61 protein-coding genes, 2 pseudogenes and 1 riboswitch are annotated in these 53,585 nt (G+C 65.0%); of the genes and pseudogenes, 34 read left to right on the top strand and 29 right to left on the bottom strand.

Annotated features, from left to right (window positions below):
• The first annotated feature begins 97 nt into the window (after positions 1–97).
• The 6 genes from AXW67_RS19185 (at position 98) to AXW67_RS19160 (ending at position 5,733) form a co-directional block, all read left to right on the top strand.
• Positions 98–1,015 carry a LysR substrate-binding domain-containing protein gene (locus AXW67_RS19185; protein ID WP_063679113.1) on the top strand — a complete coding sequence of 306 codons (918 nt, stop codon included), beginning with the start codon at positions 98–100 and terminating at the stop codon, positions 1,013–1,015.
• A 111-nt stretch (positions 1,016–1,126) separates the two neighbouring features.
• A complete protein-coding gene (locus tag AXW67_RS19180) occupies positions 1,127–1,351 on the top strand; it encodes a hypothetical protein (protein ID WP_027551860.1) in 225 nt (74 codons plus the stop codon).
• Between the two features lie 39 nt (positions 1,352–1,390).
• The gene (locus AXW67_RS19175) at positions 1,391–1,624 is read left to right on the top strand and encodes a hypothetical protein (protein WP_063679112.1); all 234 of its coding nucleotides are present in this window, start codon (positions 1,391–1,393) and stop codon (positions 1,622–1,624) included.
• Positions 1,625–1,717: 93 nt separating this feature from the next.
• On the top strand, positions 1,718–4,633 hold the full coding sequence (gene uvrB / locus AXW67_RS19170) for an excinuclease ABC subunit UvrB (RefSeq protein WP_082907956.1): 2,916 nt from the start codon (positions 1,718–1,720) through the stop codon (positions 4,631–4,633).
• A gap of 42 nt (positions 4,634–4,675) precedes the next feature.
• Positions 4,676–5,443 carry a DpnI domain-containing protein gene (locus tag AXW67_RS19165; protein ID WP_063679111.1) on the top strand — a complete coding sequence of 256 codons (768 nt, stop codon included), beginning with the start codon at positions 4,676–4,678 and terminating at the stop codon, positions 5,441–5,443.
• Between the two features lie 8 nt (positions 5,444–5,451).
• The gene (locus AXW67_RS19160; protein WP_063679110.1) at positions 5,452–5,733 is read left to right on the top strand and encodes a hypothetical protein; all 282 of its coding nucleotides are present in this window, start codon (positions 5,452–5,454) and stop codon (positions 5,731–5,733) included.
• A gap of 136 nt (positions 5,734–5,869) precedes the next feature.
• Here AXW67_RS19160 and AXW67_RS40635 read toward each other — a convergent pair whose 3' ends face one another.
• On the bottom strand, positions 5,870–6,190 hold the full coding sequence (locus tag AXW67_RS40635) for an SEC-C metal-binding domain-containing protein (protein ID WP_082907955.1): 321 nt from the start codon (positions 6,188–6,190) through the stop codon (positions 5,870–5,872).
• A gap of 68 nt (positions 6,191–6,258) precedes the next feature.
• Positions 6,259–6,495, bottom strand: a complete 237-nt coding sequence (locus AXW67_RS19150) for a hypothetical protein (RefSeq protein ID WP_063679108.1) — start codon at positions 6,493–6,495, stop codon at positions 6,259–6,261.
• A gap of 513 nt (positions 6,496–7,008) precedes the next feature.
• On the opposite strand from AXW67_RS19150, the gene AXW67_RS19145 reads away from it, so the two are divergent.
• The 5 genes from AXW67_RS19145 to AXW67_RS43230 all read left to right on the top strand — a co-directional run bounded on the left by AXW67_RS19145 (position 7,009) and on the right by AXW67_RS43230 (position 10,428).
• The gene (locus AXW67_RS19145; RefSeq protein WP_063679155.1) at positions 7,009–7,455 is read left to right on the top strand and encodes a nuclear transport factor 2 family protein; all 447 of its coding nucleotides are present in this window, start codon (positions 7,009–7,011) and stop codon (positions 7,453–7,455) included.
• A 266-nt stretch (positions 7,456–7,721) separates the two neighbouring features.
• Complete coding sequence (locus AXW67_RS19140) at positions 7,722–8,162, top strand: nuclear transport factor 2 family protein (protein WP_063679107.1); 441 nt, start codon at positions 7,722–7,724, stop codon at positions 8,160–8,162.
• A gap of 269 nt (positions 8,163–8,431) precedes the next feature.
• Positions 8,432–9,334 (top strand): hypothetical protein, encoded by a 903-nt coding sequence (locus tag AXW67_RS19135; protein WP_063679106.1) that lies wholly within the window; start codon positions 8,432–8,434, stop codon positions 9,332–9,334.
• Between the two features lie 231 nt (positions 9,335–9,565).
• Complete coding sequence (locus tag AXW67_RS19130; RefSeq protein WP_027551865.1) at positions 9,566–9,982, top strand: hypothetical protein; 417 nt, start codon at positions 9,566–9,568, stop codon at positions 9,980–9,982.
• A gap of 308 nt (positions 9,983–10,290) precedes the next feature.
• Positions 10,291–10,428, top strand: coding sequence for a hypothetical protein (locus AXW67_RS43230; RefSeq protein WP_201723690.1), 138 nt, complete (start codon positions 10,291–10,293; stop codon positions 10,426–10,428).
• A 41-nt stretch (positions 10,429–10,469) separates the two neighbouring features.
• On the opposite strand, the gene AXW67_RS43225 is transcribed toward AXW67_RS43230, so the two are convergent.
• The 3 genes from AXW67_RS43225 to AXW67_RS19120 form a co-directional block, all read right to left on the bottom strand.
• Positions 10,470–10,616, bottom strand: coding sequence for a hypothetical protein (locus AXW67_RS43225; RefSeq protein WP_027551866.1), 147 nt, complete (start codon positions 10,614–10,616; stop codon positions 10,470–10,472).
• A gap of 201 nt (positions 10,617–10,817) precedes the next feature.
• Entirely contained in the window at positions 10,818–11,300 is a 483-nt protein-coding gene (locus tag AXW67_RS19125) for a MaoC family dehydratase (protein ID WP_027551867.1), read from the bottom strand.
• The gene (locus AXW67_RS19120) at positions 11,300–11,752 is read right to left on the bottom strand and encodes a MaoC family dehydratase (protein ID WP_063679105.1); all 453 of its coding nucleotides are present in this window, start codon (positions 11,750–11,752) and stop codon (positions 11,300–11,302) included. The genes AXW67_RS19125 and AXW67_RS19120 overlap by 1 nt, the downstream gene beginning before the upstream one ends.
• Before the next feature lie 154 nt (positions 11,753–11,906).
• Here AXW67_RS19120 and AXW67_RS19115 point away from each other — a divergent pair, with 154 nt between their 5' ends.
• Positions 11,907–12,203, top strand: coding sequence for a DUF4282 domain-containing protein (locus tag AXW67_RS19115; RefSeq protein ID WP_027551869.1), 297 nt, complete (start codon positions 11,907–11,909; stop codon positions 12,201–12,203).
• Positions 12,204–12,331: 128 nt separating this feature from the next.
• Here the strand turns inward: AXW67_RS19115 and ychF are convergent, their stop codons facing one another.
• The 4 genes from ychF to AXW67_RS19095 all read right to left on the bottom strand — a co-directional run bounded on the left by ychF (position 12,332) and on the right by AXW67_RS19095 (position 15,537).
• The gene (ychF, locus tag AXW67_RS19110; RefSeq protein WP_027551870.1) at positions 12,332–13,429 is read right to left on the bottom strand and encodes a redox-regulated ATPase YchF; all 1,098 of its coding nucleotides are present in this window, start codon (positions 13,427–13,429) and stop codon (positions 12,332–12,334) included.
• 136 nt (positions 13,430–13,565) lie between these two features.
• Positions 13,566–14,171 (bottom strand): aminoacyl-tRNA hydrolase, encoded by a 606-nt coding sequence (pth, locus tag AXW67_RS19105; RefSeq protein WP_063679104.1) that lies wholly within the window; start codon positions 14,169–14,171, stop codon positions 13,566–13,568.
• A 57-nt stretch (positions 14,172–14,228) separates the two neighbouring features.
• Positions 14,229–14,954 carry a 50S ribosomal protein L25/general stress protein Ctc gene (locus AXW67_RS19100; protein WP_063679103.1) on the bottom strand — a complete coding sequence of 242 codons (726 nt, stop codon included), beginning with the start codon at positions 14,952–14,954 and terminating at the stop codon, positions 14,229–14,231.
• Between the two features lie 331 nt (positions 14,955–15,285).
• A complete protein-coding gene (locus AXW67_RS19095; RefSeq protein ID WP_063679154.1) occupies positions 15,286–15,537 on the bottom strand; it encodes an accessory factor UbiK family protein in 252 nt (83 codons plus the stop codon).
• A gap of 164 nt (positions 15,538–15,701) precedes the next feature.
• Here AXW67_RS19095 and AXW67_RS19090 point away from each other — a divergent pair, with 164 nt between their 5' ends.
• From AXW67_RS19090 to pgeF, 4 genes are read left to right on the top strand one after another with little or no spacing between them, the layout of a single operon-like run.
• The gene (locus AXW67_RS19090) at positions 15,702–16,433 is read left to right on the top strand and encodes a dienelactone hydrolase family protein (protein ID WP_063679102.1); all 732 of its coding nucleotides are present in this window, start codon (positions 15,702–15,704) and stop codon (positions 16,431–16,433) included.
• Positions 16,434–16,447: 14 nt separating this feature from the next.
• Positions 16,448–17,290, top strand: a complete 843-nt coding sequence (gene lgt / locus AXW67_RS19085; protein ID WP_063679101.1) for a prolipoprotein diacylglyceryl transferase — start codon at positions 16,448–16,450, stop codon at positions 17,288–17,290.
• A gap of 21 nt (positions 17,291–17,311) precedes the next feature.
• The gene (locus tag AXW67_RS19080) at positions 17,312–18,430 is read left to right on the top strand and encodes a class I SAM-dependent methyltransferase (RefSeq protein WP_027551876.1); all 1,119 of its coding nucleotides are present in this window, start codon (positions 17,312–17,314) and stop codon (positions 18,428–18,430) included.
• Positions 18,427–19,194, top strand: a complete 768-nt coding sequence (gene pgeF / locus AXW67_RS19075; protein ID WP_063679100.1) for a peptidoglycan editing factor PgeF — start codon at positions 18,427–18,429, stop codon at positions 19,192–19,194. The genes AXW67_RS19080 and pgeF overlap by 4 nt, the downstream gene beginning before the upstream one ends.
• 53 nt (positions 19,195–19,247) lie before the next feature.
• On the opposite strand, the gene AXW67_RS19070 is transcribed toward pgeF, so the two are convergent.
• A complete protein-coding gene (locus AXW67_RS19070; RefSeq protein ID WP_145927715.1) occupies positions 19,248–19,808 on the bottom strand; it encodes a hypothetical protein in 561 nt (186 codons plus the stop codon).
• Between the two features lie 116 nt (positions 19,809–19,924).
• Between AXW67_RS19070 and AXW67_RS19065 the strand changes: the two genes are divergently transcribed.
• Together AXW67_RS19065 and AXW67_RS19060 are read left to right on the top strand one after the other, a co-directional pair.
• On the top strand, positions 19,925–20,551 hold the full coding sequence (locus AXW67_RS19065) for a hypothetical protein (RefSeq protein ID WP_063679098.1): 627 nt from the start codon (positions 19,925–19,927) through the stop codon (positions 20,549–20,551).
• Between the two features lie 197 nt (positions 20,552–20,748).
• On the top strand, positions 20,749–21,702 hold the full coding sequence (locus AXW67_RS19060; protein WP_027551879.1) for a ribose-phosphate pyrophosphokinase: 954 nt from the start codon (positions 20,749–20,751) through the stop codon (positions 21,700–21,702).
• Between the two features lie 119 nt (positions 21,703–21,821).
• Here AXW67_RS19060 and AXW67_RS19055 read toward each other — a convergent pair whose 3' ends face one another.
• The 9 genes from AXW67_RS19055 to AXW67_RS19015 all read right to left on the bottom strand — a co-directional run bounded on the left by AXW67_RS19055 (position 21,822) and on the right by AXW67_RS19015 (position 31,412).
• Positions 21,822–22,280 carry an SRPBCC family protein gene (locus AXW67_RS19055; protein ID WP_063679097.1) on the bottom strand — a complete coding sequence of 153 codons (459 nt, stop codon included), beginning with the start codon at positions 22,278–22,280 and terminating at the stop codon, positions 21,822–21,824.
• Positions 22,281–22,289: 9 nt separating this feature from the next.
• Positions 22,290–23,129, bottom strand: coding sequence for an XdhC family protein (locus tag AXW67_RS19050; RefSeq protein ID WP_063679096.1), 840 nt, complete (start codon positions 23,127–23,129; stop codon positions 22,290–22,292).
• Between the two features lie 11 nt (positions 23,130–23,140).
• The gene (locus AXW67_RS19045; RefSeq protein ID WP_063679095.1) at positions 23,141–24,349 is read right to left on the bottom strand and encodes a vWA domain-containing protein; all 1,209 of its coding nucleotides are present in this window, start codon (positions 24,347–24,349) and stop codon (positions 23,141–23,143) included.
• Positions 24,346–25,212 carry an AAA family ATPase gene (locus AXW67_RS19040; RefSeq protein ID WP_063679094.1) on the bottom strand — a complete coding sequence of 289 codons (867 nt, stop codon included), beginning with the start codon at positions 25,210–25,212 and terminating at the stop codon, positions 24,346–24,348. The genes AXW67_RS19045 and AXW67_RS19040 overlap by 4 nt, the downstream gene beginning before the upstream one ends.
• A 150-nt stretch (positions 25,213–25,362) precedes the next feature.
• On the bottom strand, positions 25,363–27,783 hold the full coding sequence (locus tag AXW67_RS19035; RefSeq protein ID WP_027551884.1) for an aerobic carbon-monoxide dehydrogenase large subunit: 2,421 nt from the start codon (positions 27,781–27,783) through the stop codon (positions 25,363–25,365).
• On the bottom strand, positions 27,780–28,280 hold the full coding sequence (locus AXW67_RS19030; protein WP_063679093.1) for a (2Fe-2S)-binding protein: 501 nt from the start codon (positions 28,278–28,280) through the stop codon (positions 27,780–27,782). The genes AXW67_RS19035 and AXW67_RS19030 overlap by 4 nt, the downstream gene beginning before the upstream one ends.
• Positions 28,281–28,293: 13 nt before the next feature.
• Positions 28,294–29,157: an FAD binding domain-containing protein gene (locus tag AXW67_RS19025; protein WP_063679153.1), complete on the bottom strand. Its 864-nt coding sequence runs from the start codon at positions 29,155–29,157 to the stop codon at positions 28,294–28,296.
• Positions 29,158–29,383: 226 nt separating this feature from the next.
• The gene (locus AXW67_RS19020; RefSeq protein WP_063679092.1) at positions 29,384–30,586 is read right to left on the bottom strand and encodes an MHYT domain-containing protein; all 1,203 of its coding nucleotides are present in this window, start codon (positions 30,584–30,586) and stop codon (positions 29,384–29,386) included.
• 253 nt (positions 30,587–30,839) lie between these two features.
• A complete protein-coding gene (locus AXW67_RS19015; protein WP_027551888.1) occupies positions 30,840–31,412 on the bottom strand; it encodes a 6,7-dimethyl-8-ribityllumazine synthase in 573 nt (190 codons plus the stop codon).
• Between the two features lie 75 nt (positions 31,413–31,487).
• A riboswitch (FMN riboswitch) is annotated at positions 31,488–31,647 on the bottom strand.
• Positions 31,648–32,066: 419 nt separating this feature from the next.
• Here AXW67_RS19015 and AXW67_RS19010 point away from each other — a divergent pair.
• Together AXW67_RS19010 and proC are read left to right on the top strand one after the other, a co-directional pair.
• Positions 32,067–32,567: a type III secretion system chaperone family protein gene (locus AXW67_RS19010; protein WP_027551889.1), complete on the top strand. Its 501-nt coding sequence runs from the start codon at positions 32,067–32,069 to the stop codon at positions 32,565–32,567.
• A 211-nt stretch (positions 32,568–32,778) separates the two neighbouring features.
• On the top strand, positions 32,779–33,615 hold the full coding sequence (gene proC / locus AXW67_RS19005; protein ID WP_245315626.1) for a pyrroline-5-carboxylate reductase: 837 nt from the start codon (positions 32,779–32,781) through the stop codon (positions 33,613–33,615).
• A 130-nt stretch (positions 33,616–33,745) separates the two neighbouring features.
• On the opposite strand, the gene AXW67_RS19000 is transcribed toward proC, so the two are convergent.
• The 6 genes and pseudogenes from AXW67_RS19000 to AXW67_RS18975 form a co-directional block, all read right to left on the bottom strand.
• Entirely contained in the window at positions 33,746–34,141 is a 396-nt protein-coding gene (locus AXW67_RS19000; RefSeq protein ID WP_027551891.1) for a thioesterase family protein, read from the bottom strand.
• A 22-nt stretch (positions 34,142–34,163) separates the two neighbouring features.
• Entirely contained in the window at positions 34,164–34,418 is a 255-nt protein-coding gene (locus tag AXW67_RS18995) for a tautomerase family protein (protein ID WP_145927713.1), read from the bottom strand.
• A gap of 68 nt (positions 34,419–34,486) precedes the next feature.
• Positions 34,487–35,869, bottom strand: a complete 1,383-nt coding sequence (gene hisS / locus AXW67_RS18990; protein WP_430648724.1) for a histidine--tRNA ligase — start codon at positions 35,867–35,869, stop codon at positions 34,487–34,489.
• Positions 35,870–36,101: 232 nt separating this feature from the next.
• On the bottom strand, positions 36,102–36,626 hold the full coding sequence (locus AXW67_RS18985; RefSeq protein WP_063679152.1) for a YegJ family protein: 525 nt from the start codon (positions 36,624–36,626) through the stop codon (positions 36,102–36,104).
• Positions 36,627–36,729: 103 nt separating this feature from the next.
• A pseudogene (locus AXW67_RS18980) lies at positions 36,730–37,619 on the bottom strand (branched-chain amino acid aminotransferase).
• A 126-nt stretch (positions 37,620–37,745) separates the two neighbouring features.
• On the bottom strand, positions 37,746–38,828 hold the full coding sequence (locus AXW67_RS18975) for a branched-chain amino acid aminotransferase (protein WP_063679089.1): 1,083 nt from the start codon (positions 38,826–38,828) through the stop codon (positions 37,746–37,748).
• 338 nt (positions 38,829–39,166) lie between these two features.
• On the opposite strand from AXW67_RS18975, the gene AXW67_RS18970 reads away from it, so the two are divergent.
• From AXW67_RS18970 to AXW67_RS18960, 3 genes and pseudogenes are all read left to right on the top strand, one after another.
• Complete coding sequence (locus tag AXW67_RS18970; protein WP_063679088.1) at positions 39,167–39,709, top strand: MarR family winged helix-turn-helix transcriptional regulator; 543 nt, start codon at positions 39,167–39,169, stop codon at positions 39,707–39,709.
• Positions 39,706–40,415 (top strand): annotated as a pseudogene (locus AXW67_RS18965) (response regulator); the annotation flags it as partial. The gene AXW67_RS18970 and the pseudogene AXW67_RS18965, both read left to right, overlap by 4 nt.
• A 45-nt stretch (positions 40,416–40,460) precedes the next feature.
• Positions 40,461–41,849 carry an ATP-binding protein gene (locus tag AXW67_RS18960; RefSeq protein WP_027551898.1) on the top strand — a complete coding sequence of 463 codons (1,389 nt, stop codon included), beginning with the start codon at positions 40,461–40,463 and terminating at the stop codon, positions 41,847–41,849.
• Here the strand turns inward: AXW67_RS18960 and AXW67_RS18955 are convergent.
• Genes AXW67_RS18955 through AXW67_RS18945 form a run of 3 tightly spaced genes read right to left on the bottom strand, consistent with a single transcriptional unit; the run spans position 41,846 to position 43,471 of the window.
• Complete coding sequence (locus AXW67_RS18955; protein ID WP_063679151.1) at positions 41,846–42,580, bottom strand: haloacid dehalogenase type II; 735 nt, start codon at positions 42,578–42,580, stop codon at positions 41,846–41,848. The two genes, AXW67_RS18960 and AXW67_RS18955, sit on opposite strands and share 4 nt — an antisense overlap.
• A 12-nt stretch (positions 42,581–42,592) precedes the next feature.
• On the bottom strand, positions 42,593–43,123 hold the full coding sequence (locus AXW67_RS18950) for a DUF3617 domain-containing protein (protein WP_027551900.1): 531 nt from the start codon (positions 43,121–43,123) through the stop codon (positions 42,593–42,595).
• Positions 43,124–43,165: 42 nt separating this feature from the next.
• Positions 43,166–43,471: a hypothetical protein gene (locus AXW67_RS18945; protein WP_063679086.1), complete on the bottom strand. Its 306-nt coding sequence runs from the start codon at positions 43,469–43,471 to the stop codon at positions 43,166–43,168.
• 176 nt (positions 43,472–43,647) lie between these two features.
• On the opposite strand from AXW67_RS18945, the gene AXW67_RS18940 reads away from it, so the two are divergent.
• The 4 genes from AXW67_RS18940 (at position 43,648) to AXW67_RS18925 (ending at position 46,385) form a co-directional block, all read left to right on the top strand.
• A complete protein-coding gene (locus AXW67_RS18940) occupies positions 43,648–44,115 on the top strand; it encodes a hypothetical protein (protein ID WP_027551902.1) in 468 nt (155 codons plus the stop codon).
• 109 nt (positions 44,116–44,224) lie between these two features.
• Positions 44,225–44,926, top strand: a complete 702-nt coding sequence (locus AXW67_RS18935) for a ribonuclease T2 family protein (RefSeq protein ID WP_063679085.1) — start codon at positions 44,225–44,227, stop codon at positions 44,924–44,926.
• A 132-nt stretch (positions 44,927–45,058) separates the two neighbouring features.
• Complete coding sequence (locus AXW67_RS18930) at positions 45,059–45,916, top strand: 23S rRNA (adenine(2030)-N(6))-methyltransferase RlmJ (protein WP_063679084.1); 858 nt, start codon at positions 45,059–45,061, stop codon at positions 45,914–45,916.
• Positions 45,917–46,169: 253 nt separating this feature from the next.
• Positions 46,170–46,385 (top strand): cold-shock protein, encoded by a 216-nt coding sequence (locus AXW67_RS18925; RefSeq protein ID WP_008544396.1) that lies wholly within the window; start codon positions 46,170–46,172, stop codon positions 46,383–46,385.
• Between the two features lie 72 nt (positions 46,386–46,457).
• Here the strand turns inward: AXW67_RS18925 and AXW67_RS18920 are convergent, their stop codons facing one another.
• The gene (locus tag AXW67_RS18920) at positions 46,458–47,081 is read right to left on the bottom strand and encodes an outer membrane protein (RefSeq protein WP_063679083.1); all 624 of its coding nucleotides are present in this window, start codon (positions 47,079–47,081) and stop codon (positions 46,458–46,460) included.
• Between the two features lie 249 nt (positions 47,082–47,330).
• Here AXW67_RS18920 and uvrC point away from each other — a divergent pair, with 249 nt between their 5' ends.
• From uvrC to AXW67_RS18885, 7 genes are all read left to right on the top strand, one after another.
• On the top strand, positions 47,331–49,394 hold the full coding sequence (gene uvrC / locus AXW67_RS18915) for an excinuclease ABC subunit UvrC (protein WP_027551906.1): 2,064 nt from the start codon (positions 47,331–47,333) through the stop codon (positions 49,392–49,394).
• Positions 49,395–49,490: 96 nt separating this feature from the next.
• Positions 49,491–50,108 carry a CDP-diacylglycerol--glycerol-3-phosphate 3-phosphatidyltransferase gene (gene pgsA / locus AXW67_RS18910; RefSeq protein ID WP_027551907.1) on the top strand — a complete coding sequence of 206 codons (618 nt, stop codon included), beginning with the start codon at positions 49,491–49,493 and terminating at the stop codon, positions 50,106–50,108.
• A complete protein-coding gene (gene moaD, locus AXW67_RS18905) occupies positions 50,105–50,356 on the top strand; it encodes a molybdopterin converting factor subunit 1 (RefSeq protein ID WP_063679082.1) in 252 nt (83 codons plus the stop codon). Before pgsA ends, moaD begins: the two co-directional genes overlap by 4 nt.
• Before the next feature lie 4 nt (positions 50,357–50,360).
• Positions 50,361–50,828, top strand: a complete 468-nt coding sequence (locus AXW67_RS18900) for a molybdenum cofactor biosynthesis protein MoaE (RefSeq protein WP_063679081.1) — start codon at positions 50,361–50,363, stop codon at positions 50,826–50,828.
• Entirely contained in the window at positions 50,828–51,787 is a 960-nt protein-coding gene (gene prmB / locus AXW67_RS18895; RefSeq protein ID WP_063679080.1) for a 50S ribosomal protein L3 N(5)-glutamine methyltransferase, read from the top strand. Before AXW67_RS18900 ends, prmB begins: the two co-directional genes overlap by 1 nt.
• A gap of 92 nt (positions 51,788–51,879) precedes the next feature.
• On the top strand, positions 51,880–52,479 hold the full coding sequence (locus AXW67_RS18890) for a phage holin family protein (RefSeq protein WP_063679079.1): 600 nt from the start codon (positions 51,880–51,882) through the stop codon (positions 52,477–52,479).
• A partial coding sequence (locus AXW67_RS18885) for a YihY/virulence factor BrkB family protein (protein WP_063679150.1) occupies positions 52,479–53,585 on the top strand: 1,107 nt, incomplete at its 3' end. The genes AXW67_RS18890 and AXW67_RS18885, both read left to right, overlap by 1 nt.

Raw genomic sequence — 53,585 nt, 5'->3', positions numbered from 1 at the left:
TCAACTTGGAATTACACTCATTCTTGTGCCTCGCTTGTCGTGCTCGCGCAAACTGAGTTATCTTGGCCTGGCATCAGCTTTCCTGAGGGTACGACATTTGCGGCGGCTGCTCTTTCTCAACGGCATCAAGGCATTCGAGGCGGCGGCGCGGACCGGCAGCTTTGCCTCCGCAGGCATCGAGCTCAACGTGTCGGCGGCGGCCGTCAGCCGCATGGTCCATCTTCTGGAAAAGCGCCTCGGCGTCGCGCTGTTCGAACGCAAGGCCAACCGCCTCGTGCTGACCCAGGCCGGGCGGGCCTATCAGAGCGGGCTGACGCCGATCTTCGATGCGCTCGCAAGCCTCACCGCGCAGGTGACGGCATCCTCCAGCGTCCGCGTGCTCACCATCGGCGTCGGGCATACTTTTGCGATGCGCTGGCTGATCCCGCGGCTGTCGGAGTTTCGCAGCGAGGAGCCCGACATCGAGGTGCGCTTCACCACCGGCGGCGCGGCGGTGCCGTTCGGCGAAGACTGGAGCTGCGGCATCAAGCTCGGCACCGGCGACTGGCCCGGCCTCGTCGCCGAGCCGCTGTTCGCCGGCGACCTCACGCCGGTCTGCGTGCCCCGCCTCGCCGCCAGCCTGAGACGGCCGGCCGACCTGAAGGGACCGAGCCTGATCCGCGTCGCGCATTCGCCGGAGGACTGGCCGATCTGGCTGAAGGCTGCGGCCGTTACCCGCATCAACGCGCGCGGTCCCGAATTCGAATTCTACGGCCAGTCGCTGCAGGCTGCCGCCGACGGGCTCGGCATCGCCATGGGCATCCGACCCTATATCGACGACGATCTCGCCGCGGGCCGGCTGGTGGCGCCGTTCGACCTCACGGTGCCCAAGGGCATGCGCTGGTACCTGGTGTATCGCAGCTTTCAGACTGAGCAGCGCGACTTCGCCGCGTTCCGCCGCTGGATCATGCGCGCGGCGGCCGAGCCTACGGCTCGTCCGGCCAGGCGGATCGGCCGCACCGCAGCGCGGAACTGAAGGCCTACATCCGGTCCTCTGGGCGAAAAAGCCGGCGCCATGTGAACCGTTTCACATGCACACATCCGGAAATGTGGTCCTCTGACCCTTCAACAAGACGTGGGGACCACAATGACGACCCTTTACGACGGCTTTGACATCGAATCCTTCGAGGCTGGCAAGGGACTGTGGCACGCCCGGATCCGGCGCGCCGACTTCAGCCCTCTCGCCATCGATGGCGTACTCTTTCCGGCGATGGAGGTCGGCTTCGCCTGGCCCGATTCCGACGCCGCGATCGCCGACGCCAAGAACCACATCGACCGCTTCCGCCGCCGCGCCGACATCGACGACGAGTAAGCAAGCAGGACCAGCGCGGCGGAAAGCAAGGAACCGGTCATGTCGTCCATCGAAATCGAAGAGACACAGCCGCTGGCCCGATCCTACGCACGGTCCGTGCTGTCGAATTGCCCGGAATGCGACGGCGATCTCGCGGTGCTCCGCGTGATCGGCGGCCGCGCCGGATGCGAATACTGGACCATGCGCTGCACCGGTTGTGGCGGGATCCATCTCGACATCCTCCAGCCGCGCAACCTGCACGAGGACGACGACGGGCCGCTGCCCGCGGCGTGAGGTCTGCGCCTGCTGCCAACCTGCTGTCAGCAGGCTGAGCCGGACAAGGCATTCGCCCTTTTCTGCCGGGCGGACTCGTCCCATATTCCGGCCATGGCGAAGAAACCTGCATCCTCCGAAAAACCCGTCAAATCCCCCAAATCCAAAGCGCATCGGCCCGATGTGCAGCCGATCGCACCGGCGCTGGCCGAGCTGCTCAATCCCGCGATCAATCGCGGCGATGCCGGGCTTGGATCGGGCACCGGCCTGCAGCCGCCGCCGGACAATTCGCGCGACCGCCGCGCCGGCGGCGAGGCCGCCGCACACCGCGCGCGGGCCTCGACGCCGAAGGATTTTCCAAATGACCGTTTGAGCGACCGCCCGGCAGGATTGGACGAGGCGCCACAGGCGAATTACGGCACCGCCGCGACAATCCCGTTCCTCGATCCGGAACTTGCGAAGCAGCTCGGTCTGCCGACAGAGGAGGACGATGCCGAGGCCCTGGCGCGGCCGCCGCGCTCGAAGACCGAGGCGCTCGGCGTGAAGGCGACCGCGGACGCGCTGGAGGCGCTGATCCGCGACGGCCGTCCCGAGTTCCGCAAGGACGACGGCTCCATGAAAGTGTGGACGCCGCACCGCCCACCCCGCCCGGAAAAGTCCGAAGGCGGCGTGCGTTTCGAGATCAAATCGGAATACCAGCCCAAGGGCGACCAGCCGACGGCGATCACCGAGCTCGTCGAGGGCATCGAGCGCAACGACCGCTCGCAGGTTCTGCTCGGCGTCACCGGCTCGGGCAAGACCTACACCATGGCCAAGGTGATCGAGGCGACGCAGCGCCCCGCACTGATCCTGGCGCCGAACAAGACGCTTGCCGCCCAGCTCTATGGCGAGTTCAAGAGCTTCTTCCCCGACAACGCGGTCGAATACTTCGTCTCCTATTACGACTATTACCAGCCGGAAGCCTACGTCCCGCGCACCGACACCTATATCGAGAAGGATTCATCCATCAACGAGCAGATCGACCGCATGCGCCACTCGGCGACGCGCGCGCTGCTCGAGCGCGACGACGTCATCATCGTCGCGTCGGTGTCCTGCATCTACGGTATCGGTTCGGTCGAGACCTACACCGCGATGACGTTTGCGCTGAAGAAGGGCGAGCGCATCGACCAGCGCCAGCTCATCGCCGACCTCGTCGCCCTCCAATACAAGCGCACGCAGGCCGATTTCACCCGCGGCACCTTCCGGGTGCGCGGCGATGTCATCGACATCTTCCCGGCGCACTATGAGGACCGCGCCTGGCGCGTGAATCTGTTCGGCGACACCGTCGAGAATATCGAGGAGTTCGACCCGCTCACCGGCCACAAGCAGGACGAGCTCGAATTCATCAAGATCTACGCCAACTCGCACTATGTGACGCCGCGCCCGACGCTGGTGCAGGCGATCAAGTCGATCAAGTTCGAGCTGAAGCAGCGGCTCGACCAGCTCCACGACCAGGGGCGCCTGCTGGAAGCGCAACGGCTGGAGCAGCGCACCATGTTCGACCTCGAGATGATGGAGGCAACGGGAAGCTGCGCCGGCATCGAGAACTATTCGCGGTATCTGACGGGACGTCGCCCCGGCGAACCGCCGCCGACGCTGTTCGAATACGTGCCCGACAACGCGCTGATCTTCGCCGACGAAAGCCACGTCACCATTCCGCAGATCGGCGCCATGTTCCGCGGCGACTTCCGCCGCAAGGCGACGCTCGCCGAATACGGCTTCCGTTTGCCGTCGTGCATGGACAATCGCCCGCTCCGCTTCGAGGAGTGGGACATGATGCGGCCGCAGACGGTCGCAGTGTCGGCGACGCCCAGTGGCTGGGAGCTGAACGAGAGCGGCGGCGTGTTCGTCGAGCAGGTGATCCGCCCCACGGGCCTGATCGATCCGCCCGTCGACATCCGCCCCGCCCGCACCCAGGTCGACGATCTCGTCGGCGAGGTGCGTGCCACCGCGCAGGCCGGTTATCGCTCGCTGATCACCGTGCTGACCAAGCGCATGGCGGAGGACCTCACCGAATATCTGCACGAGCAGGGCATTCGCGTCCGCTACATGCATTCGGACATCGACACCATCGAGCGCATAGAGATCATCCGCGATTTGCGCCTTGGCGCCTTCGACGCGCTGGTCGGCATCAACCTGCTCCGCGAAGGCCTCGACATTCCCGAATGCGCGCTGGTCGCGATCCTCGATGCCGACAAGGAAGGTTTTCTGCGCAGCGAGACTTCGCTGATCCAGACCATCGGCCGTGCCGCGCGCAACGTCGACGGCAAGGTGATCCTCTATGCCGACAGCATGACCGGCTCGATGGAGCGCGCCATCGCCGAAACCAACCGCCGCCGCGAGAAGCAGGTCGAGTACAACAACGCCAACGGGATTACGCCGGAGAGCGTGAAGAAGCAGATCGGCGACATTCTCAACTCAGTCTACGAGCGCGACCACGTGCTGGTGGAAGTCGGCGGCCACGACATGACCGACGACGTGATCTCGATCGGCCACAACTTCGAGGCCGTTCTCGCCGACCTCGAAACGCGGATGCGCGAGGCCGCCGCCGACCTGAACTTCGAGGAAGCCGCCCGCCTGCGCGACGAGGTCAAGCGCCTGCGCGCGACCGAGCTCGCGGTCGTCGACGACCCCACGGCCAAACAGCGCACCGTTCAGAGCAAGGCCGGCGCCTATGCCGGCACCAGGAAATACGGCGACGCCGCCAACTTGCCAGTCAGCGCGATGAAGAAAAAGACCGTGAGCTCCGCGCTCAAGGCCAGCGGCGGCGGCGGTGGCGGCTCGAAGGTGCACAAGCCGCATCTCGACGAAATGCACGGCCCGGAATCGCTGCCCTACCGCGCCAACCGCGCGCTGCCGTCAAAACCGTTCGGCGGCGAGAGCCGGATCATCCAGCCGACGGATTCGCGGCAGTCCGGCCCGGAGTTCGGACCCGCGCCGAAGTCGACGGGTGGCGCGCCGGGGCGAAGGGGTGGGTGGAAGAAGAGGTAGGCTGGCGCTAGCAATCCCACCGGGTTCCGTTAGGTTTGCCTTATGAAACTCGGCTTCGAAGAAACCCAGTCCTCGTACACCAGCGGTTCACAAAGTGCCCGTGCGTGGACCGAGGCCTGGGTTAAGGCGTGGGCCTATTGTCCGCACTGCGGCAGCGCTAAGATGCCGCAATTCCCCAACAACAGCCCCGTTGCTGACTTTCTCTGCGCATCTTGCAAAGAAGAATTCGAGCTCAAGAGCCAGCGGGGAAAGTTCGGCCCGAGCGTGTCAGACGGGGCCTACAAAACAAAGTGCGAACGGCTCGCTGCCAGTAACAATCCGAACCTCCTGCTAATGAACTACGACCGCACCTCACTGGCGGTCGTAAATCTCTTCATAGTACCAAAGCACTTCTTCGTTCCTGAAATCATTCAGCAGCGAAAGCCCCTCGCGGCGACGGCGCGACGCGCCGGCTGGGTCGGATCGAACATTCTACTGAGCAAGGTGCCTGAAGCCGGCAAAATCCACATTGTTCAGAACGGCGTGATCCGGCCAAAGGAGCTGGTTCTTGAGGAATGGCAGAAGACGCTCTTCCTCCGAAGCCAGTCACTGGAGGCCCGCGGCTGGCTGCTTGACGTGATGAAATGCGTGGAGTCGCTAGGCAAGCGCGAATTCACGCTCGAAGAGGTCTACGGCTTCGAACGGCAGCTCGGCGAACTTTATCCCGGCAATCAGAACGTCAGGCCGAAGATTCGCCAGCAGCTCCAGTATTTGCGCGATCGAGGGTTCATCGAGTTCCTGTCTCGCGGCAACTATCGCTTGAGATCGTGAGGTTCGTCATGGCCTGGTTCCTGAACTTCTATCGCTGCGATCGTTGCAGGAGGATGTGGACCGATGAATGGTCGTGCACTTGCGACGACGAATGTCCGCATTGCGGCTTCCGCAACATGTCGCCGTTCAACAGCGAAGATTTGACGGAGCTCATCGTAGAGGAAGCCGGAAAATTCGTTGTACTGCGCTCGCCTGAGGAGGCGGAGGACGATCCCGACTACCAGGAGCTTGGTCGCTTTTCGACGCGGGATGCGGCGAAGGAGTTCCTGCGCTCACATCAGCCAGATTGACGGATAGCTGTCTAAGCCACCAGGTCCTTCGACGTGATGGATTCCGGGCTCGCCGCTTCGCGGCGCCCCGGAATGACGTGAGGTTGCCGCATCTCAAGCGGCTAGTCCCTGAAAGTAGTAGCTGCGGTTGGAGCCGTCATAGGCCCCGGACGTCATGCAGCAGGCTTTGAAACCTGCGTCCGGAGCCGCAGGGGCAGAGGTCGTTGCGGCCGAGCCTTTCGGTCAGCTCGACGTCGCCATGGACGACGCGCGTGCCCCGCTTGACGTGTGTTTCCGAGGGGAAAGAATTCCGCCGCTTACGCGTGATGCTGAAAGCTGGGGAGGTTTTCGAGATCGCGTTGTTTGCGCATGACGCCCTCCATCGGTTGGGAAGCGCGGGCCGTTGCCGCGGCGTCTCGCTATCACGATGCGGCGCGTGCGGGAAGATGCGCACGAACCGGCCGATCGCCGGGGTCATGGATTCCGGGCTCGCGCTGGCACGCGCCCCGGAATGACGAGGGAATGTGCGGCGTGGCTTCCGCGGCCTTACAGCTTGCCCTGCCCGTTGGTCTGGTTGCTCTGTTGCTGCTGCCTCTCCTGCTGCTTGGCGTGATGGCGGCCGTAGAGGCAGCCGGCGGCGGCGCCCAGCATGCCGTGATGGCCGGCATAATGGCCGGCAACGCCACCGACGACGGCGCCCTTGATGCAGCCCTTGGCGTTGGCCGCGGACGTGGCGGTGAGCATCAGAAGCGCGGCAGCGCAGGCGACAAGCGGGGATTTCATGGCTGTCTCCGGATTTCGGTGTCGGTGTCTCAACGAGCGCAGGTGTCGCCGAGTTCCGTGTGCTGCCTCAAACCTCTCCCCGCTCTTTGGCGGGAGAGGTCGGATCGCGGCTGGCGATGCGAAGCATCGTCCAGTGCGATCCGGGTGAGGGGCGAGGCGATATGCTAGCAAAATCGGAAGTCTGTCCGACTCGTTCTAGAGCCGTGCATGCCAATGAAATCGAACTCGCGGACGCAGCCCCTCACCCCACCCTCTCCCCGTAAGGACGGGGAGAGGGAGTGAGAGACACGGCAAGCAGCGCCAACGCTCAGCGCAAGACGCCATCGCGGGACAACGCGTCTGCCCGAATTCGTGCACACAACCGTGCTCACAACCCTTAATTGCATCCCATGAACCTGGCATTGCGTCTGCGCGTCATAAGGTCTGCAATCACTCCTGTGGTTTTGCGGATTGATGGGCGAGCAGGTCGCGCGATAGCGTTTGCGATCGACGGCCGATGAAGGCGGGCGCAGCATGACGGTTGAATCCTTGAGCAGGCAGCGCGTGCTCCATCTGCTCGACAGTTTCGCGCGCGGCGATCTCGACGCGGCGCTTGCGTGCTGCACCGACGACGTCGACTTCCTCACCCACGCGCCGATTGACGTGCTGCCGCACATGGTGCCGCGCCACGGCAAGACCGAATTGCGTGCGCTCTGGCAGACCGTCTGGTCGCGCTATTCGGAAGTTCGCTACAAGACGCCGCACGTCGTCGCCGAGGCCGACGCGGTCGCGACCTACATGCACGCCTACTTCAAGAAGCGCAGCAACGGCCGCATCGTGCAGTTCGACATGGCCGTGTTCTACAGCTTGCGCAACGGGCTGGTGACCGAGATCCGCGAGATCATCGATTCCTACGATCTGGTGCAGCAGGTGCTCGAGCGCGAGATCGGCCCCCTGATCCTAGGCGAGAGGGCGGAGTGAGCCGTTGATCCTCCCTCCCCGCTCCCCGCGGGGCCCACACGATCGCGAGAGCCGGAGCCGGTGCGGCGGCGCGACAAGTAGAATTACGGGGTTCTATTGCAAATCTCACAAAGCGATCTCAATTGTGCATTGCGAAAACGTGAATTGCGTTTTGGCCGAAATTCCGTATTTGTTCGTACACGAATGAGTTGAGCAGCCCCGCGGCACATTGCTGTGCATGGGGTCGTTTTCCGTTTTCTTGCAAGCCAGTTTCAGGACTCCCCAAAATGACAGAGCACAGCCTCTGGCGTTTCTCGCGCGCGTTGCATCGCGCGATCAACGACCGGCATTTCGAGGATATCGAGGCCCTGATCGACGAGGACGTCGACTGGGCGCTCTATGGCCCGATCGACATGTTTCCGTTCCTCGGCGCACGCCAGGGCAAGCAGGCGGTGCTCGACGTCATCCGCCAGCTCGCCGACAACTTCCATGTCCGCCGCTTCGACCGCGAGAACATCATGCTGGGTGTGGATTCCGCGGCCTCCATGCTGCGCTATTCGCTGACCGCGCTCGATTCCGACAAGCCGCTCTCGCTGCGGGTGGCGCAGTTCGCCCAGTTCAGGGCGGGCCGCCTCGTCAACATGCGCGTGCTGATCGACACCTTCGACCTCGTGGAGCAGGCACTCGGCCGCGCCATTCATCTTCCCAAGATGACCGGCGTGGGGTGAGGGGGACACCAACGGGCCCCGCTTTTCGGGACCGATGGGCGCTTCGCGCGATGTCCTGGCCTCCAGCCCCGCCGGATGCCGTCGCGTGAGAGCAGTCGTCGGGCGCGCGCTTTTCGCGCGGCCCGTTGGTTTGCGGCCTGACCTCAGCCGCCACAATTTTGCAACGATACAACCTCATGTTGGACGCGGGACTGAATGGCGCATGGTCTTCGCGGAAAGCCGCTCTATATTGCTGGTGGAAGTATGCGCCGGGGCTCGCGGGCAGGAATATGGAATTCTCGACAGGTTTTGGCTGGAGGCTGCCAGTGCTGGCGGCCGCGTTCATTTTTGGCTCGGTGCTGACGGCCTCGGCACAGATCATTCCGCCGGCGGCCGCGGAGCCGGACGACGAGACCGAGGCCGCGGCGACGCCTGATGTCAACGACCCCGATGTGCTCAAGGGCATCGACGTCGACAAGCTCGACTGGAGCCAGCTCGCGGTCGACGCCGGCACGCTGAACGACATCATCGCCGCGAAGAAGCGGGCGCAGGCGGCGGCCAAGGACGGGCTCGACTGGTCGTCGAACCTGAACGCAAACGGCTCCTCGGCAGTCAAGGTCAAGCAGTCGGTGTCTTCGTTCTGGGACACGCGGATCGGCGCCGACATGACGGTGGCGAGCGAGCCGACCACGATGTCCGAGCTCTTGGCGCAGAAGGCCGCCAATGGCGGCAACCTGCCGCAATCCTCCGGCAGCGCCTGGGCGGCTGCGACCGCACCGGGCGCGGGCTCGATCTGGGACAAGACCGCGGTGGAAGCCCGCGTCGATCCCGGCTCCGAGCAGAGCAAGCTCGGCGCCTCGCTGACCAAGTCGGTGCCGCTCTCGAGCGACTATTCGCTGACGCTCCAGAACGGCTACAGCGTGAACCAGCAGGGCACGACGGCCCTCCCCGGCATCGCCGGGCGCACCACCCGCAATTACGAGACCGACCAGTCCGCCAAGGTCACGATCACCGACACCGGCACCAGCATCACCGCCGGCCAGACGCTGTCGACCACCGACGACAAATGGCTGCGCAAGTTCGGCGCCGAGCAAAAGCTGTTCGACAACGTCACCGTCTCCGGCTCGGTCGGCGAGACCTCCCAGGGCGCGATCAACAAGAGCCTGACCGCAGGCTTCAAGAAGAGCTGGTGAATGCTCTTCGCCTCTCCGGGAGTCGACCTCCGGCCGAGCCGCGCATTCACCTGGCCGCACCAAACCTTCAGACATTGCTAACCATACGCCACGGCAAAGCCCCCGAATGGTCCGCCCTTGCCGCATCTCGGCCCAGTTGCGGTCAAAATCGGACGCCCTGATGCAGCAGCCCACAGACGTCGTCGTGCGGGGGACACTCGCGCTGCGCTCAACGCGAACAGGGGAACAACGATGAACGCCACTCGCCCGGAAAAGATCGAATCCACCGAGACCGAGACGGTCGACACCAACCTCGCCGCCGTCACGGAAGTCGAGGCCGGCATCCGCGATTTCGTGCGCAACGACATCGCCTATCTGCGCCGGCCGGCCGCCGGCAGCGAAGCCGCGCTCGATCCCAACGCGGAAGCCACCGTGAACAATGTCAACTCGCTGATCCAGCGCGTCGCCGGCACCTCGCTCGCCGAGATCGAGAACCTGATCTCCGAGCTCGAGAGCCTGCGCGATCTCCTGCATGCCGAGGGCCAGCGCGTCCAGCGCGAGATCTCCGGCTACGCCCAGCTCAGCCAGGCCGCGATGAAGTCGACCCGCATGATCTCCGACAACGTCGCCCAGTGGAAGCGCACCGCCGACGGCCTGCGCAACAGCTGATCGTCCGCATCACACGTCATGGCCGCCGCGCTCCCGAGGGGACGCGGCGGTTTTGATTTTTGGGGGCAGCTCCCGTGCCCCGGACGCGGTGCGGCACGCAGTGACGCACCGCAGAGCCGGGGCCCATGCCGGGAGACGAACGCGCGTCGTGATGGGTCCCGGCTCTGCGCAGCAGCGCTATGGCGCTGCAGCGCGTCCGGGACACGGGCGCGCATTTGCAGCCGTATCCCCTTTGAACTTTCCGCACCTTCCCCGCGACCAATGCCAAGCGCCCGTAGCCTTTGCGGCCGGGTCAGGGGACTAGTCACATGGAAAGCATTCGGCCCGACACCACGGACCCGATCCCGCTGCGGCCTGCGCCGACCCAGTTCGGCACGATCATGTTGCGCTTTGTCGGATTGCTCGCCGTCGCGATTACGGTGCTGGCGTTCGTGTATAGCCGCTGAGCGGCAGGCGCCGAATTGGGCGGAACAGCGTTAACGAAGGCTTAGTGGCTCGCCTCGACCGTCGAGGCTTCCAGGGTGTAGCCACCGTCGGCATAGCCCTTCACCACCATGCCGGCGACCAGCATCACTGCCAGCGTCGCGGTAGCGAAGATAAATCCGACCAGCTTGAGTGCGCCGCGGTCTGCCATGGTCTCTCGTCCCCTGTCCTTTGCCTATTCGTTCAAATAGACCGCGACAGGTTCATAATTGGTTAGCAACTCGGTGGTTCCGCCAACTGCTTCGCCGGCGGCCCCGTCTTCGGGAAGGCTTATGGCAGCCGGCCTGAATCGCGTCCATAGCGCGCGGGCAACAGTCAGCCACTCATTTCCGGCGTTCAGATTGGAACTAGTCTAATCGACCTTCCCGCGCATCGGGACGAAGGCGGTGGCGGTGATGGAGTAGACCTCCTCGCCGCGCTGGTTGGTGCCGGTGGTGCGGGCCGTCAGGATACCCCAGCCGGGGCGCGATCCGGATGCACGCTTGTCGACGATGACACTGGCGTAGGTGATGGTGTCGCCGGCCAGCACCGGCTTGATCCAGCGCAGGTCGCGGAAGCCCGGCGACGGCCCCCACACCGCGACCTCCTCGCCGCGCGCGGCCGCCTCTTTCGCCAGCCGCTGGCCGTCGGCAACGAGCAGGCTCATGCAGGCGGAGCCGACATGCCAGCCGGATGCTGCAAGCCCGCCGAACAGCGAGTTCTTGCCTTCCTCCTCGTCGAGGTGAAAACGCTGCGGATCGAATTTCGCCGCGAACGTCTTGATGGACTCAGCCGTGAACGTATAGGCGCCGATCTCGCGGCGATGGCCGATCGCGATCTCCTCGAAGAACCACATCAGACCGCCCCCTCGCGCCGCTTGATCAGGATCGGCGAGGTCATCTCGCACAGCGCCTCGCCCTTGGCGTTGCGCGCGGTGCATTTGAACTTGACGATGCCGAGTGAGGGCCGGCTCTTCGAGGTGCGCGCTTCCACGACATCGACATCGAGCGTGAGGTCATCGCCGGGCCGCAAGGGCGACAGCCAGCGTACCTCGTCGACGCCGGGCGAGCCGAGCGAGGCGGCGCGGGTGATGAAGCCGTCGGCCATCATCCGCATCATCAGCGAGCAGAGGTGCCAGCCGGAGCCGGACAGTCCGCGCAGCATGCTTCTCGCCGCGGCCTCCTCGTCCAGGTGCATCGGCTGCGGATCGAACTCGGCGGCAAAAGCCAGAATCTCGTCGCGGGTGACATGGCGCGGGCCGAATGTGCCGAACCGGCCGGGCGGGAAATCTTCGAAGGTCAGGGTCATCTTGGGAAAGCTTTGCGGAATTGACAGATTGTGGCCGCACTTTGCGGCAATCTCAACCCGCCGGCCCGCATGGCTCGTGCTACATTCGACACGGCGGTACTGGTCTGAGTCGGATCATCCGAAGGGCCGAGGCCCGATTTGCCCGGGGAGAGCAATGTTCTCATTCAACGATCTGTTTCAGTGGGACAGGTTCATCACGCCGACGATCATCAAGACCTTCTATTGGCTGGTGATCGCGCTGATCTGCCTGTTCGGCCTCTCCGGCATCTTCTCGGGCCTTGCCACGATGGCGATCAGCCCGTTCGGCGGCTTCCTGGTGCTGCTGTCGTCGATCGCGAGCGTCGTCGTCGGCGTCGTGTTCTCGCGCATCGCCGCCGAGTTGATCCTGATCGTCTTCCGCATCAACGAGCACCTCGGCGCCATCCGCGACCAGGGCGGTGGGATGAAATAGCTCGTCATTCCGGGGCGTGCGTAGCACCGTAGGGTGGGTTAGCCGAAGGCGTAACCCACCACTTTCTTCGCCGCGGGAGAAATGGTGGGTTACGCTTCGCTAACCCACCCTACGAATCCCGCAAGAACTTACGTATTGAACCGGAAGTGCATCACGTCGCCGTCGGCGACGGTGTAGTCCTTGCCTTCGAGGCGCAGCTTGCCGGCATCGCGGGCGCCGGCTTCGCCACCCAGCGCGACATAATCGTCATAGGCGATGGTCTCGGCGCGGATGAAGCCTTTCTCGAAATCGGTATGGATCACGCCGGCCGCCGCGGGCGCCTTGGTGCCGCGGTGGATAGTCCAGGCGCGCGCCTCCTTCGGCCCCACCGTGAAATAGGTGATGAGGTCGAGCAGCGTGTAGCCGGCGCGGATCAGGCGATCGAGGCCGGCCTCTTCCAGGCCCAGCGTCTCCAGGAAATCGACCCGCTCCTCACGCGACAGCGTCGCGATTTCGGATTCGATCTTGGCGGAGATGACGACGGCAACCGCGCCTTCTTTTGCGGCCTGTTCCTCGACTGCCTTGGAGAAGGCGTTGCCGGTCGCAGCGGAGCCTTCCTCGACGTTGCAGACATAGAGCACGGGCTTTGACGACAACAGGCCGAGCATCGAGAAGGCGCGCTCCTCCTCCGCCTTGCGCTCGACGAGGCGCGCCGGCTGGCCGTCGCGCAGCAGCACCAGCGTGCGGTTGACGAGGTCGAGCTGCTCCTTGGCGTCCTTGTCGTTGCCCTTGGCCTTCTTGGTGAGATTGTCGACGCGCTTCTCGAGGCTGTCGAGGTCGGCGAGCATCAGCTCGGTCTCGATGGTCTCGATGTCGGCGAGCGGAGCGATCTTGCCCTCGACATGGGTGATGTCGGAGTCCTCGAAGCAGCGCACGACATGCACGATCGCATCGACCTCGCGGATGTTGGCCAGGAACTGGTTGCCGAGGCCTTCACCCTTGGAGGCGCCGCGCACGAGGCCGGCGATGTCGACGAAGGTCAACCGGGTCGGGATGATCTGCGCCGACTTGGCGATCGCCGTCAGCTTATCCAGCCGCGGATCCGGCACGGCGACCTCGCCGACATTCGGCTCGATCGTGCAGAACGGATAGTTCGCAGCCTGCGCCGCAGCCGTCTCGGTCAGCGCATTGAACAAGGTCGATTTGCCGACATTGGGCAACCCGACAATCCCGCATTTGAATCCCATCGTGTCCTCTAGCGCAGTGCAATCGTAGGGTGGGTTGGCGTAGCGTAACCCACCACTTTTTCCGCCGTTGCATGGTGGGTTACGCCTTCTGCCTTCGCTTGTTGCAGCTTCGGCGAACGTGATCGGCGCACCCACCCTACTCCTTGCCGTTGTCGTCCTTGGTCAAAAACCCCTTCGCCTGCATGGCGAGATGCACCCTGTTGGCGAACGTCGCATCCGTACCCTTGGCGAGCAGCGCGGCATTCTCGGCAACCGCATCGCAGAGCGTCGCCACCCATTCGCCGTCGGCCTTGGAAAAGTCCGACAGCACGTGGCCGTGCACCAATTCCTTGACGCCGGGATGACCGATGCCGAGCCGCACCCGGCGGTACTCGTTGCCGATATGGGCGGAGATCGAGCGCAGGCCGTTGTGGCCGGCGATGCCGCCGCCGATCTTCACCCGCACCTTGCCCGGCGGCAGTTCGAGCTCGTCCTGGAACACGGTGACGTCGCCCGGCGCAATCTTGAAGAAGCTTGCCGCTTCCTGAACGCTGCGACCGGACTCGTTCATGTAGGTCGTGGGCTTGAGCAGGATGACGCGCTCAGTGCCGAGCGCGCCTTCCGAGGTCTCGCCCTGAAAGCGACGGCGCCATGGCGAGAAACCATGACGCCGCGCGATCTCGTCGACGGCCATGAAGCCGATATTGTGCCGGTTGCGTGCGTATCGTGCGCCGGGATTGCCGAGCCCAACAAAGAGTCGCATGACGCGGCGCGCCCCTCGCTTGGCGCGCGATCAGGACCGCGCGCCAGCTTTGAGAGATTACTTCTTCTTGTCGCCGCCGGCGGGAGCCTTGGCAGCCGCTGCCGGAGCCGCAGCACCCGCAGCCGGGGCAGCCGCGCCAGCCGCCGGAGCAGCCGCGCCCGCAGCCGGAGCCGCACCACCGGCCGCAGCCGCAGCCGCAGCCTTCTGCTCTTCGGCGTAGCCCGACGGCGGCACGATGGTGACGAGGGTCGCCTCCTCGCGCGTCAGCGCCTTCACGCCGGTCGGCAGCTTGATGTCCGACAGATGGAGCGAATGACCGATCTCGAGCGTGCCGACGTCGGCCTCGATGTACTGCGGGATGTTCTCGACACCGCATTCGAGGTCGATCGCGTGGGCAACGATGTTGACGGTGCCGCCGCGCTTCACGCCGGGCGAGCCTTCCGCCTTCACCACGTGCAGGGGCACGCTGATGCGGATGGTGGCGCCTTCGCCGAGCCGCATGAAGTCGACATGGATCGGGAAGTCCTTGACCGGGTCGAGGTGGAAGTCGCGCGGAATCACGCGGTGCTTCTTGCCGTCGAGGTCGATGTCGACAAGGGTGGTCAGGAACCGGCCGGCGAGGATGCGCTGGCGCAGTTCGCGATCGTCAACCGAGATCGGGAGCGGGGGCTGGTTGTTACCATAGATCACTCCGGGCACTCTCCCGGCGCGACGCTCAGCCCGGGCGGCCCCCTTGCCGCTCTTCGGACGTGCGGTCGCCTTCAATTCCTTGACGGTCGCCATAACGTTAAGTCCTTGTTTTTGCAAAAGTTAATGGGCCGCAAGGCGGCCCATGGTGCTGTCCGCAGCAAGCCTCCAGGGGTGCGGGGGCCGCGGACGTGGCGGGCTTTTACCCGGAAGATGCGGAAATGACAAGGAGAATGGGCTGCCACCCTCCCCTGGAGGGGTCCGAGACGAGCGTAGCTCGCTCGTGGGTCGGCGCGTAGCGCCGGGGTGGGGTGACAGTCCATCCATTTAGGCGGTGCCCGCGGGGAGAGATCACCCCACCCCGCTGCGTATTCCGCTTCGCTGCATGCACATCGACCCTCCCCCTCCAGGGGAGGGTAAGCGCACCCTAGCCGCCCAGCTTGGCCTCCAGCGCGGCGATGCGCGCCTTCAGCGCCTCGTTCTCCTCGCGGGCGAGGCGCGCCATGTCCTTGACCGCCTCGAACTCCTCGCGCTTGACGAGATCCATGTCGCGCAGGAATTTTTCGGCTTGGGTGCGCATCACCGTGTCGAACTCGCGCTTGACGCCCTGGGCGGCACCGGCGGCGTCGTTCATCAGACGGCCAATCTCGTCGAAAAAGCGGTTGGTGGTCTGGGTCATGGCGGTCTCCGATAAACTTTGCGCGAACAGCTGCAAAGACAATGGCAATCCCGACAGGGCGGTTCAAGGGTCTTTGCGAGGCTGGGGCTATCCTTGTCATGCCCCGGTTTCCTTGCAATCGTATTCAACGTCCCTGCATAAGAAGAATCACAAGGCGCAAAGAGATGATCGAGCAGCAGATCGCAATTCCCACCAAGGACGGCCACACCGCAACCTTCATCAGCCATCCCGAGCGCGGCGGGCCGTTCCCGATCATCCTGTTCTACATGGATGCGCCGGCGATCCGCGAGGAGCTGCGCGACATGGCGCGCCGGCTCGCGACATCGGGCTATTACGTGATGCTGCCGAATCTCTACTACCGCTCCGGCGTGATGGAGCTTGGGCCCCTGCCGGCCGACCCGAATGCGCCGGAACGCAAGCGCATGTTCCAGTTCATGGGCTCGCTCAGCATCCCCATGATCATGGAAGACACCAAAGCCCTGCTCGCCTACGCCGAGGGCCAGGCGGCCGCGAACACCAAGCTGATCGGGACCGTCGGCTACTGCATGAGCGGCCGCTACGCCGTCAACGCCGCCACCCATTTTCCCGATCGCGTCAAGGCGGCTGCCTCGATCTACGGCACGCAGCTTGCGACGGACCAGGACGACAGCCCGCATCTTGCTGCCGGCAAGACCAAGGCCGAACTCTATTTCGCCTGCGCCGAGACCGACATCTACGCGCCGGCCGAGATCATCGAGAAGGTGAAGCAGGGCATGAGCGGCGCGAAAGCGGAGGTGGAGATCTATCCCGGCACCCATCACGGCTTCGCCTTCCCCAAGCGTCCGGTCTATGACCGCGACGCGGCCGAGCGGCACTGGGAGCGGCTGCTGGCACTCTATCGCCGCAATCTCGTCTAGATACAGAAGGCCTGATGCCCCTCCTGCTCATCGATTTTCCGTCGTTCAATCCGGTCGCGGTCGCAATCGGGCCGTTTGCGATCCGCTGGTATGCCCTCGGCTATATCGGCGGGATCGTGCTCGGCTGGCTCTATGCGCGCGCACTGATCAAGAACGAGAGGCTATGGGCCGGCGGATCGCCGATCAGCCTGTCGCAGATCGATGATTTCATATTGTGGGTGACGCTCGGCATCATTCTCGGTGGCCGCACCGGTTACGTGTTGTTCTACAACCTGCCTTTCTTCATCGAGCATCCGGCTGCGATCTTCAGATTGTGGGAAGGCGGCATGTCCTTCCACGGCGGTTTCCTCGGTTGCGTCGTGGCGGTGATGTGGTTCGCACGCAAGAATGGCGTCTCGATCCTGTCGCTCGGTGACATCACCTGCGGCGTAGCGCCGATCGGCATTTTCCTGGTGCGGCTGACGAACTTCATCAATGGCGAGCTGTGGGGCCGTCCCGCCGCCCCAAGCCTGCCTTGGGCGATGATCTTTCCGACCGGCGGTGATGTGCCGCGCCATCCGAGCCAACTCTATGAGGCGGGCATGGAAGGCATCCTGCTCTTCATCGTACTCGCAGTGATGATCCGGCTCGGCGCCTTGAAACGGCCGGGACTGATCCTCGGCAGCTTCATCCTGATCTACGGCCTGACCCGGATCATCGGCGAGCATTTCCGCGAGCCGGATGCCCAGCTCGGCTTCCTGTGGGGCGGATTAACCATGGGCATGCTGTTGTCGATCCCGATGCTTATTGTCGGCGGCATACTTATTGTATGGGCAGTGCGGCGCGGGGCGCCGAGGCCTGCAGAGGCCGTTCGTTAATTCATTTCAAGAAAGCAGGCTGTGACCGACTCGCCGTTGTTGAACGAGATCAAGGCACTGATCAAATCGTCTGGCCCGATGCCGGTCTGGCGCTACATGGAACTGTGCCTGATGCATCCGCGCTACGGCTATTACGTGTCGCGCGATCCGCTCGGCCGCGAGGGCGACTTCACCACCGCACCCGAGGTCAGCCAGATGTTCGGCGAGTTGCTCGGCCTGTGGAGCGCATCGGTATGGAAGCAGATGGGCTCGCCGCAGTTGCTGCGGCTGATCGAGCTCGGCCCCGGACGCGGCACCATGATGGCGGATGCGCTGCGCGCTCTGCGGGTGCTGCCGCCGCTGTACCAGTCGCTTCATATCCACATGGTCGAGGTCAACCCGGTGCTGCGCGAGCGGCAGATGGCGACGCTGTCCAGCGTGCGCAACATTACCTGGCACGACAGCATCGACGACGTGCCCGAGGGCCCGAGCATCATCCTCGCCAACGAATATTTCGACGTGCTGCCGATCCACCAGATGGTCCGGCACGAGAACGGCTGGCATGAGCGCGTGGTCGAGATCGACGGCAACGGCAGGCTCGAGTTCGGCGCGGCGGCTGAGCCGACCCCGCGCTTCGACGTGCTGCTACCGCCCTTGGTGCGCGCGGCGCCGGTCGGCGCGGTGTTCGAATGGCGCCCCGACACCGAGATCATGAAGCTTGCGACGCGCGTGCGCGAGCAGGACGGTGCGGCCCTGATCATCGATTACGGGCACTTGCGCAGCGACGCCGGTGACACCTTCCAGGCGATCGCGCGCCACAGCTTCACCGATCCCTTGAAGGCGCCGGGCCAGGCCGACGTCACCGCCCATGTCGACTTCCAGGCGCTGGCGCGCGCCGCCGAGGACGTCGGCGCCCGCGTGCACGGCCCGGTGACGCAGGGCGATTTCCTCAAGCGCGTCGGCATCGATACCCGCGCAGCCGCCTTGATGCAGAAAGCGACGCCGGACGTCGCCTCCGACATTTCACTGGCGCACAAGCGCCTGACCGACACCGGACGCAGCGGCATGGGATCGATGTTCAAGGTGCTCGGCATCTCCGAGCCGCGGCTGACCGGCATCGCAGGCCTCAGCGATCTCGAACAGGCTGGAGGGGCCTCATGACCATCGCTTCGTCGCTGCTGTCGGCGGTGCCCGGCCTGCGCCACGCCTTCTTCACCCGCGAGGGCGGCGTCTCTAGCGGCATCTACGCCGCGCTCAATGGCGGGCTAGGCTCCAATGACGATCCGGCCCATGTCGCGGAGAACCGCCGCCGCATGGCCGAGCATGTCGGCGTCGCACCGGAGCGCTTCCTCAGCCTGCACCAGATCCATTCGCCCGACGTCCTCGTCGCCGAAACCCCATGGCCGAGCGGGCCGCGGCCCAAGGGCGATGCGCTGGTCACCAGAACACCCGGCATCGCGCTCGGCGTCTCCACGGCCGATTGCGGGCCGGTGCTGTTCGTCGACCCCCATGCGCGCGTCATCGGCGGCGCCCATGCCGGCTGGAAGGGCGCGCTGACCGGCGTGCTGGAGGCAACGATTTCTGCAATGGAGCAGCTCGGCGCCGCGCGCGGCAGCATCATCGCCGCGATCGGCCCGCTGATCCGCCAGGAAAGCTATGAAGTCGGCAACGAGTTCGTGGCGCGCTTCATCGAGGCGGATGCGGAGAACACAATGTTCTTCATCCCGTCGGTGCGCGACGGCCACGCGATGTTCGATCTCGCCGGCTTCATCCGGAAGCGGCTCGAGGGCGCCGGCGTTCTGATGATCGACGATCTCGGTCTCGACACCTATGCCGACGAGCGCTTCTTCAGCTACCGCCGCTCGGTGCATCGCAAGGAGCCGGACTACGGCCGTCACATCCACGCGATCGCGCTGGAGGGGTAAGGGCATCTAAGAGCAATTGAGTTAGGCCAATCGCCGTCGCCCCTTTAAATGCATCAGTCGCTGCATTTCTCTAACAGCAGCGTTTCCTTCCCTCGCAACCATCGGGTCGGCAGTACATCGTACTGCGTGGCGGGCGGGGGCGGTGGAGGGGGCCGGACGTCAAAACCACCGTCTTCCGAAATCTTCTTCCAGTCATCGCGATGCGCGGAAAAGGTTCGATATTTGTCGCCGACCTTGAGCAGAACGATCTCCCAAACCTCACCAGGCTGACGCCACCACACGAGCGTGGTGCTAGGTGGAGGGTCCTGGACCGACACGATCTTGATCTTGTCGTCCGCGATGCGCGTGGCCGAATGAATCGTGCTGACGAATGTTCTCACCTGCCCGGGTGAAAACGTTCCTATCACGTTTCTAATCGTTGGCGGTCCGGCGGACGGCACAATGTATGTCATCCGCGCGCCGCAACCGTTGTTCGTGCAAACCTGATTTGGATCCCGCTTGCAATCGACCGACCACGTCCCGACCAGTCCGAAGGATTGAATGACCTGCGCCGCACTCTCCTCAGCGGCAGCTGGCCCCATGCCAAAGCACGCGACGATCACGCCGAGCGCCAAGCCCCTCATCGTACCGCCCCCATGGTACCACCCCCATGCGCACTGACCTTATCTGTTAAGCCATGTGTCGCGCCTGCCCTAGACGTTAAGACATTTTAAAGGTATCGCAAGGCGCAATGAGGGAAGCGTCAACCTGTCTGCGCGAAACCGGGACAATCGTCCGCGCCGCAATCACGGCCGCATCGATCGCGATCGCTTGCGCCCTCGGCGGCTGCGCCGGCGGCGGCGCGCCGAGCAACTCCTATGCGATGGCGGCGCCGAGTGCCGGCAGCGGGGCGACGGTCGCCTTCGAATCCATCGACGGGCCGCCGCCGCAGGTGTTCGACCGCATGGTCGGCGTGCTCGACAGCGAATCCAAGCTGCGCAGCCTGGCCGTCGTCTCCCGCGAGGGGACGGCAGCCTATCGCGTGCGCAGCTACCTCTCCGCCCAGGTCGTCCGCGGCAAGACCGTGATCGCCTGGGTCTGGGACGTCTACGACGCCAACCAGCAGCGGGCGCTGCGGCTGTCCGGTGAGGAACCGGCCTCGGCCAAGGGTGGGCGCGATCCCTGGTCGGCCGCCGACGATCTGGTGCTTCGGAAGATCGCCCAGGCCGGATTCAGCGGACTTTCCAACATGATCAATGGGACGTCGCCGGATGCGCCCGGGGCCGCCCCGGGGCTGAGGGGGCCTGCCGTGGCGAGCGTGCTGCCGGGCGCCACAGCGCCGGAGATGCCCGCCGCCGCACTCGGCTACGCCGAGTGATAACCACGGCTAAACCACGGCCCCAAGTCCCGCCCAAACTGTTGACCGGACTCAGGATTTTCGCTTGGAAAACGTAGCATCCCGGGTTGCCAGTTCGGCCTTGGGCCTGATATTTCCTCGCCCGTCGTAACCGTGCTTCCAGTGGGTATTCCCAGATGTTGAACGTCGTATCCAGCAAAGCGCGGGAGGAAGCGTCCATGTCGGCCAAAAACGGCTCAATCAAGCTTGTCGCCGGCAACTCCAATCCGGCTCTCGCCCAGGCCATTGCGCAGGGGCTGGACCTGCCGCTGACCAAAGCGGTGGTGCGGCGCTTCGCCGACATGGAGATCTTCGTCGAGATCCAGGAGAACGTCCGCGGCTCGGACGCCTTCATCATCCAGTCGACCTCGTTCCCGGCGAACGACCATCTGATGGAGCTCCTGATCATCACCGACGCGCTGCGCCGGTCGTCGGCGCGCCGCATCACCGCGGTGCTGCCCTATTTCGGCTACGCCCGGCAGGACCGCAAATCGGGTTCGCGCACGCCGATTTCGGCAAAGCTCGTCGCCAATTTGATCACGCAGGCCGGCGTCGACCGCGTCATGACGCTCGACCTGCATGCCGGCCAGATCCAGGGTTTCTTCGACATCCCGACCGACAATCTCTACGCGGCGCCGCTGATGGTGCGCGACATCAAGGAGAAGTTCGACCTCTCCAAGGTGATGGTGATCTCCCCTGACGTCGGCGGCGTGGCGCGTGCGCGCGGGCTCGCCAAGCGCATCAACACCCCGCTCGCGATCGTCGACAAGCGGCGCGAACGTCCCGGCGAGTCCGAGGTCATGAACGTGATCGGCGACGTTGCCGGCTACACCTGCATCCTCGTCGACGACATCGTCGATTCCGGTGGCACGCTGGTGAACGCGGCCGACGCGCTGATCGCCAAGGGCGCCAAGGACGTCTACGCCTACATCACGCACGGCGTGCTGTCCGGCGGCGCGGCCGCCCGCATCTCCTCCTCGAAGCTGAAAGAGCTGGTCATCACCGACTCGATCCTGCCGACGGACGCGGTGACCAAGGCGCCGAACATCCGCACGCTGCCGATCGCCAGCCTGATCTCCGACGCGATCGCGCGCACCGCAGCGGAAGAGTCGGTGTCGAGCCTGTTCGACTGAGCACGCTGACCTCGTAGAATCGTAGGGTGGGCAAAGGCGCGACCCGCCGTGCCCACCTTTTCTGTTTTCGATGATAGCGGTGGGCACGCTTCGCTTTGCCTACCCTACGATCTCCTAGACTAGCTCACCTCGGCCTTCGCACCCACCACCTCGGCAAACGACGCGAAGAATTCGCCGGCAAGCTTCGTTGCGGTCGAGTTGATCAGCCGCGCGCCGAGCTGGGCGAGCTTGCCGCCGATCTGCGCATCGACCTCGTAGTGCAGCACCGTGACGTCGGCGCTTTCCGATTCCAGCCGCACGACCGCCCCGCCCTTGGCAAAGCCGGCGACGCCGCCGGAGCCCTCGCCCGAGATGCGATAGCGGTTGGGCGGATCGAGGTCGGACAGGGTTACCTTGCCGCCGAACGTCGCCTTCACCGGGCCGACCTTGAACACCACCGTGGCGGTCATCTCGTTCGGACCGGTCACCTCTAACACCTGACAGCCGGGAATGCACTGCTTCAGCACGGCGGGGTCATTCAGTGCCGCCCAGACCTGCTCGCGTGGGGCGGGGATACGCTGGCTGTCGTTCATCTGCATGATCGGCTCTCACTCTTTCGTTGCTGCCTGATTGGCGGCGCGCTGGCCGCGCCGGCGTTCCCGGGTGATCTCGGCGAGGATCGACATCGCGATCTCCTCCGGCGTGATGGCGCCGAGATCGAGCCCGGCCGGCGCCTTCACGGAATCGATCGCACCAGCATTCGCGCCTTCCGCAATGAGCCTGGCGCGAAGCGAGGCCATCTTGCGGCGGCTGCCGACGAAGGCGTGATAGTCGGCCTTCGTCGCGATCGCGGCCCGCAAGGCGGCTTCATCACCCTTGCCCTGCGTCGAGACCACGATGAAGCGCTTTGCTTCGCCGAGCTCCCCGAGCTGGTAGCCGTCGATGAGTGTGTCGGCGTCCGGCGGAACGGTGAGATCGGCTGAGGGCGCGGCGAGCGTGACGTGGTAGCCAAGCGTGCGCGCCTGCGCCGCGAGCGACAGCGCCACCGGGCTCGCGCCGAAAATGACGAGCGAAGGGTGAGGCAGCACCGGCTCGACGAAGATGTCCATGGTGCCCTTGCTCGGGCACATGTTGCTGGCGAAGCGGATGCCATCGCGGCTGTCGCCCGCCCTTACCCCCAGCTCGGCGAGCAAATTCTCCGGCTGCACCGAGACCATGCGCGGCTCGCCGTCCGCAAGCGCCTCACGCGCCGCCTTCAGCACGGCGCCGCGGGCGCAGCCGCCGCCGATCCAGCCGGCGACGATGGTGCCGTCGGCTGCGATGATCGCCTTCGCGCCGGCTTTCGCCGCGGTGACCGAAACGGTACGCACCACGGTCGCGAGGACGAAGGCGCGCTCTGCGGCCTTCATCTGGGCCACCAGATCCAGCACTTCGACATGAGCGGTCATCGGTGCCTCCTCTAGAGCTTTGCGAGATAGGGTTCGAGCGCGCGCAGGCTTTGCAGCGTGTTGGCGGGAGCATAGAGATCGACATGCGGCAGCGCGGCCTTGATGCCCCTCGCCTCGGGCGCATAGCCCTCCCAGGCCATCATCGGATTGAGCCAGACGATACGCCGGCAGCGCCGCGACAGCGCGGCCATTTCCCGCCCGAGCAGATCGGCATCGCCGGTCTCATAGCCGTCGGAGACGATCATCACGCAACTGCGCGAATGGATCACGCGCGCGGCATGCCAGCGGTTGAAGGTCTGCAGGCTCTCGCCGATCCGCGTGCCGCCGCCAGCGCCCTGCGCCATGATCGAGAGCCGATCGAGCGCACGTCCCGCATCTTTCTCCTTCAGCGCATCGGACACATAGGCGAGCCGCGTGTGGAACAGGAACGCCTCGGCCTCGCGGAATTCGTCGAGCACGCCATGGATGAAGCGCAGGAACACGGAGGTGTACATGCTCATCGAGCCCGACGCATCGAGAAGAACAATGAGCCGCAGCGGCTTGTCCTTGCGCTGGCGTTTCACGAGGCTGATCGGCACGCCGCCATGGCTGATGTTGCGGTGGATGGTGCGCCTGAGGTCGAGCCGATAGCCGCGCCGGCGAGCCAGATCGCGCCGGGTCAGGCGCGCGCGCATCACCCTCGCGAGCTGCGCCGCCGCTTCGTTGGCCTGCGCGAGCTGGTCGGGATCGCTGAGTTTTCTGAAATCGACCTCGGCGAGATTTTCCGCACGCGAAGCGCCTTCCATGCGGCCTTCGCCGGAGCGGCCTTCCGGCGCATCGTCCGAGGACGGAAGCTGGTCGGTGACGGGCTGTCCGCCCCCCTGCTCCGCTATCTTGTCCTGCAAGCTCTTCAGCGACGGGTTGTGGGCGCCGGGGACAGACCCAATGGTGCGGGAACGCGAGCGCACGCGCTTGCCGAGCCAGAACGCATCGAACAGCCCGTCGAACTTGTCCCAGTCGGACTTGCGCGCCGAGAACAAATGCTTGAACGCCGCGCGCAGCAGGCCCGGTCGCGCCGCATAGCCTGATGACATGAGCGTCGCGGCATCCTGCCCTTCGGCAAGCCCGATCCGGAAGCCGGCATCGCGCAGGGTGCGCAGGAAAGCCGCAAGCCTTGCCGAGACGAGGCGGGAGACCTGGTTGAGATCATCGTACCCGGGGCTGGAGCCGCAGCAGCTCATGCAACCCTCCCCAAAAGGCGCTGCGTGACCTCCGGCGTGACGCGGGCGCGATCCTCCTGCGTCTTCAAAAGACAGACCAGGGTCTCGTGCACGGTCTCGGGCGCATCATGAAGATCGCGGATGTCGAGGCCGACCAGGGCTGCCGCCCAGTCAAGCGTCTCCGCCACGCCCGGGACCTTGCGCAGCTCTTCCTTGCGCACGCCCTCGACCATGCGCGCGATCTGGAGTGACAGCGACGGGCTCGCACCGGCGATCCGTGCCAGGATGATGCGGGCCTCGCGGTCGACATCGGGGTAATCGACGTAGTGATAGAGGCAGCGCCGGCGCAGCGCGTCGGAGAGCTCGCGCGTGCCGTTCGAGGTCAGCACCACATGCGGGATTGTGATCGCGGCAATGGTGCCGAGCTCGGGAATCGAGACCTGGAAGTCGGAGAGCAACTCCAGCAGGAACGCCTCGAATTCGTCGTCGGCGCGGTCGATCTCGTCGATCAGCAGCACCGGCGCCTGCGCCCGCCGGATCGCGGCGAGCAGCGGACGCTCCAGCAGGTATTTTTCCGAGAAGATCTGGTCCTCGATGCTGTCGGTGCCGCGATGGGCCTGGATCGCCAGCAATTGACGCTGGTAATTCCATTCGTAGATCGCGGAGGATTGGTCGAGGCCCTCATAGCATTGCAGGCGGATCAGCTCGGTCGCATGCACCTTGGCGAGCGCCTTCGCCACCTCTGTCTTGCCGACGCCCGCCTCGCCCTCCAGGAGCAGCGGGCGCCGCAGCAGCCGCATCAACGAGATCGCCGTCGCCAGATCCTTATCGGCGATGTAGCCCGATGCGGCCAAGGCGCGGGTGATCTCGTCGCGGTTCTTCATCGTTTCTCGAACCAATGCCGTTCTTTCTGTGACCTCATGGTTCGAGACGCGCGAAGACGCGCTCCTCACCATGAGAGTCCAAACCTCATCCTGAGGAGCGGCGCTTGCGCCGCGTCTCGAAGGATGACGGCCCGGCCTTCGCCAATCGCGCTACGCCACCGCTCCCAGCTCCTTTGCCGCCTTCCAGTTGCGCCAGTAGTCGTGCGGCATCTGGATGTGCGTGGACCCCAAGAACGAGAACGCGTCGTTGACGGCGTTGGAGAAGGCCGGCACGCCGCCGACATTCGGGCTCTCGCCGACGCCCTTGGCGCCGATCGGGTGATGCGGCGACGGGGTGACAGTAAAGTCGGTCTCCCAATGCGGGGTCTCGACCGCGGTCGGCATGAAGAAATCCATGAACGAGCCGGTGACGACGTTGCCGGTCTCGTCGTAGCGGATCTCCTGGCCCATCGCGATGGCGAAGGCTTCGGTCAGGCCGCCATGCACCTGCCCCTCGATGATCATCGGGTTGATGCGGGTGCCGCAATCGTCGAGCGCGTAGAAGCGCCGGACCTTGTACACGCCGGTATCGACATCGATGTCCATCACGCAGAGATAGGCGCCAAACGGATAGGTCATGTTGGGCGGATCGTAGTAGCTGACCGCTTCCAGCCCCGGCTCCATGCCCGGCGGCACGGAGTTGTACGCCGCCCAGCAGATATCCTTCATCGACATGAACTTCTCGGGCAGCCCCTTCACGCGGAAGCCGTCGATGTCCCATTCGAGATCGTCCTCGTGGACCTCGAGCTTGTAGGCTGCGATCATCTGCGCCTTGGCCTTGATCTTTCGCGCCGCCATCGCGATTGCGGCACCAGCAACCGGCGTCGAGCGCGAGCCGTAGGTGCCGAGCCCGTAGGGCGCGGTGTCGGTGTTGCCCTCCTCGACCTGGATGTTGTCGGCGGGAATGCCGATCTCGGTCGCGATGATCTGGGCCCAGGTGGTCTCGTGGCCCTGGCCCTGGCTCTTGGTGCCCATGCGAGCGATGCCCGCACCGGTCGGATGCATGCGGATCTCGCAGGAATCGAACATCGCGATGCCGAGGATGTCGCAGTTCTTCGACGGTCCGGCGCCGACGATCTCGGTGAAGAAGGAGACCCCGAGCCCCATGATCTCGCGGGTCTCGCCGCGCGCGAACGCCGCGCGCTTTTCGGCCTGCTCTTTCCGGAGCGCGGCGTAGCCGGTCGTCTCCATCATCTTGCGCATGGCGGTGTGATAGTCGCCGGAATCGTATTCCCAGCCCAGCGCCGAATGATACGGGAACTGCTCCGACTTGATGAAGTTCTTCAGCCGCAGCTCGGCCGGATCCATGTTGAGCTTCTGTGCCAGAATATCCATGGCGCGCTCGATGCAATAGGCCGCCTCCGTGACACGGAACGAGCAACGGTAGGCGACGCCGCCCGGCGCCTTGTTGGTGTAGACGCCGTCCACCGCCAGATGCGCGGTCGGGAAGTCGTAGGAGCCGGTGACGATGTTGAAGAAGCCGGCCGGCCATTTCGACGGGTCGGCACAGGCGTCGAACGCGCCGTGATCGGCGAGCACGTGGACGCGAAGCCCTGTGACCTTGCCGTCCTTGGTCGCCGCGATCTCCGTCGTCATGTGGTAATCGCGCGCGAACGAGGTCGCAGTGAGGTTCTCGATGCGGTCCTCGACCCATTTCACCGGCTTGCCGGTGACGATCGAAGCCACGGCCGCACAGATATAGCCGGGATAGGCGCCGACCTTGTTGCCGAAGCCGCCGCCGATGTCGGGCGCGATGACATGAATCTTCTGCTCCGGCAACTTTGCGATCAGCGACACCACGGTGCGGATCACATGCGGCGCCTGGAACGTGCCGTAGATCGTCAGCTCACCCTTGATCTTGTCGAAGGAGCAGACGCACTGGCAGGTCTCGAGCGGCGACGGATGGGTGCGGTGATAGGAGATCATCTCCTTGATCGTCACCTCCGCCTTCTTGAAGGCGGCGTCGGTCAGCTCCTTGTCGCCGACGGTCCACTCGAAGATGTGGTTGTGGTGCTTGCGGGGGCCGTGCGCGCCCGACGTCTTGCCGGCGAGGTCCTCGCGCAGCACCGGCGCATCGGCGTCCATCGACTTGAACGGATCGATCAGCGGCGGCAGCGGCTCGTATTCGACCACCACCTTGTTGATGCCGTCATCAGCGGCGTAGCGGTCGGTCGCGACGACGAAGGCCACTTCCTGGTTCTGGAACAGTACCTTGCCGTCGGCCAAAACCATCTGCACGTCGCCGGCGAGTGTCGGCATCCAGGCGAGGTTGACGGTCTTCAGCGTCTCGGCGGTGATGACCGCGAGCACGCCGGGGACTTTCAACGCTTCGCTGTCGTCGATCTTCTTGACCCGCGCATGCGGATGCGGCGAGCGGACGAAGTCGCCGTGCAGCATGCCCGGCAGCTTGACGTCGTCGACATAGTTACCCTTGCCTTGCGTGAAGCGGATGTCCTCGACGCGCTTGCGCTTGCAGCCCATGCCCTCGAGCGCGGCGGTGCGTTGTTCCCGCGTGGGAGTCATGTCATTCATTCTGCGGCCTCCCGGAATTCCACGCCGTTGATCTTGGCGGCGGCGTACTGGATTGCTTTGACGATGTTCTGGTAGCCGGTGCAGCGGCAGATATTGCCGGAGATGCCCATCCGGATCTCCTGCTCGCTCGGCGACGGATTCTCCTTCAGCAGCCGGTGCGCGCGCATGATCATGCCGGGCGTGCAGAAGCCGCATTGCAGGCCGTGCATCATGCGGAAGCCTTCCTGCAGGGCCGACAGCGTGCCGTCGGCGTTGGCCATGCCTTCGATGGTGGTGATGTCGGAGCCGTTGGCCTGGACGGCGAACATCGTGCAGGACTTCACTGACATGCCGTCGATGTCGACAGTGCAGGCGCCGCAATGGGTGGTCTCACAGCCGATATGGGTGCCGGTCATCTGCAAGTTTTCGCGGATGAAATGCACCAGCAGCGTGCGCGGTTCGACGAGGCCTTCGACCTCGGCGCCGTTCACCTTCATGGTCACATGTGTTTTTGCCATCGATCCCCTCCCGTCATTTCGTGTTGGCGGCAGCGCGTTGCAGCGCGCGCGTCACCATGATGCCGCCGACATGCTTGCGGTATTCGACCGGCCCGCGGGCATCCGCGGCCGGTGACATGATCGCTTCCGCTGCCGCCGCCGCGTTCTTCAGCGACGTGGCGTCGAGGCTCGTGCCGATCACGGCGTTGGCGGCGTCGGCGGCGAGCAACGGCGTCTCGTGGACATTGGTGAGCCCGATCGTGCAGGTCGCCACCTTGTCGCCTGCCATCGTCAGCACGACGGCCGCGGCCGCGGTGGCGTAATCGCCGACCTTGCGCTTGAGCTTTTCGTAGGCGTAGCCGTGGCCGGCCGGAGGCACGGGGACCGAGATTGAAGTCAGGATCTCGCCCGGCTCGAGCGCGGTGAAATAGGCGCCCTGGTAGAACTCGGCGGCCGCCACTTCGCGGGCGCCGCCGGGGCCTTCGAGGCGATAGGTCGCGCCCAGCGTCATCATCAGCGCCGGCATGTCGTTGCCGGGATCGCCATTGGCGACGTTGCCGCCGATCGTGCCGCGGTAGCGCACCTGCGGATCGGCGATCAGCAGGGCCGCCTCATTCAGGATCGGCACCGACTTGCCGACCTCATCGGAGGCCAGAAGATCGTGCTGGGTGGTCATCGCACCGATGACGAGATTGTTGCCGTCGCGGCGGATGCCCTTCAGGCCGGCGATGCCGTGCAGGTCGACGAGATGGGCGGGGGTCGCGAGCCGAAGCTTCATCATCGGCACAAGGCTGTGCCCGCCGGCCAGTGGCCGAGCATCCTCGCCGAGGTCGGACAAGAGTTTGACGGCATCGGCGACACTCGCCGGCCGGTGATAGCTGAATGATCCCGGGATCATCGTCTCCTCCCACTCGTCCTTGGCGCTCAAAGCGCGGACGTTGGCGGGACGGTCCCTCCCGGCGGGGCTCGGCGCAATCATTCGGGCACAAAGGCGGGGTTTTTGCACGAATTGCGGATGGGGACGCACGAATTGCGTCAGGGTCGGCGACGTATGGCTGGCTCTTCACCTCTCCCCGTAAGAGCGGGGAGAGAGATAGAGGGCGGGGAGAGGGAGTGAGAGAGCTTTACGCGTGGCGCCGATTGACCAGCCCCAGCCGCGCCTTCACCTCGGCGATCTTGGCCCGGCTCACCGGTACGCGGTGCGGCGACGGACCGTCGAGCTCGAGCACGGCACCGTCGCCTTCCTTGCGGACGTGCGCGACGTGGGAGATCGCGACGATATGGCTGCGGTGCACCCGCAGGAACAGCGAGGGATCGAGCTGCGCCTCGGCTTCGGAGATCGACCAGGGGCACATCCGCTCGCGGGTGCCGTCATGGACGCGCGTATAATGCGCATCCGCCCGAACGCTGCGCACATGGGCCGTCTCGATGAAATGGGTGCCGTCGGCGCCTTCGACCGGCAGCCGCGGCGCCGGCGCACGAGGTGGCTGACCGAGGCCACCGAGCGGCGCCACCGGCCGCGGCGATGTGGCGGCCAGCGCGACCGGCTCCACGGTGGTTCGCATAGCCAGCGGCGCGACCGGATCGGCGGCGACCGACACCTGCGCCTGCCGCCGCGGGTCCGGCACCAGCGACAACAGGAAGCCGGCCGCGATCACGAAGCACAGCACGGCAACGACGATCGACAAGACTTGCTGCGACGCGGCAAGGCTGCCGCCGAGATGGTGATGCGCCGAGCCCGTGAGCGGCTCGAAATGCATGCCGAGCATCGCGGTGTAATGCATGCCGGACACCGCAACGCCAAAGGCGATCGAGCTCACGATCAGACGGACACCTTCCTGCTGCGCCAGGAAGGCGCGCAGGCCGCCATAGGCGGTGACGACCGCGACCAGGATCGACAGCAGCACCATCGAGGGGTCGTGCGCGATGCCGAAGGACCCGGCGAGGCCGTGGATGCCAACATAATGCATGCTGGCGATACCGACGCCGAGCAACACGGCTGACGAGGCCACCCGCTTCAGTGACGGCTCGCCGATCGAGACGAAGAACAGGGAGATGCCAACCACCAGCGCGCAGATCAGGAACGAGATGATGGTGGGCAGGACGAGATAGACGGTGTCGGGCGGCAGCGGTGCGGCCAGCATGCCGACGAAATGCATGGTCCAGATCCCGACCGCCAGAAACGCCGCCGCGCCCGCGAGCAGCATGCGGTTACTGACGCCGGGCGTGCTGCGGATGCGGGCCGCGAGCGCAAAGCCGGTATAGCCACCCAGGCTCGCGATCGCCACAGAGAGCGCGACGAGATAGGGATCGTGTCCTTCGAACATGATCTTGTCGGCCGCCCCGTCTCCACGGAACGTCCTCCTCCCGCCGCCGACTTTATAGGGACGGCGGCGGGATTGACAATCAGCGCCGTGTGAGGCCGGCCCCCAGGCGCACTGCAAGAGCCTCATGGTGAAGAGGCGCGCAAGCGCCGTCTCCCGGAATGCTTCGCATCACCTGGAGAACCATGAGGCTCGATCGTGGCCTTCATCCTTCGATGACGCGCTCCTCAGGATGAGCGGTAAGAGTCTTTGCAACCTAGCCCACAATCCCCGCCGCGACCTGGCCGCGCAGGCGCTCGAGCCCGTGCAGCGTGTTGGCGCAGGCTTCCGCGACTTCGACGCCCTTGATCGCGAAGTGCCTGCGGAAGAAGTCGTAGTGCACCTCGGTCTCGTGGAATTGCTGCGGCGTCAGCACCGCCGAGAACACCGGGACTTCGGTGCGGAGTTGCACGTCCATCAACGCTTTGATCACGGTGTCGGCGACGAACTCGTGGCGGTAGATGCCGCCGTCGACGACGAGCCCGGCCGCAACGATCGCGGTGTAGCGCCGCGTCTTGGCAAGGATCTGCGCATGCAGCGGGATCTCGAACGAACCGGGCACCTCGAACACGTCGACATGATTGAGGTGGCGTGCCTCGGCCTCCTTCAAGAAGGCGATGCGGGCCTCCTCGACCACGTCGTGGTGCCAGCAGGCCTGCACGAAGGCGACCCGCTGCGGCTTGGCGAAGCGCGGATGCTCGATCGCCGGCGGCGGATCCTGCGGAACCGGCGGCGGCATTTGGGTTTGCTGAGAGGTTTCGACTTGCGGGTCTTGCAACATCTGATTCATGGCTTTCCTTCTCAAGGACCAGAATCAGGGCACACGGAACGACAAACAGCCGCATCCTGCGATGCGTCTGCCTCCGACCGTTCTCTTTCATCCGGACTTTGACCGTCGGCTTCGGAGTCGCACCGAATCTGCTGACCCTTCCTTCGGGAAAAATCCCTCTTGGAAGGCGCTCGCGGGCTTGGGCCTTTCGGTCCTTACCGCCGGTGGGGACTTTCACCCCGCCCTGAGAACATCGGCCGCCCGGAATGAGCGACCTGAACGGAAATATGACGCCGGCGAGCGGCTCCGGCAAGCACGTTCCGTATGGGGAAACCGCATGGTCCCATGCCGACTTGGAGGTCCTCTTGGCGGTCCGGCCCTCGCGGGACGGAATTAGCGAGTGGCACGCTTTCGGGAATCCGATTCCGGTTTGTTCTCTACGTTAAGAATTATGGCGAAGAGATGAGCTGTGGACGAGTGAGTCCTGACTTGTGGACGGACTCGGGACCCGGTTGCGCAGATTCCGCAAATCACATCACTTGATCCGCGACAGGCCCGCGCCCAAGGGGATCGCGAGAGCGACTCCGAGGGATCGTCGCAGCGATGTTGAGGGAGTGTGCGCCGGCCAACCGCGTGCGTATCAAAGACAACAAGAAGGCAAGAGGTCGAGACGGCATGTCCCTGCTCGAAGGTACCATCGATTCCCGAAACCATCCGCTCGCGGTGGTCGAGGACATTGCCGCCAGCAACAACTGGCCGTTCGAACGTTCCGGCGAGGACGAGCTCACCATCGTCTCCAAGGGACAGTGGACGGACTATCAGCTCTCCTTCACCTGGATGGGCGACATCGAAGCGCTGCATCTGGCCTGCGCGTTCGACATGAAGATCCCGGTCGCGCGCCGGCCGGAGGTCCAGCGGCTCGTCGCCGCCGTCAACGAGCAATTGTGGATCGGACATTTCGATCTGTGGACCAACACCGGCATGATCATGCACCGCCAAGCGCTGGTGCTGCCGGGCGGCCTGACCGCCTCGACCGCGCAATGCGAGGCCATGCTCGCCGGCGCCATCCACGCCTGCGAGCGCTATTTCCCGGCGTTCCAGTTCGTGGTGTGGGCGGGCAAGTCCACGACCGAAGCGATGGATGCGGCGATGTTCGATACGGCGGGAGAGGCGTAAGCACGCCGCCCTCCCCAACGCCGTGAGGGAGGCAGAAATCCCTCCTCATCGTCGTCCCGGCGAAGGCCGGGACCCATACCGCGTGAATTCGCCGTATTTGACGATGCTTGTTGCTCTGCCTTCCATCCACTAGAACCAGTCGTGGTACGCGACGAGCGCAAGCGCTCGCGCGGGGGTCCCGGCCTTCGCCGGGACGACAGCTTTGTTTGTGGTGACCGCAGTGGCCGATAACAGCACTCTCAAGAACATCACCGGCACCATCCTCCTGGCCGGCGCCGGCAAGATGGGCGGCGCGATGCTGACCGGGTGGCTGGCGGGCGGGCTCGATCCGCGCCGTGTCGCGGTGATCGATCCGCAGCTCTCGCCAGAGATCAGTGCGCTCGCCGCAAAAGGCGTTGCACTCAATCCCGACGTGAAGGCAGCCGGCGCGGTCGAGACGCTGGTCGTCGCGGTGAAGCCGCAGATGTTCCGCGAGGCCGGCGCCAGGATGAAGCCATTCGTGTCGGACAAGACCTCGGTCGTGTCGATCATGGCGGGAACCACGATCGCCTCGCTGCAGGAGGTCTGCGGCGGCGCCGTGGTGCGCGCGATGCCGAACACGCCGGCCGCGATCGGCCGCGGCATTACCGTGGCGGTCGCAGCGAACAATGTCAGCGCGCAGCAGCGCGCCGTGGCGGATGCGCTGCTGCGCGCCACAGGCTCGGTGGAATGGGTGGACGATGAAGGCCTGATGGATGCGGTAACCGCCGTGTCCGGCTCGGGCCCGGCCTATGTGTTCCTGCTTGCCGAAGAGCTCGCGCGTGCTGGCGTGGAAGCCGGGCTGCCCGAGGCGCTCGCAACGACACTCGCACGCGAGACGGTCTCTGGTGCCGGCGAATTGCTGCGTCGCTCGGACCTTGCCGCAAGCACGCTGCGCCAGAACGTGACTTCGCCCGGCGGCACCACCGCTGCTGCGCTCGAAGTGCTGATGGGCCTGCCCGGCCTGCGCGATCTGATGATCCGCGCGATCGCCGCGGCGACGAGGCGCTCGAAGGAACTGGCCAAGTAGCTAGACCCTCACGGTGAGTGCCGTAGGGTGGGCAAAGCGAAGCGTGCCCACCACTTCAGCGGCGATCTCGGAGAGATGGTGGGCACGGCGCTTCGCGCCTCTGCCCACCCTACGGTGTCGGTGCACTTGGTTACGTCGCACCCAGCCGCTTGTTGAACAGCTCGACATTGACGAGACCGCGGGCGTGGCGGCCCTCACCGAGCTTGCGCGCGCCCTCGAACGCCTCGACCTCGAACCGGATGACGCGGCGCTCCACTGCGATCACCTTTGCAGTGGTTCGCACCGTCGCACCGACGAGCGCGGCTGCCAGGTGTCGGATGTCGACCTCGGTGCCGACCGTAACCCAGCCCGGCTGAAGCGCAGAGCGGATCGCATCGCCCGAGGTCATCTCCATCTCCAGGATCATCATCGGCGTCGCGTAGACCATCGGCATGCCCGGCACGAAATGCCCGACCGTGCGCTCCGCTGGGACCACCAGCGTACGCTCGGCGCTCATGCCGATCTTGATGAAATCGCGTGCGTCCATGCTGATGCCGCGCCAGCCAAAACTATTTCTTCGCCGCGGCCGCGCGCTCGACGAAGGTCTTGCCGCCCTTCATCTTGTGGCGAAGCGGGGCTTCGTTGATCTGGATGACGACGGCTTCGGCATCGACGCCGAGATTCTTCACCAGCGCTTGCGTGATGTCGCGCATCATGCCGGCCTTCTGTTCGTCGGTGCGGCCTTCGGCCATGCTGATGGTGATCTCAGGCATCGTCTTCTCCCTGCTGCTTTGGCGATGGCCGAGCTCACCCCGGCCCTTCATCGTCGCTGCGCATCAAACAGGACGTGGGTGCCCGGGACAAGCCCGGGCATGACGACTGGAGCGTATGGCTAGCCCCAGCTTACGTCATGGCGCGCCAGCACTTCTTGCACCCTGGCGACGAGGTCGGCTTCGCTGCATGAGAACTGCGCCGGGCGGCTCTCGCGCCATTCCTGGTTGGAGGCAATGGCGGCGGCCGCTTTCGCGCCCTCGATCAGGTCCTTGATCTGCACCTCGCCGCGCGCCTTCTCGTCCGAACCCTGGATGATGACGCAGGGTGCGTTACGGCGGTCGGCATATTTGAGCTGGTTGCCCATGTTCTTGGGATTGCCGAGATAGAGCTCGGCGCGGATGCCTGCACCTCGCAGCGTGGCGACCATCTTCTGATAGTCGGCGACACGATCGCGATCGAACACGGTGACGACGACGGGCCCGAATTCGGGCCGGGTGTCGAGCTTGCCGAGCAGCGTCAGCGCCGCCTGAAGGCGCGAGACGCCAATCGAGAAACCGGTCGCCGGCACCGGCTCGCCGCGGAAGCGCGAGACCAGGCCATCATAGCGACCACCGCCGCCGACCGAGCCGAAGCGCACCGGGCGGCCCTTCTCGTCCTTGGTGTCGAGCAGGAGTTCAACCTCGTAGACGGGGCCCGTGTAGTATTCGAGACCGCGCACGACGGAGGGATCGATCTTGATGCGATCCTCGCCATAACCTGCGGCCTTCACGAGCTTGCTGATCTGATCGAGCTCGTCGCGGCCCTGTTGCCCGATCGCGCTCGCACTGAGGCGCGGATCGATCGGAGTGTCTTTGTTCTGTTCGATCGCGGAGACGACGAGCGCGATGTCGTCCTCCTTCAACCCTGCCCCCTTGGTGAAGTCTCCGGACTCATCCTTGCGACCCGCGCCGAGCAACTGCCGGACACCGTCAAGGCCGAGCCGGTCGAGCTTGTCGATCGCGCGCATGACAGTGAGCCACTGGCCGTCATCGGCGATGCCGAGCGCATCGCGCACGCCATCGAGCACCTTGCGGTTGTTCACCTTCACCACATAGGAGCCGCGCGCAATCCCGAGCGCTTCCATCGTGTCGGCGGCCATCATGCAGATCTCGGCGTCCGCAGCCGGCGTGGCCGAGCCCACCGTATCCGCATCGAACTGCATGAACTGGCGGAAGCGGCCGGGGCCGGGCTTTTCGTTGCGGAAGACATAGCCGGCGCGGTAGCTGCGATAGGGCTTTGGCAGCGTGTCGAAATTCTCGGCGACGTAGCGCGCGAGCGGCGCGGTCAAATCGTAGCGGAGCGAAATCCACTGCTCGTCATCGTCCTGGAACGAGAACACGCCCTCGTTCGGGCGATCCTGGTCGGGCAGGAACTTGCCGAGCGCGTCGGTATATTCCATCGCCGGCGTCTCCACGGGCTCGAACCCGTAGAGCTCGTAGACGGCGCGGATCTTCTCGACCATCTGGCGCGCCGCCTTGATCGCGGCGGGATCGCGATCCTCGAGCCCGCGCGGCAGGCGCGCCTTAAGTTTTTGAGGTTTTTTGGGTTTTTCGGACATGTCGCTCGTTGTAAGCTTTGTAAGCCAATGCTGACTTACAACATACACGTTGACTTACAAAGCCTACATCGAGCTACCAGCCGGCCGGCAAACGCCTAGTCTAACCTCGCCCCACTGCGGGGAGAGAGAAAGAGAACTACGGCTGCTCCATCCGCGCACGCAGGGCGTCGGCATCCGCCCTGGGCATCGACTTCAGCAACGGCTTGATGGTTTCGCCGCCGACGATCTTGCCGTTGAGCATGAACATCCAGTCCGAGATGTCGGTTTGCGCGAACTCAACCAGGTCGCCTGCCCGCTTGCCGGGCAGATCGCGCGGTTCGTTGGCAAAGACGCCCGAATAGGTCCCGTTCGGCAGCTTCTTCACTTCGGCCATCCAGATGTGCTCGGCGCCCTTGCGGGTCGGAAAGCGCACTTTCAGGGAATGTCCGGTCTCGATCGGCTTCGGCGCGTCATAGGAGGCCCAGAATGTCGGCAACGTATCCCGCGCCCGCGCGATCGCCGCGTTCATCTGCGCATCGGCCGTGCGCACGTCGACGACGGGCGAGCGTTCCTGCGCCACGACTTCGGCCCTGGGCCCGATGGTCAGGATGCCGAAGACCGTGACACCCGTGACGGCGGCGAGAAGGACCCATTTCAGGGGTTGAGGGAGCGTGGAGGCCATGATCGAGGTCCGGATGCCATGATGTCTTTCGGCTTTGTCGCGCGGGCGCGCGGGGGAGTTCATGGCGCTGGAAGCCACAAGCAAGCTGCTCTTCCCTTACGCCTTACGCCGCCGCCTGCTTGCCCTTCGGCCGCACTTCCGCTGCGTAGTCGCGCATCAACTGCTCGGAGATCGCGCCAGGCGTGAACTTCCATTGCGCAATCTCGGCGACTGGCGTCACTTCGGCCGCCGAGCCCGTGATGAAGCACTCGGTGAAGCCGTCGAGCTCCTCCGGCATGATACGGCGCTCGACCACCTCGATGCCGCGACGCTGCGCCAGCTCGATCACGGTCGCGCGCGTGATCCCGGGCAGGAAGCAGTCGGCGATCGGGGTTTGCAGCTTGCCGTCGCGCACGAAGAAGATGTTGGCGCCGGTGCATTCGGCCACCCTGCCCTCCCAGTCCAGCATCATCGCATCGGCATAGCCCTTCCGTTCGGCCTTGTGCTGGAGATGGTGCAGATCATGTAGAGGCCGCTCGCCTTGGCGAGCGCGGGGATCGTGCGCGGATCGGGCCGGCGATATTCCGCAAGATCGATGCGGATGCCCTTCAGCCGCGCAGCGGGATCGAAATAGCTCGGCCAGGTCCAGGCCGCGATCGCCAGATGGATGGTGTTGTTCGGCGCCGAAACGCCCATCATCTCCGAGCCGCGCCAGGCGATCGGACGCAGATAGGCATTCGGCAGGCCGTTGCTGTCGATCACGAGCTGTTTTGCGGCATCGATCTCCGCGATCGACCAGGGGATCTCGAAATCGAGGATGTTGGCCGACGCCTTGAGCCGCTCGGAATGCGCGGTGCTCCTGAACACTTTGCCGCCATAGGCGCGCTCACCCTCGAACACGCAGCTCGCATAGTGCAGGCCATGGGTCAGCACATGGACATTGGCCTCCTTCCACGGCACGAGCTTGCCGTCGAACCAGATGACGCCGTCGATATTGTCGAATGAAACTCCCATGGCTCTCTCCCGGTGCTGTTGAATTTTTCGCGCACGCGTCCGCGCACGCGTCCCGGCGAGACGCGTGCCGTCCGTGCTTCAATCAGGAAACTTCGTCAGGAGCGGCGGCGTGATGCCGCCGCCGGTTCAGACCACCGTCTTGATCCAGTTGTGCGGATCGTTGGTCCGTCCGTACTGGATGTCGACGAGTTGCTTGCGCAGCCCCATGGCCACGGGACCGGCCGCGCCGCCACTGATCTCGAAGTCGCCGCTCACCGAGCGCACCTTGCCGATCGGCGAGATCACCGCCGCCGTGCCGCAGGCAAATGCTTCCTTGAGCCTGCCGCTGGCGGCATCCTTGCGCCACTGGTCGATCGCGTAGGGCTCCTCGCGCACGGTCTTGCCGGCATCCCTGGCGAGCGCGATGATCGAGTCGCGGGTGATGCCCGGCAGGATCGTGCCGAGCGGCGGCGTCGAGAGCGAGCCGTCGTCGAACACGAAGAACACGTTCATGCCGCCGAGCTCCTCGATGTAGCGGCGCTCGACCGCGTCGAGGAAGACGACCTGATCGCAGCCATGCGTGATGGCCTCGGCCTGCGCGCGCAGGCTCGCGGCGTAGTTGCCGCCGCATTTGACCGCGCCGGTGCCGCCGACCGCGGCACGCGTGTAATTCTCCGACACCCAGATCGACACCGGCGCAGGGCCGCCCTTGAAATAGGAGCCGACCGGCGAGGCGATCACGGCGAAGATGTATTCGGAGGACGGCTTCACGCCGAGGAAGGTCTCGCTCGCGATCATGAAGGGACGCAAGTAAAGGCTGCCCTCGCCGCCCGGGATCCAGGCACGGTCGATGCGCACGACCTGCTCGACCGCTTCGATGAAGACGTCTTCAGGCAGCGGCGCCATCGCCATGCGCTCGGCCGAGGCCTTGAAGCGCCGCGCATTGGCGTCGGGGCGGAACAGGTTCACGCCGCCGTCGTCGCGCCTGTAGGCCTTGAGGCCTTCAAATATCTCCTGCGCGTAGTGCAGGACGGCACCGGCGGGATCGAGCTGGAAATTGCTGCGCGCCTCGACGTGCGCATCATGCCAGCCGCCCTTGGCCTGGTTGTAGCGGACGATCGCCATGTGATCGGTGAAAACCCGCCCGAAGCCGGGATCCGCGAGCTTGGCCACGCGCTCCTTCTCGGAGGTCGGGTTTGCTGCGGGCTGGATGTCGAATTTCATGCTCATTTTCCTTGCCTCCCGCCGTCGGTATCGGCGCCGTCCTGGCGCCGGCCTGCCTGTTTCGGGCCCGGCTGGCTCGATTGGATTTGAAGCGGACCCCCGCCAGCCTTGTTACGGCCGGTTTCCGTGGCCAGCATGCCGCGGAGGACATGCTTTTGCGGAACGCGGAAGTCCAGTATGTTTTGTCGAAATGCCGCTCGACAAACGCACGGTAGATCTGATCCGGCCGTCGCAGCCTGTCTGGCTATCCCCGGCCGACTTGGACGATGCCCACCCGACGCGAAGCGATGTAAAATTTCGTGCCGGCTGATCGTTTTGTAACATTGAACCCAAGATACGTCAATATGCCTGACATAAATTTCGCGACTTCCCCTCATGATGCCGCCGAGCCAAGGTCGGCCGCGTCCGATGGAGGCAATTTGCGCTGGGATATCATCGAGCTCCTGTTCTTCGCCTATCGCGATTTCGTCGGCGACCCCGACCAGGAGCTGGAGGCTTTCGGCTTCGGCCGGGCGCATCACCGGGTCATGCACTTCGTCTACCGCTACCCCGGCCTGAAGGTCGCCGACCTCCTGGATGTCCTGCGCATCACCAAGCAATCGCTCGGCCGGGTGCTCAAGCAGCTCCTGGACGAGGGATACATCGTGCAGAAGACCGGCGACAACGACCGTCGCCAGCGCCTGCTCTACGCGACGCCGAAGGGCGAGGCGCTGGTGCAGAAGCTCGCCGGTCTCCAGACCACCCGCATCACCAAGGCGCTCGCCGAGATGGCGCCGCAGGATGCCGAGACGATCAAGCGCTTCCTGCGCGCGATGATCGACCGCGACGATCCGGACAAGGTGCTCGAGACGATCTTCGCCTCGGGTAACCCCGACGCAAAGGAGTGAACGTGCCGCTCACCGCCACTCTCACACGTCCGCCGGCGCGTCCGGCCGACGATGCGCCACATCTGCTGCTGGTCGACGACGACCGCCGCATCCGCGATCTGTTGTCGCGCTTTCTCGCCAGCGAGGGCTATCGCGTCACCACTGCCGCGAGCGCGAGTGACGCTCGCTCAAAGCTCCTGGGACTGCATTTCGACCTCTTGATCCTCGACGTGATGATGCCCGGCGAGACCGGCTTCGACCTCGCCCGCTTCATCCGCCAGTCCTCGTCGGTGCCGATCGTGATGCTGACGGCGCGGCACGAAGCGGAAGCCCGCATCGAAGGCCTCCAGATCGGCGCCGACGATTACGTTGCAAAACCGTTTGAGCCGCGCGAGCTCGCGCTGCGCATCATCAACATCCTCAAGCGTGCCGCGCCGCCGCCGCAGGCCGCAACGGTGGAGAAGATCGCCTTCGGGCCTTACATCTTCCACCTCGATCGCGGCGAATTGCGCCAGGGCGAGGAGGTCATTCACCTGACCGACCGCGAGCGCGAGATGCTGCGTATCCTCTCGGAGACACCGGGCGAAACCGTGCCGCGCAGCGCACTCACCGGAAACGGCAGCGTGAACGAGCGCGCCGTCGACGTGCAGATCAACCGCCTGCGGCGCAAGATCGAGAACGACCCCGCCAATCCGCTGTTCCTCCAGGCGGTGCGCGGCATCGGCTANGGCTGGTGGCCGCGCCGTAAGTCAGAAGCAGTGAAGCGCGACCGATGAGCACGATCGATACCGGCCTGACGCTGCTGAAGAGCGCCGCCGGGCGCGTCTCCGCTGCCAATGGCTGGATGGGCAACGCGTTCAAGGGCTGGATGCCGACCGGCCTCTATGCCCGCGCGCTGCTGATCATGATCGTGCCGATGGTGGTGCTGCAATCGGTCGTTGCCTTCGTGTTCATGGAGCGGCACTGGAACACGGTGACGCGCCGGCTGTCGGCCGCGGTGGTGCAGGACATCGCCGCGCTGATCGACATCTACAAGGGCTATCCGCAGGACAAGGACCGCGACCAGATCCGCCGCATCGCCCAGCAGCGCCTTGGGCTCGTCGTGGATTTCCTGCCCGCCGGCGACATGCCGCCGCCCGGACCAAAGCCGTTCTTCTCGCTGCTCGACCAGACGCTGTCGGTGCAGCTCGGCCGCCAGATCGGACGTTCGTTCTGGATCGACACGGTCGGCCGCTCCAACCTCGTCGAGATTCGCATCCAGCTCGATGACGCCGTGATGCGCGTGTTCGCGCAGCGCAGCGCCGCCTACGCGTCGAACTCGGAGATCTTCCTGTTCTGGATGGTCGGCACGTCCTCGATCCTCTTGATCGTGGCGGTGCTGTTCCTACGCAACCAGATCAAGCCGATCCTGCGCCTTGCAGACGCCGCGGAAAGTTTTGGCAAAGGCCGCGAGGCGCCGAACTTCAGGCCTAGAGGCGCGCGCGAGGTACGGCGCGCGGCTGTCGCCTTCCTCGAGATGAAATCGCGCATCGAGCGCGCGATGGAGCAGCGCACCGCGATGCTGGCCGGCGTCAGCCACGATCTGCGCACCATCCTGACCCGCTTCAAGCTCGAGCTGGCGCTGATCGGCGACAGCCCGGAGCTCGAGGGCATGCGCAAGGACGTCGACGAGATGTCCATGATGCTGGAGGATTACCTCGCCTTCGCCCGCGGCGATTCCGGCGAGCAGGCGCAGCCGACCGACATGGCACAGGCGCTCGAAGAGCTGCGCAGCGACGCCGAACGTCACGGCCACATCGCGACCGTGACCTTCCACGGCCTGCCCGTGGTGACCGTGAAGCCAGCCTCGTTCAAGCGCTGCCTCGCCAACCTCGTCACCAATGCCGCGCGGTATGGAAAGACCATCGCCATCGCCGGCCAGCGCGATCACCGTTATTTGACCGTCACGGTCGACGACGACGGACCGGGCATCCCCGTCCATCTGCGCGAAGAGGTGTTCAAGCCGTTCCTCCGCCTGGACAACGCCCGCAACCAGGACGAAGGCGGCACGGGCCTGGGGCTTGCCATCGCCCGCGACATCGCGCGCTCCCATGGCGGTGACATCACGCTCGGCGACAGCCCGATGGGTGGCCTGCGGGCGAGCGTAAGGATTCCGGTCTAAGCCGCGGCTTGCAGCTTGTCCGCGAGGTCGATGAAGCTGGTCGCATAGATGTCGAACCAGCTCTCGGGCGAGATGTCGGGCGCCGCGTCGGGTCCGAACTCCAGAGGACGAGGCACGAACGCTGTCTTCATGCCGAATGCGCGAGCCGCCTTCAAATCGTACTTGTGGCAAGCAACCATCAGAATCTGATCTGGGCGATAGCCAAGGTAGTCGACGGCGAGTTGATAGACCGCCGGCGCAGGTTTGTAACTCTTGGCCAGTTCCGCCGTCAGCACGGCATCGAACGGCAGGCCGGCATTTTTCACCAGGGCGATCACGCTGGCCATGCCTGCGTTCGACAACGTCGACGTCAGACAATGTCGGCGAAGCCGAGTCAGCCCCTCGATCGCATCCGGCCAGGCGTCAAGCCGCGTCCAGACATTGTTCAGTTCGTCACGCTCGGCCCCATCCAGACGATCGGACAAGCCGTGCGTCTCGACGAGATCGTCCAGCGCCTCCCGGTAGATGCGGTCAACCCGCAACCAGCTCCTGCGGCCTGCGATCACCGCGTCCATCGCGGCGCGGTACAGCTCACGCCATTCTGCCGAAAAGGCAGCCCAGTCGATCTCCAATCGCTTCTCGCTGTTGATAGCGGCGCCAGCCCGCAGGATCGGCTCGTAGAAATCGACGCAGGTGCCCTGCACATCGAATGCCATCGCCTTGACGTCCGCCAGCTGGCCAGGGCCCACCATGACGCGCGCCACCTATTTCGGCAGCAGGTTCTTCAGCTTGTCGGCGTCGCGCGTGTTTATCTTGAAGCCGCCGGGCATCACGATGTCGCCGGGCTTCTGATCCGGCTTGCAGGCCCCGAGCCACTTGGCTTCGATCATCGTGGTGGCATCGCGCCCTGCCGCGCCGGCGACACCACCTTGCGCGTGCGAGGTGCTCTTCACCGTGTAGGCCGAATTGAAATCGCCGGTGATCTCGGCATGCGAGGTCGTGGTCACGCCGGCGACGCTGCACTCGGAATCGCTGACATAGCCGGTCGCCGTCTTCTTGATGTCCTGCTTGGAGCAAATCTGCTTGGCCATCGGGGAGACGTTGTTGCTCATCTCCTTGTCGACGGTCTCGTCGGTGCAGTGCTGCATGGTCATCTCCGGCATCGGCGAGCCGGTCCTGACCATCTTCATCTCCCACAGGCCGGCCTTGCGCGTCGGCAGATCGTCGGCACGGGCAGCGCCGGCCGACAAGGCGAGGCAAACGGCCGAACCGAGCAAAGCAAGTTTGCGCGTCATGCGAGAAGCTCCCGGCAGTATCGTGGCCTTACGAAAGACGCCTCAATAGAGCGTGCGGATCGGCTGCTCGGCCGGGCCATAGGGCACCCAGCGGCAGGAAAACGAGATGTAGCCGCCCTCATAGGCCTGCACGGCGAGGAATTTGACCACCTTGCCGTACCGTGCGCAGTGATCGACCGCGACCTGCCGCGCATCGACCTGGGTCGCCATCGAATAGGCGATGATGCCACCGGTGTCGTTGCCCTTGAACGGGGGCACCGGCAGGATGTCGGCGCGCGCCGGCTGGCTCGCCAGCATTCCCGAGATAACCAGGCTGGCAAAAAGGCCCGCGGCCGCAATGATTCGCATTCCCGTCACTCCATTTGGCTGGGGCCAGTTTACGGTGCCTGGACGACGCTGAAAAGAACGGAAGTCCCGTCTGCTGCGCCGTTATTGTCAACTCGTCGACAAGTGTTGCCGTGCTGCACTTGACCTCCTCCGGCCTTCGCGGCACCGTCCGACCCTCCATGCCTATTGGATTGCCCATGCGCGCCCTCTCGACCTCCCTGAAATCGCTCCGCCTTGCCGCGGGGCTTGGCCTCCTGTTCGGGGCGCTGTCGCTCGGCGAGGCCCGGGCCGCCAATCCGCTGGAGCTGAACTTCTGGCTGGACGGGCCGCGCTATGACGGCCGCGTCGCCGATTGCGACAAGGCGCTGCCCACGATCGCCACCCAGTTCTGGGAGAAGGAAAGCTCCTTCTGGAATTCGCCGCTGAAGATCACCGGTTTCGCCGGTGTCCACGAGATCGCATTCCGTCCCTGGCAGTCCGACAACATTCCGCGCCGCTACTGCACGGGCCAGGCCATGCTGACCGACGGCAAGGCGCGCACGGTGCATTTCTCGATCATCGAGGACGGCGGCTTCGCCGGCTTCGGCCAGGGCGTCGAATGGTGCGTGGTCGGGCTCGACCGCAACTGGGCCTACAATCCGTCCTGCCGCGCGGCAAAGCCCTGATTCGGGCTGGGCGGCGCCCCCGATACGGGCCGCCCCACGAATTTTGTTCTTGAAATGTTCTTGTCGCCTGCTAGGCTTCCTCGCACAGTCTAGTTGAGGGGGCGTCGTCATGTTTCATTCCAGATTGCAGTCGTTTTCCCGCCTGATGATCTCGCTCACGCTGGCCGCCGGGCTGATGTCGCTCGCCGGCGCTGCGATGGCACAAGACAGGCGGCAGAACGCACCCGGCGAATTCGATTTTTACGTATTGTCGCTGTCGTGGTCGCCGTCCTTCTGTGAAGAGGCCGCGGAGCGCGGCCGCGGCGGCGGGCGCTCCCAGATACAGTGCGACGGCCGGCCCTATTCCTTCGTGGTGCACGGGCTCTGGCCGCAATATGAGAGCGGCTTTCCGGAATACTGCCAGCGGCCGGCGCCGCGACTCAACCGCAGCATCGTCTCCTCGATGCTCGACCTGATGCCGGCGCCCGGCCTGATCTTCAACGAGTGGGACAAGCACGGCACCTGCTCCGGGCTCAGCGACCGCAATTATTTCGAGACAATCCGGAAAGCGCGCGCGGCGATCAAGATTCCGGCCGAGTTTCTCGACCTGTCGCAGGCCAAGACCGTGGCGCCGGCCGAGATCGAGGAAGCCTTCATCAAGGCCAATCCGGGCCTGAGCAATGCGGCGATCTCGGTCACCTGCAACCGGACGCGACTGTCCGAGGTCCGCATCTGCCTCAGCAAGGACCTGCAATTCCGCGCCTGCGAGGAGATCGAGCGCCGCGCCTGCCGCCGCGACCAGGTGACGATGCCGCCGATCCGGGGCGGTTAGGGCCGCGAGATCCGTCATTGCGAGCGCAGCGAAGCAATCCAGACCACCGCCGCGGATAGATTCTGGATTGCTTCGCTGCGCTCGCAATGACAAGTGGTTGGGGATCGCGCAAGACAACGTAGCCCCTGCCCCATGAACTACCGCCACGCCTTTCACGCCGGCAACTTTGCCGATGTCATCAAGCACATCGTGCTGGCGCGCATCCTCACTTATCTGCAGGAGAAGCCGGGCGCGTTCCGCGTCATCGACACCCATGCGGGCGCCGGCCTCTACGATCTCGAAAGCGACGAAGCGCGCCGCGGCGGCGAATGGCTGACGGGAATCGCGCGGCTGCTGCAGGCGCGGCTTTCGAACGAGACCGCGGCGCTGACGAAGCCCTATCTCGACATCGTCCGCGCCTTCAATCCAAAGGGCGAGCTCAAGGCCTATCCGGGCTCGCCGCTGATCGCGCGCGGCCTGTTACGCCCGCAGGATCGCCTCGTCGCCTGCGAGCTCGAGCCGAAGCCGCGCAAGGCGCTGATCGATGTGCTGCGGCGCGACGAACAGGCCCGCGTGGTCGATCTCGACGGCTGGGTGGCGCTGCCCGCCTTCGTGCCACCGAAGGAGCGGCGCGGGCTCGTGCTGATCGATCCGCCCTTCGAGGCAAAGGACGAGTTCGAACGGCTGGGCGAAGCCTTCTCGGCAGCCTTCGCGAAATGGCCGACCGGTATCTATGTAATCTGGTATCCGGCCAAGAGCCGGCGTGCCACCGACGCACTGGCGCGGCTCGTCGCGCAGGCCGCGGCCGCAGCGAAGCCGAGTGGAAAATGCCTGCGGCTCGAATTCAGCGTCGCGCCGCAAGTCGACGGCACACTCGCCACTACCGGGCTCCTGATCGTCAATCCTCCCTACACGCTGCAAAGCGAGCTCAGGACGATTTTACCCGAGCTGGAGAAGCCGCTCGGCCAAGGCGGCGCCGCGCGCTTCCGCCTCGAGGTGCCGAAGCCGTAAAGCTCCGGCATCCTTGGGAAAAATATGCATGAATGGTAGTCAATATGCAGAGAACCGTATTATGCTGTGTTCGTGACTGGCTTTACGTTCCGCTTCCGCGAATGGTTGCGGCGGAGTGAAGGCCTAAGAAAGATCCGACCGGACAGAAGTGTCCGCCCAAGGATGGCCAGCTCCCGGGCTCAGTAATGTCCGGTCATGTCATGACGTGAGTCTGCGTCATGACGGAGGAGCAATGCGGGGGAGGAGTTTCCCGATGGCCATGACGGGGACGGTTAAATTCTTCAACGGCGAGCGCGGCTACGGCTTCATCAAGCCGGACGACGGCGGTCGCGATGTCTTCGTTCACATCACTGCTGTGGAGCGAGCCGGTTTGAAGGATCTTGCCGAAGGACAGCGCATCACGTTCGAAGTCGAACCGGACAAGAAGGGGAAGGGACCAAAGGCGGTCAATTTGGTGATCCTCTCCTAGCGAGCCCGACGCAAAAAAATCCCGGCCGCAAGCGGCCGGGAGGGTAATGTCCGGTATTTTCTTCTTCAGCTATCAGAAGTGATAGTTCACGCCCGCGCGCACGACGCTGGCGGTATAGCCGTTTGACACGCCTGTAATTGCGAACTGACTCGTCGACAGATCGATGTAGAGGTATTCGAGCTTGGCGCTCCAGTTCGGCGCGAGCCCGACCTCGGCGCCGACACCCGCGGTCCAGCCGGCGGTGGTGTGCGACTCCGTAAAGCCGAACGTCTGTCCTTTCAGCTCACCGAAGGCGAGACCGGCGGTGCCGTAGAACAGCACGTTGCTGAAGGAATAGCCGGCGCGGCCGCGCACGGTACCGAACCAGGGATTGGAGAACTTCCACGGCGCAAAGGTGTCGTCCGCGCCGGTCGCCTGGATGTCGCCCTCGATGCCGAACACCCACGGACCGTTCTGGAAATTGTAGCCCGCCTGCACGCCGCCGACGAAGCCGGAGGGGTTGGCGGGATTGCTGGTCACCGAGCCCCACTCATAGCCGATGTTGCCGCCGAGATAGGGGCCGGCCCAGCTATAGGCATTGAGCGGCTGATTGACGGTATAGGGCGCACCCTGCCCGTAATTGAGATCGGCGGCCTTTGCCGAAGCTGTCCAGCCGGCTGCAACCAACGCGGCTGCGCCCACAACGAGCCTCTTCATCACACTCTCCAACGCAACTGCCGCAACCGTGCGAGACGAGCGCCGCCGCGCTGCGCCCTGCCGAATGGTTACGGAACCAAGACCTTTTCGCGTAGGATTTATCGAGAGTTTTAAGTTAAAGGGTTGTTAAGGCCGGTTACCGCGCTCTTAACAGACTTAAGGAAGCGTTACCGGGAACTGCGCCCGCCCTCTGTGCGTGTCGCAGGTGCGGAACTTCAAATCGGCGCTCCCAGCGCTTAAATTTGCCCCATGGATCACGATTCCACCGACAACCCGGACACTGCGCGCGCGCGCAAGGCCCGGCGCGGCGCGGCGCTGGATGCGCCGCCCGAGGATCTGGCGCCCCCGGACGTCGACCCCGCCGCCGCAAGCGGCGAGGACGACGACGAGGCGCGGCTGCCGGACATCCTGGAAGAGAGCGGCGCGGTCGGCGAAGGCCCGCTGGCGACGGGCCATGAGGCGATCGAGCGCGCGGTCCGGCTCGCCCCCACCTCGCCCGGCGTCTATCGCATGCTGAATGCGAATGCCGACGTGCTCTATGTCGGCAAGGCCAAGAACGTCAAAAAGCGCCTGTCGAACTACGCGCGCGTGGGCGCGCCGCAGCCGGCCCGCATCCTGCGCATGATCGCGGCCACGGTCACGGTCGAGATCGTCTCGACCACGACCGAGACGGAAGCGCTGCTGCTCGAGGCCAATCTCATCAAGCAGCTCAGGCCGCGCTTCAACGTGCAGCTTCGCGACGACAAGTCGTTTCCCTACATCCTGATCACCGGCGACCATTGGGCGCCGCAGATCCTGAAGCATCGGGGCGCGCAGACCCGCCCCGGGCGGTACTTCGGGCCGTTCGCCTCCGCCGGCGCCGTCAACCGCACCATCACGGCCTTGCAGCGCGCCTTCCTGATCCGCTCCTGCACCGATTCGTTCTTCGAGAGCCGCACCCGGCCCTGCCTGCTCTACCAGATCCGCCGCTGCGCCGGTCCCTGCACGCGCGAGATCGATTTTACGGGCTATACGACGCTGGTGCGCGAGGCGACCGACTTCCTCTCCGGCAAGAGCCATGCGGTGAAGCAGGAGCTCGCCGCCGAGATGGAGAAGGCCTCCGGCGAGCTCGAATTCGAGCGCGCCGCGCTCTACCGCGACCGCCTCGCCGCGCTCTCGGCAATCCAGTCGCAGCAGGGCATCAATCCGCGTACCGTGGAGGAAGCCGACGTGTTCGCCATCCACCAGGAGGGCGGCTTCTCCTGCGTCGAGGTGTTCTTCTTCCGCACCGGGCAGAACTGGGGCAACCGCGCCTATTTTCCGCGTGCAGAGAAGACCTTCACCCCGGAGGAGGTGCTCGGCTCCTTCCTGGCGCAGTTCTACGACGACAAGCCCCCGCCGAAGGTCATCCTGCTCTCGCACGAGATCGAGGAGAGCGAGCTGCTTGGCAATGCGCTGTCGATCAAGGCCGGCCACAAGGTCGAGGTCACCGCGCCCAAGCGCGGCGAGAAGAAGGAGCTCGTCACCCACGCGCTGACCAATGCGCGCGAGGCGCTGGGACGCAAGCTCGCCGATACCGCAACACAAAGCCGCCTGCTCGAGGCGATGGCCGGGACCCTGAGCCTGCCGCATCCCCCGAAGCGCATCGAGGTCTACGACAACAGCCACATCCAGGGCACCAATGCGGTCGGCGCGATGATCGTCGCCGGCCCCGACGGCTTCGTGAAGAACCAGTACCGCAAGTTCAACATCAAGTCCGAAGGCCTCACGCCCGGCGACGACTACGCCATGATGCGCGAGGTGCTGCAGCGCCGGTTCAAGCGTCTGCTCAGCCCGCCGGAAGAGGGTGCGGCCAAGGCGAAGGACGACGATTTCCCGCAATGGCCGGACCTCGTCATCATCGACGGCGGCCGCGGCCAGCTCAACGCCGTCCGGGAGATATTCGAGGGCCTCGGCCTCACCCAGGTCTCGCTGATGTCGGTCGCCAAGGGGCCGGACCGGGATGCCGGCCGCGAGACCCTGTTCATGCCGGACCGCGAGGCGATCAAGCTCGAGCCGCGCGATCCCGTGCTCTATTTCATCCAGCGCCTGCGGGACGAGGCCCACCGTTTCGTCATCGGCTCGCACCGCAAGCTGCGCAAGAAGGACATCCGCGAGGCCGGTTTGCAGGAAATCCCGGGCATCGGCCCGTCACGCAAACGGGCCTTGTTGCATCATTTCGGAACCCTGAAGGAGATCGAGCGGGCCTCGATCGCCGATCTTGGCAAGGTTCCGGGGGTGAGCGCCGAGAGCGCCCGCAGGATTTTCGAGTATTTCCATCCCCAGCCGGGGTGAATTAAAGGGGACCGTGGTCATATGGTCGTCGTGTCCGCACCCCATTTGAGGAGCGGGACGGTTGACCTTCATGCCACAGCGGTATTGGTAGAACGGATGAACATCGCCACGACACGAGGGGCCACCAAGAGCTCGCTGTCCCTCCCGAATATTTTGACCTACGCCCGGATCGCTGCGGTCCCGGTCGTGGTCGGGTGCATCTATGCCCAGTCGATCATGGACCAGCCGCTCTGGCTGCGCTGGGTGGCGGTCGCCATCTTCATCGCGGCGGGCGTGACCGACTACCTCGACGGCTATTACGCGCGCATCTGGAATCAGCAATCGGCGTTCGGGCGGATGCTCGACCCGATCGCCGACAAGCTCCTGGTCTCCTCGTGCCTGTTGATGCTGGCTGCCGACGGCATCATCCATGGCTGGTCGCTGTGGGCCGCCATCGTCATCCTGTGCCGCGAGATCCTGGTCTCGGGCCTGCGCGAATATCTGGCGGCGCTGCGGGTCAGCGTGCCCGTGACCAAGCTCGCCAAGTGGAAGACCACGATCCAGCTCGTCGCCATCGGCTTCCTGCTCGCGGGTGAAGCCGGCGACCAGGTGGTGCCGGTGGTTACGCAGATCGGCCTGTTGCTGCTGTGGATCTCGGCGATCTTCACGATCTACACCGGTTACGATTACTTCCGAGCCGGCATCCATCACCTCATCAAGGAGGATGAGGGATGAAGCTGAAATACTTCGCCTGGGTGCGCGAGCGCATCGGCACGGCCGAGGAAACCGTCGAGCCGCCTGCGAGCGTGCGCACCGTGGAGGAGCTGATCGCCTGGCTGTCCGGCCGGAGCGAGGCCTATGCCTATGCCTTCGAGAAGCCGAAGGTGATCCGCGCCGCGATCGACCACGCCCATGTGAGGCCCGACGCCGCGATCGCGGGCGCTCGCGAGATCGCGTTCTTTCCGCCGATGACCGGCGGCTAGGCCCATGACCGGCCCCGTCACCATCCGCATCCAAGAGACTGATTTCGACGTCGCCCACGAGATCGCGGGCCTGACGAAGGGCCGTACCGACATCGGCGCGGTCGTGAGCTTCTCCGGCATCTGCCGCGGCGACGAGGACAGCGCCAGGATTTCCGCGCTCACGCTCGAGCATTATCCTGGCATGGCGGAGGAAGAGATCGGGCGCCATGTCGACGAGGCGACCTCGCGCTGGCCGCTGGACGGCGTCACGATCATCCATCGCGTCGGCCGGATCACGCCCGGCGAAAACATCGTGCTGGTGGTGACCGCCTCGCAACACCGCCAGGCGGCGTTCGAGGCGGCCGAGTTCCTGATGGACTACCTCAAGACCAGTGCTCCGTTCTGGAAGAAGGAAGAGAGCGCCGCCGGCACCGGCTGGGTCGAGGCCCATGCCCGTGACGACGAGGCCGCCGCACGCTGGACCAAATCCTGATGGCAAGAGCATCCAAGAAGTCACCGCGCGGCCGCGCCGCGCCGAAACTCGCGAAGGTCGGAGCGGGCGAGCTCGTGACGCTGATCGATTTCGTCCGCTATGCGGTGAGCCGCTTCGTCGAAGCCAGGCTCGCCTTCGCGCACGGCACCACCGATCCCGTGGCGGAGGCCGCCTTCCTGGTCTGCGAGGCGCTTCATCTCCATCCCGACCAGTTCGAGGCCTTTGCCAATGCCAGCGTCACCAAGGCGGAAGGCAAGGTCATCCTCGATCTCATCCATAAGCGCGTCACCACCCGCAAGCCGGCCGCCTATCTCGTCAACAAGATCTACATGCGCGGCCTGCCCTTCTATGTCGATGAACGCGTGATCGTTCCGCGCTCCTTCATCGGCGAACTCCTTGAGTCGCATTTCGGCAGCGACGGCGAAGCCGGCTCGCTTCTCGACGATCCCCTGGCCGTCGGACGGGTGCTCGATCTCTGCACCGGCTCGGGATGCCTCGCGATCCTCGCCGCGCATCATTTCCCGAACGCCGCGATCGATGCCGTCGACATCTCCAAAGGCGCGCTCGAGGTTGCCGCGCGCAATGTCGGAGAGCACGGGCTCGATCACCGCATCACGCTCCATCGCGGCGATCTGTTTGCGCCGCTTGGCGACAGCAGCTACGACCTGATCATCTCCAATCCGCCCTATGTCGACGCCGATGGCATGGCCGCGCTGCCGCCGGAATGCCGGGCCGAGCCGAAACTCGCCTTCGACGGCGGCTCCGACGGGCTCGACGTGGTGCGTCGCATCCTGCGCGATGCGCCAAAACATTTGGCGCGGGAGGGCGGCCTGCTCTGCGAGATCGGGCGCGGCCGCGACTTGCTCGACGAAGCCTTCCCGGAACTGCCACTGCTCTGGCTCGATACCGAGGAGTCCGAGGGCGAGGTGTTCTGGATCTCCGCCGCCGACCTCGGCTGATCGCGGCAACAGGCCCGCGTCCCGTCGGAACAAGTCAATCACCGCCACGTTCATCCCCGAACGAAACGTCTCGGCTGCCGGAGGATGTCCGTATGCTTGCGCCATCGGGCGAATTGCTGCGCGCGGGGTTGACGCTCAAGGCCAACCACCTCAAGCGCGCCACACAGTCCTATCTGCGCGACCGCGCCAACCAGACCACCGGCAGGATAACCTCCTACGCGATCGCCGTGGGATTGTTCGCGGTCGCAGGCCTGCTCGTTGTCGCGGCCTGCTTCGTCGGTCTGATGGCGCTGTTCCGCTGGATCGACCTCGCTTACGGGCAGTTCTGGGCCTTCGGCGCGGTCGGCGCGGTCCTGCTGGCGGTCGCAGCAATCTGTGCCGTCGTGGCCATGGTCATGATGCGTCGTCCCGCAAAATCCGTCGTGCCTCTCGCCAGCCGCCTGCGCGTGGCGATCGCGACGCCCCGGATCCGGCGTGGAACGGTGAAGGAAGCCGTCAAGGAGGTCGCGACCACGATACCTCTGGTGCCGCTCGCGCCGGGCGAAAGGGGCCAAGACAAGGATCATGGCGGCAGAGCCTCGCCCCTTCGCAGCAACCGGCCGGTGCAACTGGGCTTGATGCTCGCAGCCGTCGGGCTGTTGGGTGTGACGGCGGCGCGCCGGAGGCGCCACAGCCACCGATCGGACACATGATGCAGGCGCGGCGCTCCGAGCAGTTCGATAGCTGGCTTCTGGTCGCGGCCACCACCGTGCTGGTCCTGACCGCGGAACGCTACCTCCAGGCGTCCGGCTTCATGCAATCGGAGCCTGTGCAGGATCGCCGCAACAAAGAGGCAAGTTCGCCCGAGACGAACGCAGCCCGCGCGGCCGCGCAGCCCGGCCGTGGCCGCCGATCGAAAAGCCCGTTCGCGATCCCCTGGGCTGGGTGGAAGGATATTGTCTGGCGCAGCTATCAGCGCATTGGTGACGACCGGCTGCTCGCGACGGCGGGAGGCGTCGTCTTCTTCGGGTTGCTTGCGATCTTTCCCGCCGTAACTGCGCTCGTCTCATCCTACGGCCTGTTCGCCGATCCCGCGACGATCAGCGCCAATCTGCAGAAGCTCGCGATGATGCTGCCCGAGGGCGCGTTCCAGATCGTCGAGGACCAGGTCGGGCGCGTGGTGTCGAAGGGCAACACGGCGCTCGGCGCCACCTTCCTGTTCGGCCTCGTGCTTGCGATCTGGAGCGCCAATGCCGGCGTCAAATCCATCTTCGACGCTCTCAACGTCGCCTATGAGGAGCGGGAGAAGCGCAGCTTCATCCGGCTCAACCTGGTGTCACTGGCCTTCACGATCGGCGGCATCGCGGCGCTGCTGCTGATGGTCGGCACCGTGGTCGCCTTCCCGCTCGCGCTCAATCATCTCGGCCTCGCCCCCGAGAGCAAGCTGATCATTGCGCTCGCCCGATGGCCGCTCTTGTTCGTCATCCTGCTGATCGCGCTGGCCGTCCTCTACCGCTTCGCCCCCAGCCGCGACTCGCCGCAATGGCAATGGCTGAGCATCGGCGCGGTGACGGCCGCGGTGCTCTGGATCGCCGGCTCGGCGCTGCTGTCCTGGTATCTCTCGGAATTCGCCAACTACAATGCGACCTACGGCTCGCTCGGCGCTGCGATCGGCTTGATGATGTGGATGTGGGTGTCTGCCATCGTCCTCATGTTCGGGGCCGAGCTGAACTCGGAGATCGAACGGCAGACGCTGCGGGATACGACCGAAGGGCGGCCCAAGCCGCTCGGCAGCCGCGAAGCGGTCTCGGCCGATACG

Origin of the sequence: Bradyrhizobium neotropicale, from assembly GCF_001641695.1 — a bacterium.
GTDB lineage: Bacteria > Pseudomonadota > Alphaproteobacteria > Rhizobiales > Xanthobacteraceae > Bradyrhizobium > Bradyrhizobium neotropicale.
This window is presented reverse-complemented; position numbering and strand designations above follow the sequence as displayed.

Coding starts and splice junctions, on each gene's coding strand:
- AXW67_RS19180 (WP_027551860.1), top strand. CDS start 1,127: ATGACGACCCTTTACGACGGCTTTGACATCGAATCCTTCGAGGCTGGC.
- AXW67_RS19175 (WP_063679112.1), top strand. CDS start 1,391: ATGTCGTCCATCGAAATCGAAGAGACACAGCCGCTGGCCCGATCCTAC.
- uvrB (WP_082907956.1), top strand. CDS start 1,718: ATGGCGAAGAAACCTGCATCCTCCGAAAAACCCGTCAAATCCCCCAAA.
- AXW67_RS19165 (WP_063679111.1), top strand. CDS start 4,676: ATGAAACTCGGCTTCGAAGAAACCCAGTCCTCGTACACCAGCGGTTCA.
- AXW67_RS19160 (WP_063679110.1), top strand. CDS start 5,452: ATGGCCTGGTTCCTGAACTTCTATCGCTGCGATCGTTGCAGGAGGATG.
- AXW67_RS40635 (WP_082907955.1), bottom strand. CDS start 6,190: ATGACCCCGGCGATCGGCCGGTTCGTGCGCATCTTCCCGCACGCGCCG.
- AXW67_RS19150 (WP_063679108.1), bottom strand. CDS start 6,495: ATGAAATCCCCGCTTGTCGCCTGCGCTGCCGCGCTTCTGATGCTCACC.
- AXW67_RS19145 (WP_063679155.1), top strand. CDS start 7,009: ATGACGGTTGAATCCTTGAGCAGGCAGCGCGTGCTCCATCTGCTCGAC.
- AXW67_RS19140 (WP_063679107.1), top strand. CDS start 7,722: ATGACAGAGCACAGCCTCTGGCGTTTCTCGCGCGCGTTGCATCGCGCG.
- AXW67_RS19135 (WP_063679106.1), top strand. CDS start 8,432: ATGGAATTCTCGACAGGTTTTGGCTGGAGGCTGCCAGTGCTGGCGGCC.
- AXW67_RS19130 (WP_027551865.1), top strand. CDS start 9,566: ATGAACGCCACTCGCCCGGAAAAGATCGAATCCACCGAGACCGAGACG.
- AXW67_RS43230 (WP_201723690.1), top strand. CDS start 10,291: ATGGAAAGCATTCGGCCCGACACCACGGACCCGATCCCGCTGCGGCCT.
- AXW67_RS43225 (WP_027551866.1), bottom strand. CDS start 10,616: ATGGCAGACCGCGGCGCACTCAAGCTGGTCGGATTTATCTTCGCTACC.
- AXW67_RS19125 (WP_027551867.1), bottom strand. CDS start 11,300: ATGTGGTTCTTCGAGGAGATCGCGATCGGCCATCGCCGCGAGATCGGC.
- AXW67_RS19120 (WP_063679105.1), bottom strand. CDS start 11,752: ATGACCCTGACCTTCGAAGATTTCCCGCCCGGCCGGTTCGGCACATTC.
- AXW67_RS19115 (WP_027551869.1), top strand. CDS start 11,907: ATGTTCTCATTCAACGATCTGTTTCAGTGGGACAGGTTCATCACGCCG.
- ychF (WP_027551870.1), bottom strand. CDS start 13,429: ATGGGATTCAAATGCGGGATTGTCGGGTTGCCCAATGTCGGCAAATCG.
- pth (WP_063679104.1), bottom strand. CDS start 14,171: ATGCGACTCTTTGTTGGGCTCGGCAATCCCGGCGCACGATACGCACGC.
- AXW67_RS19100 (WP_063679103.1), bottom strand. CDS start 14,954: ATGGCGACCGTCAAGGAATTGAAGGCGACCGCACGTCCGAAGAGCGGC.
- AXW67_RS19095 (WP_063679154.1), bottom strand. CDS start 15,537: ATGACCCAGACCACCAACCGCTTTTTCGACGAGATTGGCCGTCTGATG.
- AXW67_RS19090 (WP_063679102.1), top strand. CDS start 15,702: ATGATCGAGCAGCAGATCGCAATTCCCACCAAGGACGGCCACACCGCA.
- lgt (WP_063679101.1), top strand. CDS start 16,448: ATGCCCCTCCTGCTCATCGATTTTCCGTCGTTCAATCCGGTCGCGGTC.
- pgeF (WP_063679100.1), top strand. CDS start 18,427: ATGACCATCGCTTCGTCGCTGCTGTCGGCGGTGCCCGGCCTGCGCCAC.
- AXW67_RS19065 (WP_063679098.1), top strand. CDS start 19,925: ATGAGGGAAGCGTCAACCTGTCTGCGCGAAACCGGGACAATCGTCCGC.
- AXW67_RS19060 (WP_027551879.1), top strand. CDS start 20,749: ATGTCGGCCAAAAACGGCTCAATCAAGCTTGTCGCCGGCAACTCCAAT.
- AXW67_RS19055 (WP_063679097.1), bottom strand. CDS start 22,280: ATGCAGATGAACGACAGCCAGCGTATCCCCGCCCCACGCGAGCAGGTC.
- AXW67_RS19050 (WP_063679096.1), bottom strand. CDS start 23,129: ATGACCGCTCATGTCGAAGTGCTGGATCTGGTGGCCCAGATGAAGGCC.
- AXW67_RS19045 (WP_063679095.1), bottom strand. CDS start 24,349: ATGAGCTGCTGCGGCTCCAGCCCCGGGTACGATGATCTCAACCAGGTC.
- AXW67_RS19040 (WP_063679094.1), bottom strand. CDS start 25,212: ATGAAGAACCGCGACGAGATCACCCGCGCCTTGGCCGCATCGGGCTAC.
- AXW67_RS19035 (WP_027551884.1), bottom strand. CDS start 27,783: ATGAATGACATGACTCCCACGCGGGAACAACGCACCGCCGCGCTCGAG.
- AXW67_RS19030 (WP_063679093.1), bottom strand. CDS start 28,280: ATGGCAAAAACACATGTGACCATGAAGGTGAACGGCGCCGAGGTCGAA.
- AXW67_RS19025 (WP_063679153.1), bottom strand. CDS start 29,157: ATGATCCCGGGATCATTCAGCTATCACCGGCCGGCGAGTGTCGCCGAT.
- AXW67_RS19020 (WP_063679092.1), bottom strand. CDS start 30,586: ATGTTCGAAGGACACGATCCCTATCTCGTCGCGCTCTCTGTGGCGATC.
- AXW67_RS19015 (WP_027551888.1), bottom strand. CDS start 31,412: ATGAATCAGATGTTGCAAGACCCGCAAGTCGAAACCTCTCAGCAAACC.
- AXW67_RS19010 (WP_027551889.1), top strand. CDS start 32,067: ATGTCCCTGCTCGAAGGTACCATCGATTCCCGAAACCATCCGCTCGCG.
- AXW67_RS19000 (WP_027551891.1), bottom strand. CDS start 34,141: ATGGACGCACGCGATTTCATCAAGATCGGCATGAGCGCCGAGCGTACG.
- AXW67_RS18995 (WP_145927713.1), bottom strand. CDS start 34,418: ATGAAGGGCCGGGGTGAGCTCGGCCATCGCCAAAGCAGCAGGGAGAAG.
- hisS (WP_430648724.1), bottom strand. CDS start 35,869: ATGGTCGAGAAGATCCGCGCCGTCTACGAGCTCTACGGGTTCGAGCCC.
- AXW67_RS18985 (WP_063679152.1), bottom strand. CDS start 36,626: ATGGCCTCCACGCTCCCTCAACCCCTGAAATGGGTCCTTCTCGCCGCC.
- AXW67_RS18975 (WP_063679089.1), bottom strand. CDS start 38,828: ATGAGCATGAAATTCGACATCCAGCCCGCAGCAAACCCGACCTCCGAG.
- AXW67_RS18970 (WP_063679088.1), top strand. CDS start 39,167: ATGCCTGACATAAATTTCGCGACTTCCCCTCATGATGCCGCCGAGCCA.
- AXW67_RS18960 (WP_027551898.1), top strand. CDS start 40,461: ATGAGCACGATCGATACCGGCCTGACGCTGCTGAAGAGCGCCGCCGGG.
- AXW67_RS18955 (WP_063679151.1), bottom strand. CDS start 42,580: ATGGTGGGCCCTGGCCAGCTGGCGGACGTCAAGGCGATGGCATTCGAT.
- AXW67_RS18950 (WP_027551900.1), bottom strand. CDS start 43,123: ATGACGCGCAAACTTGCTTTGCTCGGTTCGGCCGTTTGCCTCGCCTTG.
- AXW67_RS18945 (WP_063679086.1), bottom strand. CDS start 43,471: ATGCGAATCATTGCGGCCGCGGGCCTTTTTGCCAGCCTGGTTATCTCG.
- AXW67_RS18940 (WP_027551902.1), top strand. CDS start 43,648: ATGCGCGCCCTCTCGACCTCCCTGAAATCGCTCCGCCTTGCCGCGGGG.
- AXW67_RS18935 (WP_063679085.1), top strand. CDS start 44,225: ATGTTTCATTCCAGATTGCAGTCGTTTTCCCGCCTGATGATCTCGCTC.
- AXW67_RS18930 (WP_063679084.1), top strand. CDS start 45,059: ATGAACTACCGCCACGCCTTTCACGCCGGCAACTTTGCCGATGTCATC.
- AXW67_RS18925 (WP_008544396.1), top strand. CDS start 46,170: ATGGCCATGACGGGGACGGTTAAATTCTTCAACGGCGAGCGCGGCTAC.
- AXW67_RS18920 (WP_063679083.1), bottom strand. CDS start 47,081: ATGAAGAGGCTCGTTGTGGGCGCAGCCGCGTTGGTTGCAGCCGGCTGG.
- uvrC (WP_027551906.1), top strand. CDS start 47,331: ATGGATCACGATTCCACCGACAACCCGGACACTGCGCGCGCGCGCAAG.
- pgsA (WP_027551907.1), top strand. CDS start 49,491: ATGAACATCGCCACGACACGAGGGGCCACCAAGAGCTCGCTGTCCCTC.
- moaD (WP_063679082.1), top strand. CDS start 50,105: ATGAAGCTGAAATACTTCGCCTGGGTGCGCGAGCGCATCGGCACGGCC.
- AXW67_RS18900 (WP_063679081.1), top strand. CDS start 50,361: ATGACCGGCCCCGTCACCATCCGCATCCAAGAGACTGATTTCGACGTC.
- prmB (WP_063679080.1), top strand. CDS start 50,828: ATGGCAAGAGCATCCAAGAAGTCACCGCGCGGCCGCGCCGCGCCGAAA.
- AXW67_RS18890 (WP_063679079.1), top strand. CDS start 51,880: ATGCTTGCGCCATCGGGCGAATTGCTGCGCGCGGGGTTGACGCTCAAG.